Source organism: Mesorhizobium sp. M8A.F.Ca.ET.218.01.1.1, from assembly GCF_004791165.1.
Lineage (GTDB): Bacteria > Pseudomonadota > Alphaproteobacteria > Rhizobiales > Rhizobiaceae > Mesorhizobium.
In genome coordinates this window covers 288,226-344,620 of sequence record NZ_SRUZ01000008.1, presented here as the reverse complement: position 1 = coordinate 344,620, position 56,395 = coordinate 288,226, and the positions used below count along the sequence as shown (strand labels likewise).

The following is a 56,395-nucleotide window of genomic DNA, read 5'->3' as shown; positions in this document are numbered from 1 at the left end:
GCCGAGGCCTGGTCGATCTCGCCGTCTTCCGACTCATCATCCATCTTGAATGGGATAACCGAAGCGTTGGCGCGTTCGCTCATGATGCCACCTCGACTGCCTTGATTGTCTGTGCGCGGTGGTCGCGCAGATAGATCGGTGCGAACACCTCGTCCTGCCGCATATCCATCTTGCGCTCGCGCACCAGTTCCAGTGTGGCCGCGAACGAACTGGCGATCGCGGTGCGCCGCTCTTGCGGGCTGGTCAGATATCGGATGAGGAAGCTGTCGAGCGTCGTCCAGTCGCGCAGCGAGCCGATCAGCCGGGTCAGGATGTCGCGAGCGTCCTTGAGTGACCAGACGCCGCGCCTGGCGATCGTCACGTTGGTGATCGCCTGCTTCTGCCGCTGCTGCGCATACGCGGTCAGGAGATCGTAAAGCGACGCCGAATAGGTGTTGCGCTTCTCGATGATGACCATTTCCGGCATGCCGCGTGCGAACACGTCGCGGCCGAGCCGGTTGCGGTTGACCAGACGCGCCGACGCATCGCGCATGGCTTCGAGCCGCTTCAGCCGGAATTGCAGCACCGCTGCGAGTTCCTCGCCGCTTTCGCCCTCTTCGCCCGGCTGCTTGGGGATCAGGAGCTTCGATTTGAGGAAGGCCAGCCACGCCGCCATCACCAGATAGTCGGCGGCAAGTTCGAGCCGCAGCGCCCGCGCCGTCTCGACAAAGGTCAAATATTGCTCGACCAGCGCCAGGATGGAAATGCGCGCCAGATCGACCTTCTGGGTGCGGGCAAGGTGCAAGAGAAGATCGAGTGGGCCTTCGAAGCCGGCCACGTCGACGACCAGCGACGGGTCGCCCGTCAGCCGTGACTCATCGTTCTCGGCCCACAGGCGGTCCATCGGTGCAGCCTTCGCGGCCTTGCTTTCCAATGCTTCCGCCACTGCCTGTCACTTCCTCTTTGCTAGGCCACCGCGTCGAAATAGGTGGCGAATTCGGCACGGATTTCGGTTTCTTCGGCCGCGTCTCGTTTGCTTATATAGGTCATCGCCCGCTTGGCACGCTCCAGCGACTTGCCTTCAAGCCCCGTGGTGCGCGATGCGATACCCGCCATCTCCTCAAAAACACCGTTGCAGTGAAGGACCAGATCGCAGCCCGCCGCAAGGATCGAGGCCGCCTTTGTCGGGAAATCCCCAGAAAGTGCCTTCATCGAGGTGTCGTCGCTCATCAGCAGTCCATCGAAGCCGATCTCGCGTCGAATGATCTCGTCGATGACCTTGCCGGAAGTCGTCGCCGGGTTCTTGGGATCGATCGCGCTGTAGACGACATGCGCGGTCATCGCCATCGGCAGATGGTTGAGCTCACGGAACGGAGCAAAATCGTGCCGCTGCAGATCGCTGAGCGAGGCGTCGACGACAGGCAGTTCGAAATGCGTATCGGCAAAGGCCCGGCCGTGCCCCGGAATATGCTTCATCACGGGCAGCACACCGCCCGACATCAGGCCCTCGGCCGCGGCGCGGCCAAGTTCGATGACCGGACGCGGATCCTTGCCATAGGCGCGCGCGCCGATGACATCGCTGGCCCCTTCGATCGGCACGTCGAGCACCGGCAGGCAATCCGCTGATATGCCGTAGCGCAGCAGGTCGAAGGCATGCAGCCGCGCCATCAGCCAGGCGGCGCGTGCGCCGGCGTCGTGATCGTCGCGCCACAGCGCCCCAAGCGCGCCGCCGGCCGGATAATTCGGCGCCAGTGGCGGCCGCAGGCGCTGTACCCTGCCACCTTCCTGGTCGATGAACACCAGCGCGTCCGGGCGCCCGATACAGTCACGCATTTCGGCGACCAGGTCGCGGATCTGCTCGGCCTCGCCAATGTTGCGGGCAAACAGGATGAAGGCCCACGGGCATTCATTGCGATAGAAATTGATTTCTTCGCGGGTGAGCGATTTCCCGGCACAGCCGAGGATCATGGATTTTGATTCGGTCATTTCAGGAGTCTAGGGCTTCGCGCTGTCAAAGGGAATCATCCCTGACCGCATGCGGCGGGCTGCAGGACATGTTCCACATGAAAAAGTCAGGCATATGGATATCGCCATATAAAAAGCCGGCGCGGCCCAGGGCCGCGCCGGCTTTGAAGGATTGGATCGACGTCTAGCGCGATACGAAGCAGTTGCCGCCCGCGGCCTTGTAGCTGGTGCACAGATTGATGGCATCGTTGCGCGACTGAGCCGGAACGCGGACGCGGTAAAACGTTCCCTTGCCGGCAATCTCGGCCTTGACGATGTTGGCCGTGCGGCCGGAAAGCACGCTGCCATAACGGCGCTGCAGATCCTGGTAGGTCGACTGGGCGCTGTCCACCGTCGGCTGCGAAGCGATTTGTATCGACCACGCACCGCTGCCAGTCGCGGTCGAGGCCGGATCGATGGAAGCGACCTGATCGGGCTTGACCTCGCCGACCACGTCGACCGGCTGGTCGGACGGACGTTGCGGCGCGATCGCAACCTTGGCTGGCGTGTTGGCCGACTGCGCCTTGGCTTCAGCCTTGGCAGGCTTGGCGGCAGGCTTCAGAGCCGGCTCATCGTCAGCCTGCGCGGCGGCGGGCGCCACGGTGCCAGTCTGGTCGGTGCCAGTCTCGTTGGCGCCAGTCTGGTCGGCGCCAGTCTGGTCGGCGCCAGTCTGGTCGGCTCCGGCAGGCGCCACATGCTGTGGCGCCGGATCCGTCGGCTCGGCCGCGGCCACCTGCGGTGCCGCCGGTGCCGGATCCTCGCGCGCCACCAGTGAGCCGTCGGACTTGACCACCATGGTCCTGACCTTGCGCGGCGCAACGGCAACGACGTCGTTGTTGGTGCCCTTGTCGGCGTCCTGCAGGACCTGCGCGATGCGATCCTCCGACTTCGGCGCGGGCGCCGCATTGTCGGCCGGGGCCGCGCCAGCGGTCGAAACCTCGCCACCGCCATCCGTGCCGGCGGCGGCGTTCTGATCGGGAGAAAGATTGACGGCGCGGGCCGGGTCTTTCGCCTGCACGTCCACTGGTTCCTCAGTGTTGGTGACAAGCTTCTGCTGGACCGGCTCGGCGGGCTTCGCGCCCTTGACCACCGCGTCATAGACCTTGTTGTCCTGGTTCGGCACCACCGTGCCGCCCGGATTTTCCGGCTTGACCTTGATCGGCGAATTGTCCGCCTTGACGATCACCGGAGCTTCGCTGCCGCCCTTGCCGCCCAAAGACAGCGCAAAGGCGCCAAGGCCGCCCGCGACCGCAACGGCACCGACAATCGCGGCAATGAACAGGCCGCGCCGGCCCGACGGCCTGGCGGCTTCCCGCTCGCCGAGGCCCGGAACCGACATCGCTTCGTCCAGCTCGGGATCGTAGTCGAGTTCATCGACGGCAAAATCGTCCGCCTGAGAGACCGGCTGGCTGCCGGGCAGATTGTCGAGATCGAAGCCTTCGGCAGCATCGGCATAGCCCGAGGCCGACGCGCGGGCGGGCATTTCCGCCGGCCGTGCCGCATAGGTCCGCGCTTCCGGCTGATAGGCTTGCCTCGGCTCTTCATATCCCGGATTGACCCCGTCATATCCCGGATTGACCTCGCCATATCCCGGATTGGCAGCGCCATATCCCGGATTGGCCGCGCCATATCCTTTATTGAACCCGGTATTGTAGGATTCGTCGGCATAGGCGGCGTTGCCGGCAGTAGCAGGCGCGACCTCGACCGAATTCATCTCGGTCAGAAGGCTGGCGAATTCGGCGTCGAGATCATCATAAACGGCCGCTGCCGGCTCATCTTCCTCGAAATGCAACTCCGGAATGTCGAGATCGTCAGCCAGCGCGACGACGCGCTCCGGCACATCGACCGTCTCGACATCGGGCATCTCTTCATAGTGCGAGGACTGCCCGGCCTGCGGCGCCGATACCGGAGCCATATAGGGAGCAGCCGCAACCGGCTCGGCCGAACGGTAGGACGGCACGGTGGCCACTTCCGGGGCCGCCATCCTGGCCGCCATGGAGGGAGCAGGCTGCGCGGCAAACGCCGGCTGTTGGGGAACTGGTGTCACGCGGCTCCAGGAACGGGCCGACTCCGACGCTCCGGAACGTTCCGCCAGCCAATCGAGCGAATCGGCCTGATCCGGCCGGGACGCCGTTTCGTCACGCGAACCGATGCTTTTGGCCAGGGCGGCGTCGAAGGCATCATTGTCGAGATCGACATCACCCTGTTCAGCGGCATCCGGGCCGAAATCCTGGTCCTGAAGTTCATCGAGCAACAGGTCGTCGAGGTTGGCGTCGGCGGCCTGGGCGGAGCCGGATTGATGCGCATCCTCGGACGCTGTTTCATCGAGATCCCAGTCGAGGTCACCAACAAGATCGACGGGTTGCTCCGCGATCTTTGTAGTCGCGGCGAGAGGCGGCTGAACGGGCGCTGCGGTTGGCTGGGTCGCGGCTGGCTGGGTCACGGCGGGCTGAACCATGGCCGGTTCCTTGGCCGACGGCAGCGTGCGCGCGGTCATGGCACCGAGAAGCGCGTTCAGCTCGTCTTCGAGGCTTCGTTCGTCCGCGATGGGCGCTTGCACCGGCGGCACAATGGCTGCCGCGGGAGCTGCCGATTGCGGGGAAGCCGCGGCGATTTCGGCGACGGGCTCTTCGGCAGGCTCGGCAAACGCCTCGTCCAGATTCAGGTCGAAGGCGTCATCCGAAACAGCTTCAGCGCCTGGAATTTCATCCTGCGTCTCGACGGCATCGGCGCGCAGTTCGTGCGCCGGCTCGTCATCAAAAGCCTCCGGCTCGTCCGCCTGAACGTCAAAATCCACATCGACATCGGGCATGGCATCGTCGAAGTGACCCGCGAAATCCTCGTCGGAGATCACCTGGGTTTCATCCGCGGCGGCTAGTACAGGTTCTGGATAGTCGACAGCAGCCGCTTGGCGCTGATCCGCCGGATGGTCGTCGAGCATCAGCTCGTCTTCGAGCGAGATCGCGACCGCATCGTCGAATTCATGATTGGAGGCCGGCTCGACGGCCACCGGCACTTCGGCCACCGGCGATTCAACGGCATGCCGGGCCTCGGCAGCCTCGTCCTCGATATGGAAATCCTGGTCGAGGGAGGCGGCAAGCTCATCCTCCATCGGCAGATCATCGTCGAAGGGCGAGATGTCTTCGAGCGAACTGGCGACGGCATTGTCGAAATCGGCGTCGAAGGCAGGTTCAACGGACGGCACGGCTTGCGCGGCGCCAGCGGTCGCATGGCTGGCGGCGACCGCCTGGTCATCGGCATCCGACATGTCCAGGTGGAAATCGTCGTCGAGTGACAATGCGAGATCGTCGTCCGCAACATCGACGGCCACCGGCTCGACTGCCGGCTCATGAGCTGCGACAACTGGAGCGGCAACGCTGTCGGCAGCGTCGAACTCGCCCATCAGCTCCTTTTCGAGGTCGATGTCGAAATCGCCCTCTCCCGCGGACGGATCGGCCACAGCGGCTTTCGGCTCGGCCGGCGCCTGCGGCTTGACCGGCTGGCGCGGGTCGAATCCCATGATCCTGGTCAGTTCCGCGAACGGATCATCGTCGGCGATGTCGTTGTTGTCGGCTGCTCTCAGTTGGGTTCTGTCTGCCATTATCGTTCCCGAACTCGCACTCATTCGGACGCCTTGGACGTCGCGCAGGGTTGGCCCTTACCAGCGCAATGTGGGCAAAAGGTGACAGGTTTTTTAGTCAAACCTAACGCATTTCGGTGGGCGCAGCCGCTCCGATCAACGTCAGGCCGGACGTCAGAACATCCGAAACAGCCTGCACCAGCCCTAGTCTGGCATGCGTCAATTGTCGGTCGTTAACCTTAACAAAACGTAAGTCCGGATTATCCGTGCCCCGGTTCCAGTGTCCGTGGAAGCTGGAAGCCAGATCATAGAGATAAAATGCCAGCCGATGCGGCTCGAGCGCAAGAGCGGCGGACTCGATCAGGCGTGGATATTCGGCAAGCTTCCGGATCAGCCCGATTTCACCTTCGTCGGCCAGCGACGTTGCCGCGGCCGCCAGGTTGTTGCGATCGAAATTCGCCTCCCCCAACTGTTCGCTCGCCTGCCGGAACACCGAATGGCAGCGCGCCGAGGCGTACTGCACGTAGAACACCGGATTGTCCTTCGACTGCTCGGTGACCTTGGCGAAGTCGAAATCGAGCGGCGCATCGTTCTTGCGATAGAGCATCATGAAGCGGATCGGATCGCGTCCGACTTCTTCCACCACCTCGCGCAACGTCACGAAATCGCCGGACCGCTTGGACATGCGCACCGGCTCGCCATCGCGAAACAGCTTGACCAGATTGCACAAGAGGACGGTGAGCTTGACGTCGTCGCCGGCAATCGCCCGCGCCAAGGCTTCCAGGCGCTTGACGTAGCCGCCATGGTCGGCGCCGAGAACATAGATCAGGTCGACGAAGCCGCGATCGACCTTGTCCTTCAGATACGCCACATCGGCGGCGAAATAGGTGAACGAGCCGTCGGACTTGACCAGCGCCCGGTCCATGTCGTCGCCGACGGCGGTCGAGCGGAACAGCGTCTGTTCGCGGTCTTCCCAGTCGTCCGGCTTCTCGCCCTTGGGCGGCGGCAGCTTGCCCTTGTAGATATGGCCCTTCAGCGTCAGGTCGTTGATCGCCGAGCGGATCTTCCTGGCATTGTCGGCATGCAGCGTGCGTTCGGAGAAGAACACGTCGTGGTGCACGTTGAGCAGCGCAAGGTCCTCGCGGATCATCGCCATCATCGCATCGATGGTCCGGTCCTTGACGATGGCCAGCGCCTCGTCGTCCGGCATCTGCAGCAAGGAACGGCCGAACTCCCTGACCAGGGCCTCGCCGACGGAGACAAGATAGTCACCGGGATAAAGCCCCGGCGGAATCTCGCCGATATCTTCTCCAAGCGCCTCGCGGTAGCGCAGCATCGCCGAGCGCCCAAGCACGTCGATCTGGGAGCCGGCGTCGTTGATGACATATTCCTTGGTCACGTCGTAACCGGCGAACGCCATCAGATTGGCGAGTGCGTCACCGACGACGGCACCCCGGCAATGGCCGACATGCATCGGCCCGGTCGGGTTGGCCGAGACATATTCGACGTTGGTTTTGCGTCCGGCGCCGATCGTCGAGCGGCCATAGTTGCGCCCCTCGCCTAGAAGCGCCGACAGATGCGCCTGCCAGAAACCGTCCTTGAGCCGCAGATTGACGAAGCCTGGACCGGCGACCTCGGCAGCGGCGACGTCATTGTCCGCCCGCAGCGCTTCCGCCAGTTTCTCGGCCAGTGCGCGCGGGTTCTGGCCGGTGGGCTTGGCCAGCACCATTGCCGCATTGGTCGCGAGATCGCCATGGCTGGCGTCGCGGGGCGGCTCGACGGCGATGCGCGACAGATCAGGCGAAACGCCATTGCTGTCTTTCAGGTCAAGCGCTTCGACAGCCTTTACGACTCGCGCGGTGAAATCGGCGAAGATGTTCATGGTGTATGCTCTGGCGGCTTTACGACGAATCCGGCCCTTTGGCCGGCAAATCGAGCCCGCCCTAGCTCAAATCCGGGGTGCGGTCAAACAAACGCCTGTGTTCCTTGAGCGCGTAGGTGTCGGTCATGCCGGCCAGGAAATCGGCGACGCTGCGTGCCTTGATGCGATCCTCGGCGCGGTCCAGCCCTTCGCGCCAGCCATCGGGCATGGCGCGCGGGTCGGCGAAATAGACGTCGAACAGGTCCCTGACGATCTGCTCGGCGTCCGCACGCACCCGCATGACCTCTTCGTGCCGATAGAGGTGCTTGTAGAGGAAGGCCTTCAGTTCCTTCTCGGCTTCCGCCATTTCGGCCGAAAATGTCACCATCGTCTCGCCCGCCGCCCTCACCGCCTCGACGCTCAGCGGCCTGATCCGCTCCAGATTGGCGGTCGTTGACTTGATCACATCCTCGACCATGGCCGTGATCTGCCGCCGCATCAATTCGTGGCCGGTGCGCACGTCGTCGAGCCTGGGATAGCGCTCGCGCACGCTCTTCAGGATCGTTCCAGGCAGCGAAACGGCCTTCAGCATGTCCAGCGTCAGCAGCCCTGACCGCAGCCCATCGTCGATATCATGCGTGTTGTAGGCGATATCGTCGGCAATCGCCGCGCACTGCGCTTCGATGCCGGCGAACCGGTCGAGTTCGAGATCCTGCAATTGCGAGTAGTCGCGGATCGCCTGCGGGACCGGCCCTTTCAGGCCCTTGCCGCTGCCGTCGGTGAGCGGACCATTGTGCTTGACCAGGCCTTCAAGCGTCTCCCAACTCAGATTGAGCCCGTCGAACTCGGCGTAGCGCGCCTCCAGCCTCGTCACGATGCGCAGGGATTGTGCGTTGTGGTCGAAGCCGCCCCACGCCGCCATCTTCTCGTTCAGCGCGTCCTCACCTGTGTGGCCAAAGGGCGTGTGGCCGAAATCATGCACCAGTGCCACCGCTTCGGCGAGATCCTCGTCGCCGCGCAACGCCCGCGCCAGCGCACGCGCGATCTGTGCCACTTCGATCGAATGGGTGAGCCTTGTGCGGTAGTGATCGCCTTCATGGGCGATGAAGACCTGCGTCTTGTGCTTCAGCCGCCGAAACGCCGTCGAATGGATGATCCGGTCGCGGTCACGCTGGAAAGGCGTGCGGGTCGGACTTTCCACCTCGTCGAACAGCCGGCCGCGCGAGCTCGCCGGATCCGTGGCATAGGCCGCGCGCGGCCGATAGCCGAATCCGATGTCGCCAAGCTCATTTGTCATGGCTGATGCTGCCGCAGTTGACTTGCCCCGTCGCGCTTCATACCTATCATGTGAAACCGAAAGCAAGGTGACGCCTATGGGCGCGGATGCCAAGACCGCCATGAAAGTCGAGATGACCGAGGCCGCCGCCAAGCGGATCGCCAAAATTGTCTCTGGCGAGGCCGGCAAGACGGCGCTGCGCGTTTCCGTCGAGGGCGGCGGCTGCTCCGGCTTTTCCTACAAGTTCGATCTGGTCGGTGCGCGCAATGACGACGACGTTGCCATCGAGAAGGACGGCGCCACGGTGCTGATCGATGATCTGTCCCTGGTCTATATGGGTGGCTCGGTGATCGACTTCGTCGACGATTTGATGGGGCAGTCGTTCCAGATCCGCAACCCGAATGCGGTCGCCTCCTGCGGCTGCGGCACCAGCTTCTCCATCTAGGACCGAGATGCCCGCAACCGGCGCGGTTCGTCAGGTTGCGCTCTCCGCCGGTCGCGACCTCGACGCGACATTGGCCTTTTGGCGCGATGTCCTCGGCATGAGGGTGCATGCGCGGTTCGATCCGCCCGGCATTGCCTTCATCATGGCCGGCGATGTCAGGCTGTTGTTCACCGACGGCATCCCGGCCGGCACCATCTATCTCGACATATCAGGCCTCGAAGCCTTCCACGCCGAGGCAAAGGCAGCCGGCATCCCCTTCACCGCGCCGCCGACACTGGTCCATCGCGACACCGAAGGGCAGTTTGGTCCGGCGGGGGAAAGCGAATGGATGGCCTTTCTAAAGGATCCGGCAGGCAATACGATCGGTTTAGTCGAACGCCTTCCGCCGCAGGAACAATGAGACCGTCATGAAAATCGTCACCTGGAACATCAACGGCGTGCGCGCCCGCATCGGCAACCTGACCCATTGGCTGACCGAGAGCGCGCCCGACATCGTCTGCCTGCAGGAGATCAAGACGGTCGACGAGCAGTTCCCGCGCGCCGAAATCGAGGCGCTTGGCTACAATGTCGAAACCCATGGCCAGAAGGGCTTCAACGGTGTCGCGCTGTTGTCGAAGTTGCGCTTCGATGAAGTCACCAGAGGCCTGCCGGGTGACGATGCCGACGAACAGGCACGTTTCATCGAAGGCGTGTTCTCGACCGACAAGGGCGCGCTTCGCGTCGCCTCGCTCTATCTGCCGAACGGCAACCCGATCGATGACGAGAAGAAGTTTCCCTATAAGCTCTCCTGGATGGCGCGGCTGGAGCGCTGGGCGCAGGAGCGCCTGAGGCTGGAAGAGGCGCTGGTGCTGGCCGGCGACTACAACGTCATTCCCGAGCCGATCGACGCGCGGTTCCCGGAGAACTGGCTGGGCGACGCGCTGTTCCAGCCACAGACAAGGCAGGCCTTCCGCCGGCTGCTCAACCTCGGTTTCACCGAAGCGGTGCGCGCGGTCACCGATGCCCCGGACACCTACACCTTCTGGGACTATCAGGCCGGCGCCTGGCAGAAGAACAATGGCATCCGCATCGACCATCTGCTGCTGTCGCCTGAAGCCGCGAACCGGTTCTCATCGGCGTCGATCGAAAAACATGTGCGCGCCTGGGAAAAACCATCCGATCACGTCCCGGTGGCGATCGACCTCGCGCTGCAGCCGGCCTGACGCAGACCCTTCTGCCGCCGAGTAGTCCGGACCTCGTGTCGCCACAATCGCGCGCATGATGGGAAATCATCATGGTGGCCGGGTTTCCATGACCGTTCGATTTGCTCATTATCCGATCGGCTTGGCATTCGCCATGACCGCGATCGTGCCGGCCTTCGCCGCCCCGGAATGTCTCGCCAATGGAAAATCCTATCCGGTCGGACAGGTCGCCTGCCTGACGGTTGCCGACCAGAGTCATTTGGCTCGCTGCGACATGGTGCTCAACAACACATCGTGGACCAAGGTTGGCGATGGCTGCCCGGCAAACACCATGGCGCCGCACCTGCACGTCACACCGATCTCGACACCCGCGCCAAGCATGGTCCCGACGGAGCCAACCGAAAACTAATTTTCTCCTGGATTGCCTCGTCCTCGGATCGAGACGAGCCTCGATAGGCCGGCGTTGTCCGTCATTACCATGCCGACGTTCTTCGCTAGAGAAGCCAAGCAGTTGGCTTTTCGTCCGCTACACGGATCGCTCCTCGGCTCGCCGCATGGTGACGGGGAAAGAGCCTACTGATCGGCGTTGCTGCCCTTGGTCAGGATGTCGTCCGCCAGCGAGATCGCGGTGCGGCGGTCGGCTTCGCCGGCCGCGGCGAACGCCTCTTCCTGCATGCCGCGGATCCAGGGCTGATCGGTCGGCGACGCACGCTCCAGGGCCGCGGTCATCATCGCCAGGCCGCGCACGATCTTGCCGCTCTGGAACAACAGGTGGCCAAGCGTCGCTTGCGCACCGGCATGGCCCTTCTCGGCGGCGAGCTGGAACCAGCGCCCGGCCTGCTTGACGCTGGCCTTCACACCGCCCTCGCCCTTCAGGAACATCTGGCCCATCTCGAACTGAGCGTTCGGATTGCGGTAGTTGGCGGCGGCGCGCATGTAATATTCCTGCGCCGCCACCTCGTTCTCGGTGACCGGGCTGCCGGGAATGCCAGTGCGCAGATAGTCGCCGAGCGCCACCAGCGCGTCGGAGACATAGCTTTCTTCCGGCGAGCCGGGCTCGACGTCCTGGTCGACGATCTCCGAGAAGAACTTGAAAGCCTCATAGTCGTCGCGGGCCACGCCGTCGCCCTCGGCATACATGCGGGCAAGCTTCCAGGTGGCGCCGATCTGGCCGTTTTCGGCGGCATATTTGTAGGCCTCGGCGGCCTGCTCCTTGTGGCCGCTCTTGTAGGCGGAGAACCCGAACTGAAACACTGCCCAGGGGCTCGACTGCGGCTTCACGCCGGTCTTGTCGTCGAACACCTTGTCGTCGAAGGCCATGGCCTGGCCCACGGCGCCAAAGATCGCAACCGCGACCAGTGCCGGAAGGACAGATGACCTCAACAACTCTGGTGTTGACTTCAACAACTCAGATATCCGCATAGCAGTGTGTTTCTTTCGCACCGCCCGGATGGGTGACCGCGCCATCCCTGGCGGACCCTACCGTCTGTGCGTATTTCCATATCGCGCCCGACTGATAGTCGGTCGTGCGCGCCTTCCATGTCTTCGCTCGTGCCGCCAGTTCGGCCTCGGACAGCGCTACGTCGATCGTTCCGTTCACCGCGTCGATCGAGATCACGTCGCCATCCCTGACGAGGCCGATCGGGCCGCCAACCGCCGCTTCCGGGCCGACATGGCCGATGCAGAAACCGCGCGTCGCGCCCGAGAAACGGCCGTCGGTGATCAGCGCCACCTTGCCGCCCATGCCCTGGCCGTAGAGTGCCGCCGTCGTCGACAGCATCTCGCGCATGCCAGGACCGCCGCGCGGTCCTTCATAGCGGATGACCAGAACCTCGCCTTCGCGGTAGGCGCGGTTCGTCACCGCCTCAAAACATTCCTCTTCCGAATCGAAACAGCGCGCCGGGCCGGAGAATTTCAACTCCGCCATGCCCGCGACCTTCACGATCGCGCCTTCAGGGGCAAGATTTCCCTTCAAGCCCACGACACCGCCGGTTTGGGTAATTGGTCTGTTGGCCGGGCGGACCACATCCTGATGTTCATTCCAGGCAACGTGCTCCATATTTTCGGCCAAAGTACGGCCAGTGACCGTCAGGCAATCGCCATGCAGATAGCCGTGGTCGAGCAGCGTCTTCATCAGCAGCGGAATGCCGCCGGCCTCGAACATGTCCTTGGCGACATATTTGCCGCCCGGCTTGAGATCGGCGATGTAAGGCGTCTTCTCGAAGATTTTCGCCACGTCGAACAGGTCGAACTTGATCCCCGCCTCATGCGCGATCGCCGGCAGATGCAGCGCGGCATTGGTCGAGCCGCCGGTGGCCGAAACAACGGTCGCCGCGTTTTCCAGTGCCTTAAGGGTGACGATGTCGCGCGGGCGGATGTTTTTGGCAATCAGTTCCATGACCTTTTCGCCCGAGGCGAAATTGAAGCGGTCGCGCATTTCGTAGGGCGCCGGCGCGCCGCAGGAATAGGGCAGCGCAAGACCGATTGCCTCGGCGACGGTGGCCATGGTGTTGGCGGTGAACTGGGCGCCGCAGGAACCGGCTGAAGGACAGGCGGCCTGCTCGATTTCGAGCAGCTCGGCATCATCGATCGTGCCGACCGAGTGCTGGCCGACCGCCTCGAACACATCCTGCACGGTGATCTGGCGGCCGCGATAGCTGCCGGGCAGGATCGAGCCGCCATAAATGAAGATCGACGGCACGTTGAGCCGCACCATGGCCATCATCATGCCGGGCAGCGACTTGTCGCAGCCGGCCAGGCCGACCAGCGCATCGTAGCAATGGCCGCGCATGGTGAGTTCAACCGAATCAGCGATGACTTCGCGCGACACCAGCGACGACTTCATGCCCTGGTGGCCCATGGCGATGCCGTCGGTGACGGTGATGGTGCAGAATTCGCGGGGCGTGCCGTTGGCGGCTGCCACGCCCTTCTTGACCACTTGCGCCTGGCGCATCAGCGAGATGTTACAGGGTGCTGCCTCGTTCCAGCAGGAGGCGACGCCGACCAGCGGCTGCGCGATTTCGGCCGCCGACAGGCCCATGGCATAAAGATAGGACCGGTGCGGCGCACGCGCCGGACCGACAGTCACATGGCGGCTAGGGAGCTTAGCCTTTGAAATGACCTTGGCGTCCATTCTCTTCCTTGCCGCGGGCGGTGCGGCCTGCCCCATCGCCGAGCCTTTTGGCACGTGTCCCGAGACGAGTTCGAGGTGCGCCGGGTTTATGGCGGGAAATGGGCAATTTCCTCGGCCTGACCTTTAGCGCAGGGGTTGTTCAGAAAGTGTTGCCAAAACGTCACAATCGCACGAGGCGGCCCAAGTGCGGCTTATATGCAACGCAGCTTGTATGATGGGGCCAGCGACGACGCCGCACAAACGAAAAGGCCGGGCAATGCCCGGCCTTTCACTAAAACTTTCAAACGCTTAGAACTTGATCTTGACGCCGCCGGATATTGCCGTGACCAGATCATTGCCGAAGTCGTAACTCGCGTCGTCACCTGCAACATAGCCATTGTCCCCGGCCACTATACCTGAGTGACCGCTGGTCAAGACGCCTATTGCGCCAGCTACGCGAAATTCAATGTTGGGCTTAGGCGTGTAGGCAACACCGCCGCCAAGTGTCCACGTATCGGTCTGCGCTCCATAGCCGTGCGAAGTGCCACGATCCCATGAAAGCTGACCAGCAGCGCTCCACTGATCGTTAAACTTGTGGCCAACGCCGCCTGAGATCGTCCAGCCATCACGATACATCAGATCGAGTGAGGTTAACTGTGCAGAGTGCAGTTTGTCGCCCGTGACACAGAGCGCGTCGGGAGTACCCACCGCACAAATTGGAACGCTCTGCAGGACACTCCAATTGACCCACTTGACGGAGCCAAAAGCCAACCACCCAGGAGCGATGCCAGATTGCAATTTGAATTCAACAACATCCGGCATATATTGCGTGGAGCCGTAGATCGGAATTATGCCCTGGCCAACACTGGTCAAATCGAGCGTACCCTCGATGTTATCGAGCTTAACCTTCGAGTTATAGACGAGGCTCGCGCGCAGTGCGATGTCTGGGATTTCATAAGCGAGGCCAGCGCGCCAGCCCCAGCCAGTGGTCGACAGATCGACACGGCCCGTCGGTGACGGCCCAAATGGGTTGAAAGCCACAAGACTTTCCTTAAAGCCGTAGACCTTTTGATAGAACACACCGCCGATAAAGCGAAGCTGACCTTTGCCCGCATCCATCTTGTATGAGCAGGTGCCCGCGTAGTTATCGCTCTTGATGTCGGTCTCTATGTTTGAAACTGCGCCGTTCCACATGCCTGGCGCGGAATGTGCTCCCCAAGGTTGGGAATAGTCGACCATGCAATCGACGCCCGGAACGACCTGCGCCTTAACACCGATGCGCGGCACCCAATAGCCCTCCGCTCCATCAGCCGAGGTGCCCAAGCCGAGATTGAATCCGCCCGGCCCCTTGGCATTCTCGTATTTGCGATCCGGCATCACATAGGTTGCTTCGGCCTCCGTCGCGACCTGGGCCGGATCGAACAGCAGGTCGATATCGTAGCCGCCGCGCTCCAGACCGCCAGCATGCGCCGGGTGGATAAGCGAGCCCATCAAGGCCAACGAAAAGCACCCTGCCCCCAGCAGTGCTTTCAGACGCAAATTGCTCATGGATGTCCTCCCGAATAACTAGTGGATCAAGCTAGAACCAATTCAAGTTAACGGCGCAACAACGAATTCCCGGGCGTACATGTACATGTCCGCCAAACGCTTTTTCGACAAAATGCAAAGGAATGTCACAAGGCCAAAAACGGCCCTGCGCACATCCAAAACGCCGAAAAGATGCACGAAAATGGCCCCAAAAAAGCTCGAAAACAGCTAATTTTGAGGGGATCTGGCCCCATTGTTACATTATGGCAACAATGGGGCTAAAAGTTTCCGTTTACGTCAAGATTTACGCAACGGAATGCCCATTTTTGAGGCCGGTGACGCATGGAATTCGCTCCGGGGTCATGCACGAATCTGCCCTTCAGCCGGCGTCGCGAACCCTGGTCAGCGCTACCGAAAGCTTGTCCTGCGCGGCGCGATATTCGGCCAGCTTTTCCCGCTCGCCTTCCACGATCTCGGCCGGCGCGCTGGCAACGAATTTCTCATTCGACAGCTTCTTGTGCAGGCGCGCGATTTCCTCGGTCACCTTGACCAGTTCCTTCTGCAGCCGCGCGGCCTCCGCGGTGAGGTCGATCAGGCTGCCAAGCGGCAGGCAGATCGTCGCCTCGTTGAGCACGATCTGTGCCGACCCCTTGGGTGCCGCATCGGCGAGCGAGATGTCACCAACACGCGCCAGCCGCTTGATCGCTGAGTCCTCGCGAACCAGCCGTTCGCGCGTCACGTCGTTGGCGCCGACCACCACGAGCGGCGCTATTGCCGCTGGCGGCACGTTCATCTCCGAGCGCACCGAGCGGATACCGGAGACGAGATCGACCAGCCAGTTGATGTCGGCGGCCGCTTCAGCATCCTCGAAATCCGGCGACGGCCATGCGGCATGGCACAGCAGCGAGGCGCGTTCCCTGCCCTCACCCGCCGTCTGCGCCCACAGCTCTTCGGTCATGAACGGCATCATCGGATGCAGGAGCTTGTAGATCTCGTCGAGCACGAAAGCGACGCAGGCGCGGCTCTCGGCCTTGGCGGCCTCGTCCGTGCCCATGAATACCGGCTTCAGCAGTTCCAGATACCAGTCGCAGAACAGGTTCCAGACGAAGCGGTACGCGGCTCCCGCCGCCTCGTTGAAGCGGTATGAGGTGATGCCGTCGGTGACCTCGCGTGCGGCGCGTGTCAGCTCGGTCAGGATCCAGCGGTTGACCGCCAGCTTAGCGTCGTTCAGCCAGAAATCGTCATTGCGCGCGACTTCGTTCATCTCGGCAAAGCGCGTCGCGTTCCACAGCTTGGTGCCGAAATTGCGATAGCCGGCGATGCGCGCCGGGTCGAGTTTCACGTCGCGTCCCTGCGCCGCCATCACCGTCAGGGTGAAGCGCAGCGCGTCGGCGCCATATTCGTCGATCAGATCGAGCGGGTCGATGACGTTGCCCTTCGACTTCGACATCTTGGCGCCGTTCTTGTCGCGCACCAGCGCATGCACATAAACGGTGTGGAACGGCTCCTCGTCCATGAAGTGCAGGCCCATCATCATCATGCGGGCGACCCAGAAGAAGATGATGTCGAAGCCGGTCACCAGCACATCGGTCTGGTAATAGGTCTTCAACTCCGGGGTTTCATCCGGCCAGCCGAGCGTCGAGAACGGCCACAGCGCCGACGAGAACCAGGTGTCGAGCACGTCTTCGTCGCGCGTCAGGATCTCGCCCGGCTTGAAGTTTTCGAGCTTGTCTTCGACCCACGCCTTCCAGGGGCCTTCGAGCGCCAGATAATATTCGATCGCCGCGCCCAGCGCCTCTTCCTCGGACTTCTCGACAAAGACGCGCCCATCCGGCCCGTACCAGGCCGGGATCTGATGCCCCCACCACAGCTGACGCGAAATGCACCAGGGCTGGATGTTCTCCATCCAGTCGAAATAGGTCTTCTCCCAGTTCTTAGGCACGAAATTGGTGCGCCCCTCGCGCACCGAGGCGATCGCCGGCTTGGCCAGTTCCGCCGCGTTGGCGTACCACTGCTCGGTCAGGTACGGCTCGATCGGCACACCGCCGCGGTCGCCATGCGGCACGGCGTGGCGATGCGGCTCGACCTTGTCGAGGAAGCCGCCGGCCTCCATCAGTTCGACGATCTTCTTGCGGGCGACGAAACGGTCGAGACCGTCGAGCTCGTCCCAGACAGCTTGCCGTTCTGGCGTCGCCTCGAGGCCCGCCAGGAAGTCCTCGTTGTCCTTCAACTTGACCGCCGCCTCGACCGTCAGGATGTTGATCGCCGGCAATTGGTGGCGTTTGCCGACCTCGAAGTCGTTGAAGTCATGCGCCGGCGTGATCTTGACCGCGCCCGACCCCTTTTCAGGATCGGAATACTCGTCCGCCACCACAGGTATCTTGCGGCCAACGATCGGCAGGACGACATTCTTGCCGATGAGATGTTGGAACCGCTCGTCGTCGGGATGCACGGCGACAGCCGTGTCGCCCAGCATGGTCTCGGGGCGGGTCGTCGCCACGGTGATGAAGGTCTTTGGGTTTTCCGGATCGAAGGTCGCGCCTTCGATCGGATAACGGAAATGCCAGAGATTGCCGTTGACCTCCTGCTGCTCGACCTCGAGGTCGGAGATGGCAGTCAACAACTTGGGGTCCCAGTTCACAAGGCGCTTGTCCTTGTAGATCAGCCCTTCCTTGTAGAGGCTGACGAAGACTTCGAGCACCGCCTTGGACAGGCCTTCGTCCATGGTGAAGCGTTCGCGCGACCAGTCGGCGGAGGCGCCCAGACGTTTCAGCTGGTTGAAGATCAACCCACCCGATTCGGCCTTCCACTCCCACACTTTCTCGATGAATTCTTCGCGCGTCAGATCGCGGCGATGGATCTGCTTTTCCATCAGCCGCCGCTCGACCACCATCTGCGTGGCGATGCCGGCATGGTCCATGCCGGGCTGCCACAGGACGTTCTTGCCGCGCATGCGCTCGAAACGAACCAGAATGTCCTGCAGCGTGTTGTTGAGCGCATGGCCCATATGCAGCGACCCGGTGACGTTGGGCGGCGGAATGACGATGGTGAAGGCCTCGGCCCCCTCTTCCGCTCCGGCGCCGGCGCGAAACGCGTCGGCTTCCTCCCACATCTTGGCGATCTTCGGCTCGACGGTCTTGGCGTCGTAGGTCTTTTCAAGCATGGGAAAACGGTCCGCGCTGTCGGGAATTTTGCTGGTTCGGTGTAAATCGGAAGGTCTTGGCCAAGTCAACCGCGAGGGCTGCCTGGGGTCATCACAAGCAGATAGGCGCGGACCTATTCATTTCAACAGAAGGCCGCGCGGCGATCGCATCTTCGCCGCGAGGCATCGCTGCGAACGAGCCCGGGGCTCCCGCGCCTTCATTGTCAGCGACCCCGATGGCAGTTTGATCGCCTTCGCCAGTTCGGCAACCAACGGCCGACCTCTTCACAACGAAAAACGCCGCCTCGACGGCGGCGTTTCTTCTGGAATTCAGGCCTGGACGCTATTGCGCCCCGCGTGCCACGCGCTCGATCTCTTCGCGCACCAGCCTTTCGACCAGCGTCGGCAGGTTGTTGTCCAGCCAATCCTGCAGCATCGGCCGCAGCATCTCCTCGGCCATCTCGTCGAATGTCTTCTTGCTGCGGCTTGCAAAGGCGTCGGACAGTTCGCCGAAGGCAGCCGCAACCTGCCGTCCAGTGTGTTCGGAAAGAATTGCGGGACGCACCGCATGCGCTTCGTTCGCCGCCGCGCGCGCCTGAGCCGTGCCCGTTGGAGCATCGTTTGACGAAGACCGCTCGATCGCAGGTTCCGCCGCCGACTCGCTCGCCGACACATCCGGCTGGGGCGATGGGCGGATGCTCCGCTCCGGCATCGCCTTGGCTTGCTCGCCAACCGCCGCGATCTCGCGACGCCAATCGGCGACGATGGCTTCACTTGTCGCAACCTCGACGGGAGCCGCCGGCGCGTCGCGGCTGGCGGCAGGCGCCGGCTCGGCGGCAACCCGGGCGCTGACCTCAGCCAATGTCGTCGGCGTCCTGCCCGCAGCCGGATCGGCACGTGGCGGCGTTTCGGTGCGTGCTGTCGCCGGCAGTATGGCTGGCGTCTGGATTTCCGCCATCGCGACAGGCTTCCTGACCTCTGGGACGGCATGCAGTTCGGCGCGGAACGCATCGATATCCGCAGCTGGAACAGCACTCGGCGCGGGCTCCAGGTCCTGTTGCAACTCATCGGCGTCGCCGGGCTGCTTGCGGCCGTTGTCGCTGTCTTCGATGATCCTCCTGATGGAAGCGAGTATCTCTTCCATGGAGGGTTCGCGCTGTGCGCTGCTTGCCGTTGCCATCGTCACATCCGCCGCCCTTGTGACCCGTTGCAGGTTTCCGCTCCGGCAAAAGCCGGATTCGAATCATGGCGACAGCGTAACCGACGGATCGCCGCACGAGAATCCCCAATCTGGGGACATGTGGGATTTCAACAGATTAGAGCGATTCCGCCAAAGCCGTGTGACGGTTCCCGTTAGCAACCACCAGAAGGACAACGACAATCCTGTGTTCCCGTACGAACCACTCAGCCCGGAAACGCCGTTCGAACGAAGGGCCTAGCGGCCATCCGGCGTGCGCAGGCCGATCCACTTGTCCTTGACGGCGTTGTAGTGTTCCTCCGGCTTGTACTTCGTCACCGCCAAGCCAAGCCGGTCGACCGACAGGCGGCCCATCGCCGACAGGATGGCATAGCTTGCCACCACCACATCGCGTTCGTAACCAGCGTGGTTGATCTTGGCGGTGATGACGGCGGCTTGCGCATTGAGCACGTCGAGCGTCGTGCGCTGGCCGACATTGCGCTCCTCGATGACGCCGTTCAGGGCCAGTTGGGCGGCGTCGATCACCTGCTTGTTGGCGGACGCGCTTTGTTGCGCGGCGGTGTATTGGGACCATGCCGTGGCGACGGCCTGGCGCACCTGGTCGCGGCTGACGTCGACCTGGATACGCGCCTGCCCCAGCGATTCCTTGTTCTGCCGCACGACCGCCGAGGTTCGGCCGCCCGAATAGATCGGAATGGTCAGCGTCGCGCCGATATTGGCCGACGTCGAATTGCCGTTGGAACCTGACAAGTCGGGGATGGCGTTGCGGTAGTTTTCCGAAACGCCAGCCGAAGCCGACAACTGCGGCAACAGCGCGCCCTCGGACGATTTCACCGAAAATGCAGCGGCATCGACCAGATGCTGGGTGGCAAGGATGGCCGGGTGTTCGGCCGATCCGATGGCGATCGCGGCGTCGAGGCTCGACGGCAACAACCTGCCCAATGGCGAAGCGGCCTTGAGCTTGCCGGGCTCGTCACCGACCACCTGGTGATAGGTCGCGGCGCTGGCCAGCGCCTGCGCGCGCGCAGCGCTCAGCGCTGCCACCGCGGAAGCGCGCGAGGCATCGGCCTGCGCAACGTCGGTGCGCGTGCCTTCGCCGACCTCGAAGCGCGAGCGCGCGGCGCGCGCCTGCTCGGTCAGGAACTGCAGGTTCTGTTCGGTCAGCACCGCGATCTGCCTGTCGCGAATCACGTCCATATAGGCCATGGCCGCATTGAACAGCGTGTTCTCCTCGGTATTGCGCAGGCTTTCAACGGACGCCTTGACCTGGGATTCGGCCGCCGCGACATTGTTCCTTGTCTGAAAGCCGTCGAACAGCGACTGGTTGATCTGGATGCCGTAGCTGCCGCTTGTCAGCTTCGAATTGCCGCCGCCATTTGCCTGGCGCGTGTTCGTATAGTCGATGTTGGCCGAGCCGGTGATCGTCGGGCGCCAGCCTGACTTGGCTATGGCCACGCTCTCGTCGGTCACGCGCACGCCGGCACGCGATGAATTTAGTGTGGAATTGTACTGATAGGCTTTTGCAAGGGCACCGGTGATGGTTTCGGCCGATGCAGCCAGTGGGGACAGCGCGGTCGCCGACACAAGGACGGCGGTGAAAAGTGACTTGCGTACTGACGGCACGGTTTAACCCTCATTCGTTTTCCATGGGAACCGCGCCGCACCAGCTTCTCTTCCTGAGCAGCCCGAACGGCGTGTTTCATGTTCCCTGTTGCTCAGCCCAAAGTGCCCCCAGTCTGGGATCAGCAACGATCGTTCAAATGCAAGCGACCATGACAAAGCCTTTGCTGCAAGGCCAAATCATTCAGAATTCGAAAGCATGCTCACGTTCGAATCCGGGTAGTGGCTTAATTGCCGCATTAAATGCCCTTCTCCCGGTTACAACCCCCCCCGCCTTGAAAAAAAGCCGCGCCACGCCCGAATTGCCCTGACCCTCGACCGCAACCAGGCGGCCGCCTTCGGCGAGCTGGTCGAGCAGCGACGCCGGCACTTTGGCGACACTGCCGCCGATGAAGATGACATTGTACGGCGCCTTCGCCGCATGGCCTTGCGCCAGAGCGCCCTGGACCACGGTCACATTGCCGCAGCCCAGGCTGGACAGGGTCGACGCGGCGGTTTGCGCCAATGCCGAATCGCTTTCGAGCGCCACGACGGACCTCGCCAGGCGCGACAGGATCGCCGAAGCGTAGCCGGTGCCGCAGCCGACATCGAGCGCCGAATCGGTCACACTGATCTCGGCCAGTTGCATCAGCTTGGCCAGCGGCGAAGCCTCCATCAGGTAGCGCGAGCCATCGGCGCTGTCTGCGATGCGGATGTCCTCGTCGATATAGGCAAGATCGCGCTGGCGATCGCCGACGAAAACCTCGCGGGGCACGGAAAGCAACGCCTCGAGCAGCGGCGCGCTGGTCACGTCGGTGGTGCGGACCTGACCATCGACCATCTTGACGCGAAGTTCGGAGAAATCAGCGCTCATGTCCCAACCAATCTGCTTGCCGCGTCAGAATCGCGGTTCATGTCGACCGGAACTTCAGGCTCCGGCGCTGACGCGCGGGAGCCCGGGTATTGGAGGCCTCGCCCGGAATCGAACCGGGGTGCAAGGATTTGCAGTCCTCTGCGTAACCACTCCGCCACGAGGCCTCGTTGCTCCCGGCGTTCCACCCGGTTCCAATAGGTTGCGGCGAAAAAGCCGTCAAGCGGCCACGACGTATTCCGAACGGTTTCGTCTGCGCCGGCTGCAGCCCTGTCAGTTCGCCGTCATAGCCACCCGCTCACATTCGCAATCCGTTAAGCATGGCGGATGATCGAGCGAAACTCCGCGCTCCGGCTTGCGTTGTGAAACGGGAGGACTGCGCCATGCCCTGGCCAAACCGAACGACGAAACGAACGGAACGGAAAACGTACCGCTGCTGGGGTCCGAGGACTTAGTGCGCTACGCCATCAACTGCCTGAGAATAGAAGGCACAGGCAGGCTTTCACCGCGTGACCGCGCGCGTCTGGCCTCGGCTTCCGCGGTCCTGAAGCAGATCAGCGAGGATTTGAAGGCAGGCACGCAACCGGATTCGAAGGAATCGGGCACTGGCACCGAGAGACAGGGCCAGAATTGATTCTCTTCGGAGACCACCGCCGTGCGAGATGTATCGGCCGCTCAATCCGGCCGGCGTCGCCGCTCCCACCAGACGACCAAGCGGCGCCGGTGGCGGCGCACCATGGCAAATTCGTAGGAGAGCACCAGCAGTCCGAGCGGCACCATCCAGAACCCAAGGATCGGCAAGAAACCGAGAATGCCGCCAATGGTCAAAAGCACGCCGATCGTGATTCTGAGACCGCGCGACTGCGGCATGGTGAATTCGCGGCCGAAAACCGAGATCTTTCGTGCTGCTATCCGGTTTTCGTCCGCTGCCGTCATCGCGAAGAACTGCCTGTCTGGGGGCTCGATAATGTCATTTTACGAAAGCTGCGACCGCCCTTTCGGTTCCGCGCCGTCACCAAGACGACTAATATGAGGGCGGCCAAGGCCGATTGCGAGAAACCGCTGCGCGAAAAAGTCTCGGAAAAATGCGAAATGCTTCTTTGCAAAGCCGAAACGGGTTTGCTATAGGCTGCGCCACTTGCTCAAAGAGCCTCCGTTCCCCGGTAGCTCAGTGGTAGAGCAACCGGCTGTTAACCGGTTGGTCGCTGGTTCGAATCCGGCCCGGGGAGCCAACATTTCCAAGGTCCGTTCCGGACACATAGGTTACGGTTTATACCGGAGACATGGGTAACACTTTTGGCCCGACGGGGTTTTGGAGTGGTTCGAGCCTGCATGTCTCATCATCGAAGTATCCCAAATCGTAGGCCATGAAGCTCGCCAGCCAGATATGGTCTTCGACCTGTTTGATGCCAACGGTCTGGCCGGCGAAGACGAGGCTGAGATTGATCTTCTTGCAGTCGGAGCCCCGGAAAGGCCGATTGCCTAAGAGGAGCGCCTTGACGGGCTGTGACAGCGACACCTCTGGCCGCTGCCGTTGCCCCAGCTAGGCGGCTACCCCACCGCGGCCTGATTTGGTGCCGCTCATCCAGGGGAGCGGAGCAAGCGGCTCCTGCAGGATCTTGACGGATCTCGCGAACCCAGCGACGGCATCGCGCGCGACCGACAGGGGTATCTGACCGTCGTAAGCACGCTGGCAAGCCCGGAAGGCCGTCTCGAAAATCGGGCCCCGACGTTCCCGCGGCCACTCGTCCAGGAAATCGAATGCGTGATCAAGACTTCGTATTTCTTGAATGAACTGACCATTCCTAACCAACACTGGTCGATCGAACGTCCTGTCGCCCATATGGTCCTCCATTCGGTTGAGCGATTTGGTTTGCTGGTTCAGCTTTTCACGCAACGGCATGCTCAGGCTCCGCGAACATGCCGCCATCTCCACATCTGGGCGGGACACCGGCATAGGCCGGAACCGGCGGCGGATCATCGTCATCGTCATCCCGCCAGGGGTATCGCAGCCAGCTACGCCTCGTTTTGTTTCGACGCCGGCCTGAAGACGGACTGCGGTCAAACGGTGCCCTGGCCGGCGGCTTGCGGCCAATCTCGTCCAGGGTGTGGAGCGCAAGAAGAATCTCGCTGACTTGCGCAATGGCACCGCTGTCCAATTGGCGTAGGGTGGGATTGTCGGGAACCGCATTGGCGTCTGAAGCCCAGAAGGCGAGCAAAGCCCGCTTCTCGCCGACCGTCATGTCCTCGTTCAGGACGTCTTCGGGCGTACGCAAGGCAGCGAATTCCGCTGCGTGATCTGTCAGTCTGGATTCATGAAAACAGTCAGATTCGTATCTCATCTCCATTCTCCGCGATCTGTGCCTCCCGGCCAGGCCGGGAGGCGGACCACAGACTGAGGTTGCCAGTATCAGGCGACCTTGCGTTGCAGCTCTGCATCCATGGACTGCTTGCTGCCGCTCTCCTGAAGCGGAACCGCTCTGGCTTCGGAGCGGATCTCGATGCGCCGAGGCTTGAGTTCCTCGGGCACTTCGCGGACCAAGTCCACCGACAGCAGGCCATTATGGATATTGGCCGCCTTGACCTTGACGTGGTCTGCAAGTTTGAACACCTGCTTGAAGTTGCCTATCGCCAGGCCGCGGTGGAGGATTTCCAGATTTTGCTGATCAGGCTTCCTCTGTCCGATTACGGACAATTCAGGGCCGTTCTGCACAAGGTCCACTTCGTCAGGACCGAAGCCGGCGACGGCCATGGTGATGCGATAGTCGTTGTCGCCATTCTTCTCGATGTTGTAGGGAGGCCAGTCGGAGCGGACGCTGTTTTCGAGCATGTCGAACAGCCGGTCGAAGCCGACGGTGGTGCGGTAAAGAGGGGAATAATCAAAGCTTCTCATAGCCATATCCTCCGTGAAGCAACATGGTTTACGGGTCGCCGCAGCGCTGCTGCGGCGCGGTATGTCGAGCCGAAGCCTCGACGGAAAACGATCTGGGAATCACGGTTTTTTTGTTCAAGAGGTCGCCCAAAAAAATTTTCGGAGCGGCACCACGGCCATTCAAGATCGGGCATGCGCCAGACTTTTGCGGTGAAAGCATTCGGGTTGGAAGCGGGTGAGGAATATGGCTCGGCAAGTGCGCGCCAGGTTCCGCCTCTGGTCACGAGCGGCCTTGCACGCTGCCGCCGCCGCGCGATAGATGCGTCGGTCAAGGGAGGACATCATGCGGAAAATCCTGGCAACAGCATTGCTGCTCACGGCAGCATCGTTCGCGACCGGCGCTCATGCATTGGACAGCGGCGGAACCCCGGTCGTGGTGACGCCGCTCGCATCACGCACCACCACGGCATCCGGCCAGCCGATCACGCTGCCGCAGAAGAACGTGCAGGTGCTGGTCTCGACCTATGACATCGCGCCCGGCGCGACCTTGCCGGTCCATCGCCATCCCTTCCCGCGCTACGCCTATGTCCAGGCTGGAACGCTGAAGGTCACCAATGTCGAGACCGGCAACAGCAACACCTACAAGACCGGCGATTTCATCGTCGAAATGATCGGGCAGTGGCACCAGGCCACCAACATTGGCGATGGGCCGGTCAAGCTCCTGGTGATCGATCAGGTCGAGGAAGGCGCCAAGAATACGGAATTGCGCCAGTAGCCGCCAGGCTGCAGGTGCCCCGAGGGCGGGAAGGCAATGCGCCGCCCGCCCCTCGCCTCGCGGCAGCCCCAGCGCTTAGCCCCAGGCGCCAACCGGCTGCCGGGTCGCTGCGTTCAGCCTGTTGAAGGCGTTGATCAGCGCGATCTGGATGACCAGCGCGGCAAGGGCCTTTTCATCATAATGGCGGGCCGCTTCGTCCCAGACATCGTCCGGCACCGCGTCCGACCGGTCGGCCAGTCTGGTGCCGGCTTCGGCCAGCGCCAATGCCGCGCGTTCGGCGTCAGTGAAATACGGCGTCTCGCGCCATGCCGCCAGCGCAAAGATGCGCTCGTCCTTTTCTCCGGCCTTCTTCAGTTCGCGCGCATGCATGTCGACGCACACGCTGCAGTTGTTGATCTGGCTGGCGCGCAGATGAACGAGCTTGCGCGTCACATAGGGCACGTCGGCCGCCTCGGTCGACTTGTCCAGCGCCAGCAGCGCCTGCACCGAACCGGGGATGAGCATCACCGGGTTCTTGATCCTTGCTTGCATGGTCGTTCTCCTTTTGAATTGTTTCTCTGGGCGTGTTTTCCCGGCCCGGACGACTCGCATCCAGGGTTTCGAACTTGATGAAAACTGTTGGCTGCCCGCCGCGTATCAGGCCTGTTTTGCGGTAACCTGTTCGAGCCGTTCGAGAATGCGCGGCCAGCCACTTCCCATGCCGATATAGCCACGCTCGTCGGCCGGCCGGAATCCCGACTGCTCCATTCGCACCCGGGTCGCCACACCCTCGGGCGTCAGTGACCATGTCACCACGGTTTTCAACCCACTGTCCGATTCCGTCCCATCGCCCCAACTGTAGGCCAGCAGCCGCGGCACCTCGACTTTCAGCACCACGCAGTTCGTCACGCCAGACCATCCGGGAACTGGCGTCGCGCGGAATGTGAAGCGATGCCCTTCTTGCGCCGCGAAGTCATTCTGCATGAGCCATTCGCCGACGAGTGCTGGCACGGTCAGTGCGCGCCATATCTTTTCCGCCGAATATGGGATCAGCCTTTCGACGACGATCGATTTGGTTTCCGTCATGCCTTGCTCCTCTCGTTGTTGTCGTCGCGCCACCACGCGCAATCAATAACCTGCCAGCTATACATTACTCATAACCATGCAGTTATGCAACAGTCAAGAATGGAATCTGCCATCTGGTCCAAATGGCGGCGTAGGTTCACGCTTTCGCGTCTGCCGTCGTGGTGCTAGGGCTCTCCACAACATGATGAACTGGATCGCCCCTTGACCACGCAAACTCGCCCGCCGCTGATCGAAATCTGTGTCGAAGGCATCGATGGCCTGCTCGCCGCGCAGGCCGCCGGCGCCGACCGGGTCGAACTCTGCGCCAGCCTGGTCGAGGGCGGCATTACGCCCAGCCTCGGCACGGTGCGCGCAGCGCTCGACCAGGCGACCGTGCCGTTCCACGTCATGGTGCGGCCGCGCGGCGGCGATTTTCTCTACAGCGAGACCGAATACCGATCGATGCTCGCCGATGTCGCCGCGCTCAGCGAACTCGGCGTGCCCGGCGTGGTGTTCGGCTGCCTGAACGCCGACGGCACCATCGACGAGAAGCGCATGGGCGAATTGACCGAGGCCGCAGGCGCCTTGAACGTCACCTGCCACCGCGCCTTCGACATGACGCGCGATCCGGCCGAGGCGCTGGAAGCGCTGATCCGCTGCAAGGTTGGCCGTGTGCTGACCAGCGGCCAGCGCGACACCGCGATCGAGGGCTTGCCACTGCTGGCGGATCTGGTGCGTCAGGCCGACGGGCGCATCATCATCCTCGGCTGTGGCGGGCTCGATCTCGGCAACATCGCCGAGGTGCGCGCAAGGACCGGCCTGGCCGAAATGCACTTCGCCGCCCTCAAGGACGTGCCGAGCGCCATGCGCTACCGCAATCCCAAGGTCGGCATGGGCGGCTCCGATCTCGACCGCGAGTATCGCAACACACTGACCGATACACCGCTGGTGGCGGCGACGATCACGGCGGCCAAGGCATGACCCCTCCGATAGACTGCATAGCGCAGGACGACGAAGCCGCCATTCTGGCGCTCAACAACGAGCACGCCGCCGAATTGTCGTGGCTCGAAGCCGAACGGCTGTCCTTCCTGCTCGGCGAGGCATTTTATGCGCGCCGCATCGGTGATCTCGAAGCCTTCATCATGACCTTCGACCAGGATGCGAACTACGACAGCCCGAACTTCGTCTGGTTCCGCGAGCGCTACGAACACTTCATCTATGTCGACCGCGTCGTCGTGGCGGCGCATGCAAGAGGCCGCGGCCATGCTCGCCTGCTCTATCGGGACCTGTTCGACCATGCGCAGAGCGCCGGCCACACGCTGGTCACCTGCGAGGTCAACACCGACCCGCCCAACCCCGCCTCGGACGCCTTCCACGCCGCCCTCGGCTTCGCCGAAGTCGGCGACGCGGTGATCCACGGCGGCAAGAAAGCGGTGCGTTATTACGTCAGGCGGATCGCCGCCTGATCCGGTGGCGCTCGCCATCGGCGGCGCTCACTCACCAATTGCGGTTGAGCCATTCACGCGCCGGGCGCTCGATGAGGTAGTAGCTGCAGAGCGCGCAGGCAAAGACGCCGGCCAGCATCGGCCATGGGTTGGTGCCCTGATCGTAGACGAATTTGTAGAAGGGCTGCTGCCACAGATAGAGCGAATACGACCACAGGCCCAGTGTCGTCATCGGCAAGGATGACAGCCATCCCGACAAGAACCTCGTGCTGAAATCCAGCGCGTTGACGGCAATCGCCAGCAACGGCACCGCGACCAGGTAGTGGATCGGTGTCGGCACGGCGTCCATGAACAGGAAGACCGCGCCGGCAGCCGCCGCAACGGCGACATAGGGTCCCTTCAGCAAGGACGGGAGCTTGCCGTCGGCCTTGAGCAGGCAGATCGCGGCCGACAGCAGGATCGAGGCGATGTGCACGTCGGTGCGCCAGTATGTGGTTTCATAGTCCATGTGCAGGAACCAGTAGGAAGCCGCGCCATTAGCCATGGCCAGCGCAGCCAGGACCAGCAGCAGCGGCACGACACGGCTTCGGCTGGCAACGATTGCGCTGATCGCCGCCAGGATAATGTAGGCATGCTCTTCAATGCAGAGCGACCAGATGTGGTCGAGCGCGCCGGCCCGGTTCAGGAGAATTCCGGCATAGTTGTAGGTGAATGTCAGGGCCGTCACGGCCGCCTTCCATTTGAAGCCGATGAACGTGCCGGAGAGCGCGACCATGGCGAGGACGACAAAGACCAGAAGCGCCGGATAGATGCGCGAGAAGCGGCGTTTGAAGAATTTCTTCAGTGGATAGCGTTCGATGAACAGGATTTCGGCCATCAGCCGGCCGCTGAGCACGAAAAAGAATTCGACACCCAGCACGCCCAGATTGATGCCGGGAACGGGGAAAAAATGCCCGATCAGCACCAGGGCGATCGACAGGCCGCGCCAGCCATCGAGATAGGCCAGCCTTGTCCTGGCCGCCGATCGGTCGGCGATCGCTCGGGACGGAACCAAATGGGTCGCGGAAATTTCGGACATGCCGATCCCTTCGCATTGGCATGCGAAAGGGCACGGCGGTAAGGATTCCGAACCCGGCTCGCATTCCCGCCCCAACCCATACTGCAGTGCAATATGAATTTGTGCAAGTGCGAGATTGTCGCCAATGCGATTCCCAAGCAAGCATGGGCCGCAATTGCTTCAAGCAGAGGATGGGACGCGGCGCCGGGGGCTAGGCAGCTACACGCGCCAGGAAAGAAAGAGGGGCCGCTACAGCCCCTTTTTGTCCGCAATCGATCTTGCGTCAGGCGTTGGCTGCCGCCACCGCGCGCTTGGCCATGACCGCGATCAGATTGGCGCGGTAGTCTGATGAAGCGTGGATGTCGCTCATCAAGTTCTTCGCCGGCACTTTCACGCCATTGAGCGAAGCGGCATCGAAGCTCTTGGCGAGTGCCGCCTCGATCTCCTTCGAGCGGAAGACGCCGTCGTCGCCGGCGCCGGTGACGGCAACCCGGACGCCATCCTTGCCCTTGGCCACGAACACGCCGACGATCGCGTAGCGCGAGGCCGGGTTGCGGAATTTTTCGTACGCGGCCTTTGCCGGAGCGGTGAAGGAGACCGCCGTGACGATCTCGCCATCCTTCAAGGCGGTTTCGAACAACCCCTTGAAGAACTTGTCGGCTGATATCTCGCGCTTGTTGGTGATGATGGTGGCGCCCAGCGCCAGCAGCGCCGCCGGATAGTCCGCCGCCGGGTCATTGTTGGCGATCGAGCCGCCGATCGTGCCCTTGTGGCGAACCGCCGGGTCGCCGATCAGCGACGCCAAATGGGCAAGCGCCGGGCAGGCCTTGCGCAGCTTCTCGTCATTGGCGACATCGAAATGCGTGGTGGTAGCGCCGATCGTGACCGTCTTGCCGGACACCTTGACGCCCTGCAACTCCTTGATGCGTGACAGGTCGACCAGATCGGAAGGGGCCGCCAGCCGCGTCTTCATGGCAGGGATCAAGGTCATGCCGCCCGACAGCAGCTTGGCGTCCCCATTCTTCACGAGCTTGGCGGCTTCAGTGACCGAGGTGGCACGGTGATAGTTGACTGCGTACATCTGTCTTTCTCCCCTTCGGGAAGGAGCGAGCAGGGAGTAGCGAGTAGCGAATAGAATCTGTCCATCCGCACCGCTGTTCGTTCCCTATTCGCTACTCCCTATTCGCTATTCGCTACTTCCTATTCGCTCTTCAATGCTTCGCGGCGCGGATCGCGGCCCACACGGTCGACGGCGTGGCCGGCATGGCGATGTCGGCGATGCCGATGGCATCGGTGATGGCATTGATCACCGCCGGCGGCGAGCCAATGGCGCCGGCCTCGCCGCAGCCCTTGATGCCGAGCGGGTTGCTCGGACATGGCGTGTTCGACGTCGAGACCTTGAACGACGGCAGGTCGCCGGCACGCGGCATGGTGTAATCCATGTAGCTTGCCGTCAGCAGCTGGCCGCTGGCGTCGTAGTGAGCGCCCTCCAGCAGCGCCTGCCCCACGCCCTGGGCGATACCGCCATGCACCTGGCCCTCGACGATCATCGGATTGATGATGTTGCCGAAATCGTCCGCCGCCACGAACTGGACGATCTCCGTCGTTCCGGTTTCCGGATCGATCTCGACCTCGCAGATGTAGCAGCCCGCCGGGAAGGTGAAGTTCGCCGGATCGTAGAACGCCGTTTCCTTCAGTCCTGGCTCCATGCCGGCGGGCAGATTATGCGCGGTATAGGCAGCCAAGGCCACCTGGAACCACGGCAGGCTCTTGTCGGTCCCGGCCACCTTGACCTCGCCATTCTCGATGACGATATCGCCCTCGTCGGCTTCGAGCAGATGGGCCGCGATCTTCTTGGCCTTGGCCTCCACCTTGTCGAGCGCCTTGGCAATTGCCGACATGCCGACCGCGCCCGAACGCGAACCGTAGGTGCCCATGCCCATCTGCACCTTGTCGGTGTCGCCATGGACGATCGAAACCGAGTCGATCGGCACCCCAAAGCGCTGATTGACCAGTTGCGCGAATGTCGTCTCATGGCCCTGGCCATGACTGTGCGAGCCCGTCAGCACCTCGATCGTGCCGACGGCGTTCACACGCACTTCAGCCGATTCCCACAGGCCGACACCGGCGCCAAGCGAGCCGACCGCCGCCGACGGCGCGATGCCGCAGGCCTCGATATAGCAGCTCATGCCAATGCCGCGCAGCTTGCCCTTCCCAGCCGCATCCGCCTTGCGCGCGGCAAAGCCGGCATAGTCGGCGGTCTTCATCGCCGCGTCGAGCGAGGTCGCATAGTCGCCGGCGTCGTAGTTCATGATCACCGGTGTCTGGTGCGGAAACGTCGTGATGAAGTTCTTGCGCCTGAGGTCCGCGGGAGACACGCCGAGTTCGCGTGCCGCGGCCTCCATGGTGCGTTCCAGCAGATAGGTGGCTTCCGGCCGCCCTGCCCCGCGATAGGCATCGACGGGTGCCGTGTTGGTGTAGACGGTGCGCACATTGGCGTGGATGGCCGGGATGTCATACTGGCCCGACAAGAGCGTGGCGTAGAGATAGGTCGGCACGCAGGACGAGAACAGCGACATGTAGGCGCCGAGATTGGCGATCGTATCGACCTTCAGCCCGGTGATCCTGTTGTTCTTGTCGAAAGCCATCTCCACCGTCGAGACGTGGTCGCGGCCATGGGCGTCGGTGAGGAAGCTCTCCGTGCGATCGGCGACCCATTTGACTGGCACGCCGGTCTTCTTCGAGGCCCACAGGCAGACGATCTCTTCCGGGTAGATATAGATCTTGGAGCCGAAGCCGCCGCCGACGTCCGGCGCGATCACCCGCAGCTTGTTTTCGGGCGCGACATTGTAGAAAGCACTCATCACCAGTCGCGCGACATGCGGGTTCTGCGATGTCGTCCAGCAGGTGTAATGATCCTCGGCCTTGTCGTAATGGCCAAGTGCGGCGCGTGGCTCCATGGCGTTGGGCACCAGCCGGTTGTTGACGATCTTCATGCGGGTGACGTGCGCTGCCGCCTTGATGGCGGCATCGGTCGCCTTGCCGTCGCCGATCTCCCAGTCGAAGATCAGGTTGTTCTCGGCTTCGGCATGAACCTGGGGCGCGCCCTTTTCGAGTGCCGTTGTGGCATCGACGACCGCCTTAAGTTCCTTGTAGGTGATTTCGACCGCCTCGGCGGCATCGCGTGCCTGGCCCTTGGTCTCGGCCACGACGATGACGACGGCATCGCCGACATAACGGACTTTGTCGACGGCCAGCGGCGACCAAGCGCCCATCTTCATCGGCGAACCGTCCTTGGAATGGATCATCCAGCCGCAGATGAGGTTGCCGATACCGTCGGCCTTGAGTTCCTTGCCGGTCAGGACGCCGATGACGCCCGGCATGCCCTGAGCCGTTCTCACGTCAATCTTCTTGATCTGCGCATGGGCGTGCGGGCTGCGCACGAAGGCCGCATGCTTCATGCCGGGCACCACCATGTCGTCGACATAGCGGCCGGCGCCGGTGATGAACCTTTTGTCTTCCTTGCGCGCGACCCGAGCGCCAACGCCTTCGATGCCCATGGAAATTCCTCCCGAATTTAGGGGATAGGCAGTAGGGGTTAGGCAGTAGTGGAAGGGCTCGTGGTCATATCGATGTTTGCCCTACTCACTATTGCCTATTGCCTATTGCCTAAGCTGCCTGTTTCGCCTTGCCCTTCGCGGCGCTCTTCGACATCGTCTTCGATGCGGCCAGGATCGCCTTCACGATGTTGTGGTAGCCGGTGCAGCGGCAGATGTTGCCTTCGAGTTCCGCCCGCACCGTTGCCTCGTCGAGGCCTTCGGGATGGCGGTTGATCATGTCGGTTGCAGCCATGATCATGCCTGGCGTGCAAAAGCCGCATTGCAGGCCGTGATATTCCTTGAAGGCCGCCTGGACGGGATGCAGGTCGGCGCCGTTGGCGAGACCTTCGATCGTGACCACTGTCGACCCGGACGCCTGGACCGCGAGCATCGTGCAGGACTTGACCGCCTTGCCGTCGACATGGACGACGCAGGATCCGCACTGCGAGGTGTCGCAACCGACATGGGTGCCGGTCAGGCCGAGATTCTCCCGCAGGAAATGGACGAGCAGTGTTCGATCCTCGACGACACCACCAACCCGCTTGCCGTTCACCATCAACGAAACGTCCGACATAGCCCCTCCCTGGGTGTCAACCTTGGTCATCACGCTGCCGACGAGCCGTTGGCACTTCGGCCATGCGTTATTCGTACACCGCACAATGCACAAAAAACAGCACGACGGAAAAGGCGGATCATTGTACTTTCGATCATGGCCAGGGCACCGAAGCGCATTCCTGTGGCCCCATTGCCAAAACGCCTCGTGGCGGCAACAATGCCTTCGACGCCGCGCACAAGAAGCACTCGAAAAGCCGCGCACAAGAAGGCGTCGGAGGAAATGCGGGAGAACGCCGCTGACAGGTTCACGGACGCGCTATGCATGCGGCTTGTCGGCGCTGACCACGGACGAGCCCGACCCGGATGATTTCGCACGCGCGGTAGCCGCCGAGGCCGCCGCCATCGATGCCGGCTTCGCCCTCGTGTTCTTTTCCCAGAGCCTTGTCGAGGCCGGGGCCCTGTCGCGGGCACTCTCGGTCCACGCGCCGGGGCTCCACCACGCCGGTTGTTCGACCGCCGGCGAGATTACGCCGCAGGGGCTCGAGGAAGGCCATATGCTGGCGATGCTGCTGCCCTCGGCATCCTTCACGGCGGTCAGCACCATGGTCGACAATTTGTCGACTTCGGGCATGGACAGGATCACCGAAGAGGTCGAGGCCCTGCGGCGCACGCTGCGCGCCCGGCTCGGCGGCGAGCAGACCAGGAACACCTTCGCGCTCTGCTTCATCGATGGGCTGTCCTATGCCGAGGAAGCGGTGAGTTCGGCCATCCACTGGGGTCTTGACGACATACCGCTGCTCGGCGGCTCGGCCGGCGACGATTTGAAATTCGAGACGACGCGTCTGATCTCGAACGGCAGGGTCGCTTCGGACAGCGCCATCATCGTGCTGGTCGCCACGGAAATTCCGTTCCACGTCTTCAAGACCGACAACTTCGTTCCCACCGACGAAAAGCTGGTGGTGACCGCGTCCGATCCGGATCACCGCATCGTGCGGGAGTTCAACGCCACCAATGCGGCGGAGGAGTATGCCGCTTCGGTCGGCATCCTGCCGCAGACCCTGACACCGCTGAGCTTCGCCTCGCATCCCGTGGTGGTGAAGGTGGGCGGCGAATATTACTGCCGCTCGATCCAGAGGATGCACGCGGATGGCTCGCTGTCGTTCTTCTGCGCCATCGACGACGGTGTGGTGCTGTCGATCGCCCAGCCCAAGGACATGGTCGAATCGACACGAGCGGCATTGCGCGAGGTCGAGCAAAGGCTGGGCGGCATCGATATGATCCTTGGCTTCGACTGCGTGCTGCGCCGGCTGGACGCACGCAACCGGCAGGTCTTTCGCGATATTTCGGAGCTCTACCGGGTCAACAATGTCGTCGGCTTCGGCACCTATGGCGAACAGTACCGGTCGATGCACTTGAACCAGACTTTCACCGGCATCGCTTTCGGTGACCGGCAAGCGGCTGAATAGGGCGGCGCAACAAAATGCCGCTCAGGGACATCAACGATCTCGACAGGCTGAAGAGGATCAACGCCGCCCTGGTCAGCCGCGTCGAGCGCTCGATGGACCAGCAAGGCAACGCCTTTTCGCTGTTCCAGACCGCGATCTCGCTGGAAAACCGGGTGCGTACGCGCACCGAGGAACTGCATTCGACCTTGCGCAGGCTGGAGCAGTCGAACATCGACCTCAGCGCCGCCAAGGAAAACGCCGAACTGGCGAACCTGTCCAAGACGAGATTTCTCGCCGCCGCCAGCCACGACGTGCTGCAGCCGCTGAACGCCGCCCACCTCTCCGTCTCGGCGCTTGCCGAGGTGCAGACCAGCGAGGAGGGAAAAAAGCTGGTGCGGCAGGTCGAGCGCTCGCTGGAAACCATGGAAGACCTGCTGCGCACCTTGCTCGACATTTCCAAGCTCGACGCGGGCGTGGTCCAGCCCGACATTGGCGACGTCAGCCTGGAAGCGTTGTTCTCGTCGCTGCGTTCGGATTTCGAGCCTGTGGCGCAGTTGAAGGGGCTGTCGCTGAAATTCCGACCGGTCAATGCGGTTGCTCGCTCGGACAGGACGCTGCTGCGCCGTATCCTGCAGAACATTCTCTCCAACGCGCTGGGTTATACACGCTCGGGCGGCGTCCTTGTCGGCACACGCCATCGCGGCGACACCATCCGCATCGATGTCGCCGACACCGGCTGCGGCATTCCGGAGGATCAGCGCGAAGCGGTGTTCGAGGAATTTCATCGCGGCACCTCGCCGGCCAGTGCCGAGATCGACGGCGGTGGTCTTGGGCTCGGGCTGGCCATCGTTCGCCGCATGGCCGGCGCGCTCGGCCACCCCGTGACGTTTTCCTCCAGGGTCGGCCGCGGCACCATCTTCCACATCGATGTCCCCGTCGGCATCGGCGCCCCCGCCGACGCCATCGCCAGTGCCGCCAGCCTGGAGCGGCCGCGCGGCTACGGCCTGTTCGGCACCAAGGTGCTGCTGGTCGAAAACGATGCCGAGGTGCTGGAAGCCATGACCTTCCTGCTTGAGCGCTGGCAGTGCCTGGTACGCGCCGCGACCTCGACCGACGATGCGCTTGACCTGCTTGGCGATACCGACTGGGTGCCTGATATCGTCATCGCCGACCAGCATCTCGACGGCGGCGATCTCGGCACCGCGACAATATCGGAGGTCCGCGACTATCTCAGCCGCGCCGTGCCGGCGTTGATCGTCACCGCCGACAGTTCGGAAGCTGTCGCCAAGGCCGCCCGCGCCGGCGGCATCGAGTTGATGCGCAAGCCAGTGAAGCCCGCGCAACTGCGCGCGCTGCTGGCGCATTTGCTGGCTTAGGGGACAGTTAATGGCTCAAAATCCGGCCTGATCCCGAAACAGCTCCGCATTGTCCAGCTTCGACACCTCGATCACCGCTTGCGTGCGGCTATAGACGTTGAGCTTGCGCAATATCTCCGACACATGCGCCTTCACCGTCGTCTCGCCGACCTGCAGCTCGTAGGCGATCTGCTTGTTGAGCAGGCCCTGGCGCAGCATCTGCAGCACGCGCAATTGCTGCGGCGTCAGCTTGGAAAGCCGCTGCACCATGTCGGCGCGGTCGGTGCTGTCGGGATCCGGCGGCTGGCCTTCGTAATTCTCCGGTACATAGACGGCGCCGTCCATCACCGAGCGGATGGCGGCGGCGAGATCGCTCTTGCGCGCCGATTTCGGGATGAAGCCGGCGGCACCATAGGACAAGGCCTCTGAAATGATCCTCGGCTCCTCATGACCCGATACGATCACCACAGGCAGGCGCGGATAGCGGGTCCTGAGCTGCAGGAGCCCCTCGAAGCCGTGCACGTCGGGCATGCTGAGGTCGAGAAGCGCAAGGTCGAAAGGCTTGGCGTCGGCCAACAGATCCAGCGCCTCGGCAATCGACCGTGCCTCGACCGTATCGACCTCGGGATAAGCCATCTGCACGGCACTGTGCAGCGCCTCGCGAAACAGCGGATGGTCGTCGATGATGAGGAACCGGGCACGATCGGTAGGGGCTGTCATAGGGCTCGTTCCGGTTTACCGGGCACACCATAGTCTCCTGACTGTGGCCGGATTATTGGCAAATAGTCTATCGCCTGTTGACGGGATTCATCGCTGCAAAAAATGATGGGAAGCCTGAATTCCTTATCCAGCCGCGGCAAAGCCCGTGCTTTATGAAAAGCGACGCCTTGCCTGACCCCCGAAATCGGCCGAATGTGCCGCCATCAAACGCAGAGATCGCCATGACCGCCTTTGTCCTTCCCGTGCCGCCAACGCCTTCCGTCGCCATTGCCGGTTCCGGCGAACGCTTTGCCGTGCGGCGTATTTTCTGCGTTGGCCGCAATTACGCGGCGCATGCGCGCGAATTCGGCAATGACGAGCGTGATCCGCCCTTCTTCTTCACCAAACCGGCCGACGCGGTGGTCGATTCCGGCACTGAAATCCCCTACCCGCCGCTGACGCAAAACCTCCACTTCGAGATCGAACTGGTGGTGGCGATCGGTACATCAGGCTTTCGCATATCCCGCGACAAGGCACTGTATCATGTCTGGGGTTATGCCGTCGGCATCGACCTCACCCGCCGCGATCTCCAGGACGTCGCCAAGAAGGCTGCGCGGCCCTGGGACTGGTCGAAGGCATTCGACCGTTCCGCGCCTTGCGGCCCGCTGGTCCCGGCACAAAAAGCCGGGCACCCGGCGAAGGGGCGTATCTGGCTCGCCGTCGACGGCGCGGTGAAACAGGATGCCGACCTCGCCGAACTGATCTGGCCTGTGGCGGACATCGTCTCGACCTGCAGCGAGGCTGTCGAATTGCAACCGGGCGACCTGATCTTCACCGGCACGCCCGCCGGGGTCGGCGCGGTCAGGCCGGGCGAGACGATATCAGGCGGGGTCGAGGGCATCGGCACGATCGAAGTGACCATCGGCCAACCGCGGTCATGAGTGAAAAGTCATGAGCAACATGGTCCTGCACAACTACTATCGCTCTTCCACCTCCTATCGGGTGCGGATCGCGCTGGAGATGAAGGGGCTGAGCTATGACTATGTGCCGCATCACCTGCGCCATGGCGAACATCTGGAAGCGGCCTATCTCGCGGTCAACCCTCAAGGGTTGGTCCCCGCGCTGATCTGCAACGACGGCACGCTGCTGACGCAGTCGTTGGCGATCATCGAATTCCTCGACGAGACCACGCCGGAACCAACGCTGCTGCCAAAAGACCCGCTTGGCCGGGCGCGGGTCAGGATGCTGGCGCAGATGATCGCCTGCGACATCCATCCGGTGAACAATCTGCGCGTGCTGACTTCGCTGCGCACCCTGTTCGGCGCCGGCGACCAGGATGTCGCCAACTGGTTCCGGCATTGGGTCAATGAAGGTTTTGGCCCACTCGAGACATTGCTGACGGCTTCGCCCGAAACCGGCACATTCTGTCATGGCGACACGCCGGGGCTGGCAGACATCTGCCTTGTCGCCCAGGTCACCAGCAACGCCCGTTTTGGCGTCGATATGGCGCCCTACCCGACGATTTCGCGCATCAACGCCGCCTGCATGGCGCTACCCGCCTTCCAGAAAGCCGCGCCCCAGAACCAGATCGACGCCGAGTAAATTCACCGGCCGACGCGCAGCGTCAGCGCCCAGAACAGCAGCGCTAGCAAGCCGATGCCAACGCCGAGCAGCGAGACACCGCTCCAGCCGGCCACGCCATAGGCCATGGTCGAGACGATCGAGCCCAGCGCGCTGCCGAGCGAATAGAAGATCATGTAGCCACCGACCAGCCGGCTGCGGGCATCCGGTCGACGCGCGAAGATTAGGCTCTGGTTGGTGACGTGTGTGGCCTGGATCGCCAGATCCAGCATGACGATGCCTGCGACCAGTAGCCACAGCGACATGCCCATGAAGGCGATCGGCAACCAAGCCGCTGTCATCAGCAGCAGGCTGAGCCCGGTGACCAGTTGCCCGCGTCCCCGATCCACCAGGCCACCGGTCCATCGCGCCCCCAGCGCGCCGGCGACGCCGGCGAGCCCGAAAAGTCCGATTGCGGTGTGCGACAGCGAGAACGGTGGCGCGCTGAGTGGCAGCACCAGCGGCGCCCACAGCACGTTGAAGCTGGCGAAGATCAGCAGGGCGAGAACCGCGCGCACACGCAGCAGTGGCTCCTTCACGAACAAGAGCACCACCGAGGCCAGCAGGCGCGGATAGGATGTGCTTGGCCTCTCCGCCTCATGGCGCGGCAGGATGAGGTAGAGAAGCACCGCCATGAATAGGGTGAGCGCGGCCGAGACGACATAGACCCAGCGCCAGCCGGCGAAATCGGCGACGACGCCGGCGACGAAGCCGGCAAGCAGGATCCCTGTTATGACGCCGCTGGTGACGGTGCCGACCGCCCGCCCCCGTTGCGATGGCGCGGCGAGATCGGCCGCGTAGGCCACCAGCACCTGCACCACCACGGCAAGCAGTCCGACAACGGCGAGACTCGCCAGCAGCATTGCCGCGTTCGGCGCGACCCCGACGGCTATCAGCGCCACCGCCGAAAGCACCGCCTGCCCCGCAATCAGCTTGCGGCGATCGAACAGGTCGCCAAGCGGCACGATGAACAACAGGCCGAGCGCATAGCCGATCTGGGTGACCATCACCACGATGCCGATCGAGGCCGGCGCAATGGCGAAATCATGGGCCATGGCGTCGAGCAGCGGATGGGCGAAATAGACATTAGCGACGCTCAGGCCGCAGGCAACGGCGAAAATCAGCGTGGTCATCCCGGACAATCCCGGCGATGACGCCGGCGTCACCTGCTCGCGCTCCTCGGTTCGCTCCGCCTTCGTCGCGGCGCCGTTCATCACCTCTATATTCATGTCGCTCTCCGCAAACGGTTTCAAATTGAAACCGCTTGCTGGATAGACAGAACAGTTTTATGTTGCAACCAAAATGACCGATCTGGACCAACCATTGCCATGGTGAAACGAACGAGCCACCAGAGTGCGGACTGCCTGATCGCACGACCGCTCGACGCGATTGGCGACTGGTGGTCACTGCTCATCGTGCGCGACGCGTTCGACGGATTGCGGCGCTTCGGCGAGTTTCAGAAGAGCCTCGGCGTCGCCAAGAACATCCTGTCGGCGCGGCTGCGCAATCTGGTTACGCACGGCATCCTCGAAACCGTCCCAGCGCCCAACGGCGGCGCGCATCATGAATATGTGCTGACGCAAAAAGGACGCGGCCTGTTCTACGTGCTGGTCGCGTTGCGCCAATGGGGCGAGACCTATTTCTCCGGCCCCGGCGAGCCCTACACATTCATGGTGGATACCGAGAGCGGCAGGCCGATAAAGCGCCTTGAAGTGCATGCCGAGGACGGTCGTCTGCTAGCCCCCGGCGACACCAGGCTTGCCGATTTCCGCAACCAGGAAAACAGGTAAACGTCGTTCCTTGGTTCGGCGGAGCGGCCATCCTGGTGGAATCGATTTCCGCTTGACCGGACAAGGAATCGGCTATCTTTCCGGTGACAAATGCCGTCTCAAGGGTGGAGTGACCGATGAAAGCCGTCGTCTTCGAAAAATTCGGCGAAGCGCCGACGATCCAGACTGTTCCCGATCCCAAGCCGGCTGCCGATGGCGTCGTCATCAAGGTCGAGGCGACCGGGCTGTGCCGCAGCGACTGGCATGGCTGGATGGGCCATGATGACGGCATCACCCTACCGCACGTGCCGGGACATGAACTGGCCGGCGTGGTTGTGGCGGCCGGCAAACAGGTCACCCGCTGGAAGGCGGGCGAGCGCGTCACCGTGCCGTTCGCCGTCGGCTGCGGCCGCTGCTTCGAATGCAACTCCGGCAATCACCAGGTCTGCGAGCATCAGACACAGCCTGGCTTCACCGGCTGGGGCTCGTTCGCCGAATATGTCGCTATCGAGCACGCCGACACCAATCTGGTGCGCCTTCCCGACGAAATGGAATTCGCCACCGCCGCCAGCCTCGGCTGCCGCTTCGTCACCTCTTTTCGCGCCATCGTCGACCAGGGCCGGGTGACGCCGGGCGAGTGGGTGGCGGTGCATGGCTGCGGCGGCGTCGGCCTGTCGGCGATCATGATTGCCAGCTCGATGGGCGCCAATGTCATCGCCATCGACCTCACCGACGAGAAACTGGACTTCGCCAAAAAGATCGGCGCCGTGGCGACCATCAACGCGTCCACGACGCCGAACGTCGTCAAGGCCGTCAAGCAGATCACCAATGGCGGCGCCCACATGTCGATGGACGCGCTCGGTCACCCCACGACGTCCTTCAACTCGATAGCCAACCTGCGCCGGCGTGGACGTCACGTGCAGGTCGGCCTGATGCTGGGCGAGCACGCCCGCCCCCAGGTGCCGATGGACAAGGTGATCGCCTTCGAGCTCGAAATCCTCGGCAGCCACGGCATGCAGGCCTATCGCTACCCCGCGATGATGGAGATGATCCGCCACGGCAAGCTGAAGCCCGAACTGCTGGTCGGCAAGAAGATCAGCCTCGACGAGGCGCCCGCGGCCTTGATGGCGATGGGCGGTTTCGAGGGCATCGGCATTGGCGTGGTGACGAAGTTCTAGCGAGGGTCGGCATCATCACTATGCAGCCGCACGCCGCGGCAAATCCTGCTTGGCGAATTTCTTCGCGCCGAACACACATGTCACCACGCCGAGCGTGACGACGATCATCATCGGACTGACCTGTTCACGCAGCAGTGTCGCCGCTAATGCGAGCCCGAAAAACGGCTGCAGCAGCTGCAACTGCCCCACTGCTGCAATGCCGCCTTGCGCCAGGCCGCGATACCAGAAGACGAAGCCGATCAGCATGCTGAACAGCGAGACATAGCCAAGACCGATCCAGGCATTGGAGCCAACGCTGGCGAAGGACGACGGCAGGGTAGCAACCGTCAGCACCAGCATGACCGGCAGGGACAGCACCAGCGCCCAGCAGATCACTTGCCAGCCGCCCAACCTGCGCGACAGCGCGGCGCCTTCCGCGTAGCCAAGGCCGCAGACGATGATGGCCGCAAGCATCAGCCCATCGCCGACCGGCGAAGCCGTCACGCCTTGCGCAAGCGCGAAGCCCGCCACCAGCGCACTGCCGAGGCATGAGAACAGCCAGAAGGCCGGCCTTGGCCGTTCGCCGCCACGCAACACGCCGAAGATCGCGGTCGCCAGCGGCAGCAAGCCGACGAAGATGATGGAATGGGCCGACGTGACATGCTTCAGCGCGAGCGCCGTCAGCAAGGGGAAGCCGACGACCACGCCAAGCGCAACGATGATGAGCGACAGCAAGTCATGACGCCCGGGGCGCTTCTCGCGGAACACAAGCAGAAGGGCGAGACCAAGCAGGCCGGCTATGACCGCGCGGGCCGATGTCAGGAATATCGGATCGAGATCCATCACCGCCACGCGCGTCGCAGGCAACGAGCCGCTGAAGATCAGCACGCCGATAAATCCGTTCACCCAGCCGCTCGCCGTCTTGTCCATTGCAGGCTCCATTGCTTTCGCCCTCTATGGTGCGAACAACCGTGGCGCGGCCAGAGACAATGGGGTACAATTCGACGAAACTGTAGTGACGAATTGAGCAGTACGGATGACAGACCTTGCTTTGGAACCCGACGGCGCACGCACCCTTGTGGAGAGTGTGATGGCGACCATCCGTCAGCGGATCGCCGCGCGCAGCCTGACACCGGGAACCCGGTTACCGTCTATCCGTGCCTTCGCGAAGTCCATGCAGGTATCCAAATCCACCGTCGTCGAAGCCTATGAGCGGCTCGCCGCCGAAGGCGCGATCCGCTCCCGGCCGGGTTCCGGTTTTTATGCCGCCGGCTCGCTGGCGCCGCTGTCTTTGGCCGAGATCGGCCCCCGGCTCGATCGTGCCGTCGATCCGCTCTGGGTTTCGCGCCAGTCGCTGGAGGCTGGCGAGGAAGTCCTGAAACCCGGCTGCGGCTGGCTACCGGCTTCATGGATGCCACAGGCCGGGCTCCGCAGGGCATTGCGCACGGTCGCGCGTGCCGACGATGTCGCGCTTGCCGACTACGGCACGCCGCTCGGGCTGCCGCCGCTGCGGCAATTGCTGGCGCGGCGCCTGGCCGGGCATGGCATCGAAGCTTCGCCCGAACAGATCATGCTGACGGAATCGGGCACCCAGGCCATCGACCTGCTGTGCCGGTTCCTGATCGAGCCCGGCGACACCGTGCTGGTCGACGATCCCTGCTATTTCAATTTCCACGCTTTGCTGCGTGCCCATCGCGCCAAGGTCGTCAGCGTCCCCTACACGCAATCGGGGCCTGATATCGAGCTGTTCGCCCAGGCGCTCGCCGAACACCGGCCGCGCCTCTACATCACCAACTCCGCCATTCACAATCCGACGGGGGCGATCCTGTCTCCGGTGACGGCCCATCGTCTGCTCAAACTGGCCGACCAGTCGGGCCTGACCATCGTCGAGGACGACATCTTCGCCGATTTCGAACATGCCCCTGCCCCCAGGCTGGCGGCGTTCGACGGCCTTAGCCGCGTTGTCCAGATCGGCAGTTTCTCCAAGACGCTGTCGGCGTCGGTCCGCTGCGGCTTCATCGCCGCCCCCCGCGACTGGATCGAGGGCCTGGCCGACCTCAAGATCGCCACGACTTTCGGCGGCGGACGGCTGGCGGCCGAACTTGTGCTGACGTTGCTGAAGGACGGCAGCTACCGCAAGCACATGGATTTGCTGCGCGCGCGCCTCTCGCGTGCCATGGGCGAGACCAGCGCCCGGCTGAAGGCGATCGGCATCACGCCCTGGATCGACCAACCGGCCGGGCTGTTCCTGTGGTGCGGCCTGCCGGACCGGGTAGACGCGGCCGACGTCGCCCGCCGCGCGCTCGCCGACAACATCGTTCTGGCACCCGGCAATGCGTTCAGCCTGTCGCAGTCAGCCAGCCGCTTCCTGCGCTTCAACGTTGCCCAATGCGCGGACGAGCGGATTTTCAAGACGCTCGAAACGGCAATGTCTCGCTGATCGGTCAGCGACCCGCACAGACTTCCCGCACGCAGTCCCGCAGCCAGCGTTGCGCCGGATCCGCCTCGAGGCGCGGATGCCAGAGCATCGAGATGGTGACGTCCACGGTAGCGACCGGCGGCGCAAAACTGTGCATGCCGGCACGCGCTCCTGCCGTATGCCGCTCGGGCACGCTGGCGATCAGATCCGAGGCCCGGGCCATGGCAAGTGCCGCCGAAAAACCTGAGACCATGCACACGACCCTCCGCTGCAAGCCAATCATGCCCAGGGCCTCGTCGATCGGTCCCTTCTCGCGGCCGCGTCGCGAGACGCTGATGTGCCGGCCAGCCGCATAGCGCTCGGGCGTCACCTTGCCCTCGGCCAGGGGATGGCCGGCTCGCACGGCACCGATAAAGCGGTCGCGAAACAGGGCCTGGATGCGAACCTCGGGTCCGGTCTCGCCGGCAACGCCGATTTCCAGGTCGATCGCCGCTTCGCGCAGCGACATCGCATCCTTGTCGGACTTCGGTGCGAAACGCAGCCGCACCCCTGGCGCATCGGCCTCGGTGCGGGCGACGAGGCGAGGCCCGAACTCCTCGACGAAGCTTTCGTTGGTGCGCAATGTGAAGATCCGGTCCAGGCTCCGGGGATCAAGCAACTCGGTCGGGCGCAGGAGCACCTCCGCGTCCTGGACGACACGGCCGACCTGTCGCCGCAATTCCTCCGCACGCGGCGTCGCCACCAGGCCGCGCCCGGCGCGCACCAGCAGAGGATCGCCCGTTGCCTCGCGGAGCCGCGCCAGCGTCCGGCTCATCGCCGAGGGGCTGAGCCGCAGCCGGCGCGCCGCGCGCGCCACGCTGCCTTCGGCCAGCAGGACGTCGAGGGCAAAGAGGAGATTGAGATCGGGCGATGTCATGGATCGATCATAGCATATGATATGGCGTCCGATGCACGAATAAGATGCAAATGCTGCGCCTTCCGCCGCATCGGACACAAGACTAGATCTCCGACAGCTCCGGTTCCGGAGCAGACAGAAAGGAGATCGCCTTGGCAGTCGTTGAGCAAAATCGGGAACTGATATCGGCGCCGCGACAGGCCCAGTCCGCTGGCCTGGCGCTGGTGAGCCTGTCGCTCGCCACGCTGCTATCGTCACTGGGAACCAGCATTGCCAGCGTCGGCCTGCCTTCGCTGATGCAAGCCTTCGATGCATCGTTCCAGGCCGTGCAATGGGTGGTTCTCGCCTATCTGCTCGCCATCACCACGCTGATCGTCGGCGCCGGACGGCTGGCCGACATGTTCGGGCGTCGGCCTTTGCTGCTTTGTGGCATCGCGCTGTTCACGCTGGCATCGGTGGTCTGCGGACTGGCACCGACACTCTGGCTGCTGATCGCGGCGCGCGCCGTGCAGGGACTTGGCGCCGCGCTGATGATGGCGCTGACACTGGCCTTCGTCACGGAAACCGTAAGCAAGGAGCGAACCGGCAGCGCCATGGGCCTGCTCGGCGCCATGTCCGCGATCGGCACGACGCTCGGGCCTTCGCTTGGCGGCTTGTTGATCGCCGGCCTCGGCTGGCGAGCAATCTTTCTTGTCAATGTGCCGCTGGGTCTTCTGACCTTCGCTCTCGCCTGGCGTGCCTTGCCGGCGCGAGGCGGAACAATGGCGGCCGGTCGAGGCACGTTTGACGTCCCGGGCACCGCCCTGCTGGCCCTTACCTTGGGCGCCTATGCCCTGGCATTGACTCTTGGCCGAGGCAATCTCGGTGTGCTCAATCTGGGCCTGCTGGTCGCGGCCGGTATCGGCGTCATCGTGTTCGCCATCGCTCAGGCGAAAGCGAAGGCGCCCCTCGTCCAACTCGACCGCTTCCGCGACCCGCGGCTGAGCGCCGGCCTCGCCATGAGCCTGATCGTCGCCACGGTGATGATGGCAACCCTAGTGGTTGCTCCGTTCTACCTGTCGCGCGGGCTGGGATTGGATGCCGCGATGGTTGGAATGGCGCTTTCGACCGGGCCGCTTGTCTCGACCCTGTCGGCGCTGCTGGCCGGCCGGCTGACCGATCGCTTCGGTGCCCATCGGATGATGGTCGCCGGCCTGCTCTGCCTCGCCACGGGAACGTTCCTCCTGTCGCTCGCCCTGACCAAGCTCGGCATCGCCAGCTACGTCGCTCCAATCACCGTCACCTGCTTCGGCTATGCCCTGTTCCAGACCGCCAACAATGCAGCCGTCATGGGCGGTGTAAGCGCAAACGAACGTGGCGTCGTTTCCGGTCTGCTCAACCTGTCGCGCAATCTTGGTCTCATCACTGGCGCATCGCTAATGGGTGCCATATTCGCGATCGCATCGAGTAATGCACAGCAAGGGATCGGGCAGCAGCTCTTGAGTTCCGCGGCGGCGACCCAAGGCATGCAGATCACCTTCCGGGTGGCCACGGCCCTGGCCCTGGCCGCGCTGGTCCTTGCGGTGCTCTCCGCCCGCGCCGACCGCCGAGCGGAACCCAACCGGCGTTGAACCGCAATCGTTTGACTGCTCGCCTTCGCCGCCCCTCCTTCACGACCTTCATCCTGCCCATGTGGGTGATGGCCATAGGCATCGTCTTTGCCGGAACTGTTACGGCCAATGAAATGACGCGAGGGGCCTGGCGGACCGCCGTTCAGGCCCCTGCCCGTTTGCGGCGTTCGTAAAGCATGACGAGCGTTTCAGCCATCAGCGCCGGCTTTTCCTCGCCTTCGATCTCGACCGTGTTGGCTGCCTTCATAAGATACTGGCCTGGGCCACGGTCTTCCATGGAAAGCAGCGTCGTGCGCAGGCGGATGCGCGCGCCGACCCTGACCGGCGCCAGGAAACGCACCTTGTCGAAACCATAGTTGAAGGCGGCCTGCGTATTCTCGGGCACGATCCCCATTTCGAGGGCCAGCGCGCCGATGATCGACAACGTCAGATAGCCATGCGCGATCGTGGTGCGGAACGGGCTTTGCCGCCGCGCCCGTTCAGGATCGACGTGGATCCATTGATGGTCGCCGGTGCATTCGGCGAACTGGTTGATGCGGTTCTGGTCGACCGTGGTCCATTCCGAGACGCCGAGTTCCTGTCCGGACATCGTTCTCAGCTGTTCGTAGGTTGGCGGCGTTTTAGGCCGTACTTCCGTCATTCCTGCTTTCCCGATCGCTTCCAGAGCTTCCGGACCACGAACCGGCGGCCTCTGTCAATTCGTTCCGCGCAAAACCGTTCCGCCGGATTCGAACACACTCGTGCCATGGCTTGCCACGCAATGGCAGGCCCGAATCTGACTTTTTGACCTTCCAGCTTGCCGGGAGCTTATGCCGTGGCGCTAATGCAACTATGTGCAAGGTTGCGGAATCGCGAACCGGCGTGCCGGATAGAGGGCGAAACGACAGCCGATGGGATTCACTTCTGCCCGTAGCCGGCGCGGACCTCCTCCATCGCCTCCTTGATGCGCGCGCGCAGTATGTCGATCGATTCGGTGCCTGATTTCCTGGCCAGTTCAGCCACTTCACCAGCGTTCTTGAGCGCGGCCTCGAAGGATTTTCTGGCAAACTCCGTCTGCTTGGCCATCAGTTCCTGCGGATTGCCCGGTGCGCGGTAGCTCTGCGCCATGTCGGCGACCTCCCGCAACGTGTCCTGCAGCATTTCGCGCTGCCTCGACAACAGCGAGGTCGCTCCCGCCGCACTGGTCCGCGCCGCCTTCTCCAGCGCTTCGAGGTTCTTGCGATGATGGGCAAGGATCGCCTCGACATCGACGTTGGGCACCTTCAGGTCACGGCCGAATCTGCCGAACATCTCCATGAAGGAATCGGATTCTGCTTGTCTGGCCATGACTGTCTTCTCCCCTTTGCCGCGGTTGCGGACGCCCTCGACGGGAGAATAGCACTCGAACGCCGTGTGTCCATTTCGAACGCACGCCTGGCGATCGATACGGATTAATTGACCGGGAGCAGCAACTCGATCGTATAGAGCACGATGCCAGCCAGCCCGCCGATGATCATGCCGTTGAAGCGGATATATTGCAGGTCCCTGCCGATGTTCATCTCGATCAGGCGTGTCAGCTGCGCCAGGTCCCAGCGCTTGACCTGGTCGGCGATGAATTTCGACACGCCGCTCTTCTGGCTTTCCACGAAGGAGGCCAACGCCACCACGAATCCTTGGTTCATGTCGGCCCGGATCTGGGCATCGCCGGCGAGATGGCGGCCGACTTCGACGAACATGTTGGCGAGATGCTCCCGGACCAGCGAATTCGGCGCCTTGGCATCCTGCTCGATGAACAGGCTGAGGCTCTCCCACATGTCGCCGGCCAGCGCCCTGACTTCGGGTCTGGCGAGAAAATCGCGCTTCATTTTCTCCGCTCGCTTGGCATATTGCTTGGACGTGCGCAGCCGGTCGACGAAACTTTGCGCGAAACGGTCGAATTCGGCGCGCATCGGGTGGTCGGGATCGGCACGCACTTCGTCCAGCAGGGAGCCCGCCGAGGCGACGATCTTCTTCAGGAGGTAGGCATCGGCGCGAAACAGGTTGAACAGCGACGGCAGTTCCTCGCGGATCTTGTCGCGCATCGTCGCCAGCGCCTGTTCGTCGTTGAGGAACCGGCCGATGACCTTGATGAACTCGTCGAACAATTTCTGGTGGCGGCGATCGTCGGTGAGCGCCGACAAGAGTTCGGCGGCCAGCGGCGCCAGCGGCACCTTTTCGATCTGCTCCAGCATACGGCTGGTGACGAAACCGCGCAGGCCCGATTGTTCGACGGCCGCAAGCGTACGCGGCACCAGCCGCACGACGAAGCGCGACAGGCCGGCGGCGCGTTCGGCATCGGCGAGCCAATCGGCGACGAGCGCCGAAAAATCGACCTCGGCGAGTTTTTCACGCACAGGTTCCGGCGCCAGGAAATTAACCTCGATGAAACGGCCGAGATTGTCGGCTATCCGATCCTTGTTTTCCGGGATGATGGCGGTGTGCGGGATGGGTAGCCCGAGCGGCCGTTTGAACAGCGCCACCACCGCGTACCAGTCGGCAAGGCCGCCGATGGTGGCCGCCTCGGCGAAGGCGGCGACGAAGCCGAGCCACGGGTAGCTGGCCTGGAAGGACTTGGCCAAGACAAAGACCAGCACGCAGAGTGCCAGCGCCGCCGTGGCGACGAACTTTGTCCGCCGCAGCGCCGAAAGCTTGGCGCCCGCGTCGGTGTCGAAACGGACAGGCGCCAGCGACTGGGCCGATTGAGACATATGAGCCGCTCCTCGTCGATCCCAGGCTATTTAGTGCTTCGGCCGTCAAAATGCCCGCGACAGCCGATTTTCTCAGCGTTTCGCCTGGCCACGCACATAAAGTTGACGCGAATATTCAGCTATAATCCCAAGCCAGTCTGGAATTATTCCAAGGTATAGGCCATATTCGACCGAGGCCAGCGCGGCGACTCCGAAAATCCTGGTGAAGCCGCGCCGGCAAAGTTCCAGACTCTGGCATGGTTGCACCGCGCCAGCGCTTTGTGAGGATGAAATGCGGCTTACCCGCCAAACCAACTATGCCATGCGCATCCTGATGTATTGTGCCGCCAACAATGAACGGTTGAGCCGCATCCCGGAGATCGCGACCGCCTATTCGGTGTCGGAACTGTTCCTGTTCAAGATCCTGCAGCCTTTGGTCGAGAACGGCCTGGTCGAGACCGTCCGCGGCCGGAACGGAGGGGTACGGCTCGGCCGCGCCGCCGAATCGATAAGCCTGTTCGATGTTGTGCGCGTGACCGAGGAAAGCTTTGCCATGGCGGAGTGCTTCGAGAATGACGCGGCCGAATGCCCGCTGGTCGACAGCTGCGCATTGAACTCGGCGCTGCGCGAAGCGCTCAACGCCTTCTTCGCCGTGCTTGCCCGCTACACGATCGCCGATCTGGTGGCGGCGCGGCCGAATGTGCGCAACCTGCTCGGTATCGACATGCTGATGGAGCGCCGCGCCCCGGCAGCTTGATCCTGCGCAGGCCGGGCCGAAGACCGCAGATCTAGGCTGCCGATTGCGGCAGCACGAATGGCATGTTGCCGGCCGGCAGCACGCCGACCTTGAGCCGGCAGTCGAACACATTCTCGATCAGATCGTCACTCAGCACGTCGCGCGGCGATCCGGTCGCGGCCAGCCGGCCGCGATGCATCACGAAGATGCGGTCGGCGAACATCGCCGTCAGATTGAGGTCGTGCAGGATCGCGACCACGCCGCCGCCTCTTCTGGCGAAGTCGCGGGCGATGTTCATGATGATCAGCTGATGCTTGATGTCGAGGCTGGAAACCGGTTCGTCGAGGAAGAGATAGCGCGGGCCGCCGTCAAGCACCGGCGCCCAGACCTGGCACAGCACGCGGGCAAGCTGGACACGCTGCTGCTCACCACCGGAAAGCTCCTGGTAGAAACGACCGGCAAAACCGTCGAGATCGACCCGCGCCAGCGCCCGCTCCGGCAGGCGTTCGTCCTCGCCGGGCAGCACGCCCGAGCGTCCACCGACGAGGCCAAGCCTGACGATCTCGCGCACGGTGAAGGGAAAGGACAGGGTCGTTGCCTGAGGCAGCACCGCTCGCACTGTCGCCGCCTCGACCGGCTTCATCTTCGACAGCTCGCGACCGTTGATAAGGATCCGTCCGGTATGGACGAGATCCCCCGACATCGCCTTGAGAAAGGTCGTCTTGCCCGATCCGTTGGGGCCGACGATGGCCGAGATTTCACCTGGCCTGACTTCGAAATCGACGTTGGCGACAATGCGCTTCTTGCCGATCGCCACAGAAACGTCGCGGGCTTCGATCATGAAACACTCCTACAGGGTCTCAAATCTCACAAATCGATCACGCCACGCTTGCGCAGCAGGATCCACAGGAAGAACGGTGCGCCAGCGACGGCGGTGACGATGCCGATCGGCAACTCTGCCGGCGCCACGATGGTGCGGGCCACGGCATCGGCGAGCAGCAACAGCGAGGCGCCGAGCAGCGCCGAGGCCGGCAGCAGGTAACGATTGTCCGGGCCAATCAGCAGGCGCAGCAGGTGCGGCACGACGATGCCGACGAAACCGATGCCGCCGCTGACGGCGACGGACGCCCCGACCGCCGCCGAGACACCAATGATGGCTGTGTATTTCAGCCGCTGCACCGGAATGCCGAGATGGCCGGCGGCGGCCTCGCCGAGCGCCAGCGCGTTGAGACCCCGGGCAAGGAACGGCATCGCCGCGAGTGCCAAGACGATGATGGGCCCGACGGAAGCGATCTTGGCCCATGTCGCACCACCGAGCGATCCCAGTGACCAGAAGGTCAGATCGCGCAACTGGCGATCGTCGGCCATGAAGATGAGGATTCCGGTCAGCGCCATGGCAAGTGCAGCCAGGGCGATACCCGCGAGCAGCATGGTGGCAACAGAGGTTTGCCCGCGTCGCGTGGCGACCTGATAAAGCACCAATGTGGTGGCGAGGGCGCCGAAGAATGCCGCAAGCGGCAGCGCGAGCGTTCCGAGCAATGCGGTCACCGGTGCCAGCATGGTCCCGCCCAGCACGATGATGGCCACCGCGCCGAGGCTGGAGCCGGCTGAAACGCCGATCAGTCCGGGATCGGCGAGCGGATTGCGGAACAGTCCCTGCATGACGGCGCCACAGACAGCGAGAGCCGCACCCACCAGCATGCCGAGGATAACGCGCGGCAGGCGGATGTCATGGACGATCAGGCTGTCACGGGCGTTGAGTGCCGCATCGCCGGGGATGGTGCCAAAGAGCCAATCCCTGATGACGTTCACGGCGGATGCATCCGACGCCCCGGATGTGAGCGAAAGCAAGACGGCGCCCGCCAGGCCCAGGCACAGCATAAGAATGACGGCACGGGCGCGGCCGGAACGATCCCCTTCGGATGCACCCATCGCCTTCACCGGACCGGCGATCGACTGGTCGGCCATGATGCTCAGTCCGTGACCTGTGCGCCATAGAGCGACACGGCGAGATCGTGGATCGCGTCGGCCGTGCGCGGTCCGAAGCCCAGTAGATAGGCGCCGTCGATGCGGAGCAGCTTGCGCGCCGTTCCGGCCGGCGTCGAGGCGATGGATGGATTGCCGAACAATTCGTCGTCCGAGACCGGCGGCCCGGCATTGGTCATCATCAAGATCACGTCCGGCCTGGCGGTGATGATCGCTTCGTCGGACATTTGCTTGTAGCCGGAAAAGCCTTCCACCGCATTGACCCCGCCCGCCAGCTTGACCATGCCATCGGCCGCGGTTTCGCTGCCGGCCGCCAGGATCTTGCCACTCTGTATCGAGAGAACGAACAGGACGCGCTTGCGCTCCTTGATCGAGGCTGTCTGCTTTTCGGCGGCCGTGAGTTTGGCATCGAGCGCCTTGGCCAGCACCTCGGCCTTGGCCTCGACCCCGAGCGCCTTGCCGACAATGCGGACCTTCTGGAGGATGCCTTCGCGGCTGTACAGTTCGGGCACTTCGATGAATGGAATGCTCGTCTTCTTTAGCACGTCGACGGCTTCCTTGGGGCCGCTGCCGTACAATGCCAGTATGCCTGTCGGATTGACCGACAAGACGCCTTCCGGCGACAGCTGGCGCATGTAACCGACATCAGGCAGGTCGAGCGCGGCTTTTGGAAAATTGCTGGTGGAATCGCGAGCCACCAGATGCTTTTCCTCTCCAAGCGCATAGACGATCTCGGTGATGGACCCGCCGATGGCGGCGATCTTCGAAGGATCGGCGAAGACCGAAACGCCTTCGTTGGCGCCGGCCGGCTGCATTGCGGCGAAAGCCAGGGCAAGGCCGATCGCGGAACCGATCATCGATCCGCGCAGGGCGGACAGTCTCGACACAAAACTCATTACACTGTCCTCAGGCTGCCGTCGGGCTTGGAATGCGCGGCAGGTGCTCGGCCAGGAAGCGCCAGTCGTCGCGCTCGCTTTCGCCTTCGTGGCGCTTGCCGAAGAACTGGATGATCATGTCGCCATTGGCGGCATAGACCTCGAGCGAGGTGACGTGGCCGTCCCTGGTCGGCTTGCGCACCGCCCATACCTCATGGATGTGGTCGGTTCGCAGATGCAGATGAAAGGTCTCGTCCAGCACGTTGATCCACGGTCCCATCGGCTTGATCGACTTGACCGGGCCGGAATGGATCTGGATGCAGCCGCGGTTGCCCACAAAGCACATGATCGGCATCTCGCTTTCGGCGGCGTGATGGAACATGGCGCGCACCGCGTCATTGTCGAGCAGCCAGGCGTAATCCTGGCCGACCATGCGCACCGCCTGGCGGCGGCTGAGCTTCAACGTCTTCAGCATGCCGAAGAACTGGTGCACGTCCGTCAGCCGGCTCCAGCGGTCACGCAGATCGTCCAGGCTCGCAGTCGATGTCCCGGCCTCGCTTTCCTCGTCGAGAACGGGTCCTGAAATCTCGATCGTCGGCCCCTGGTTCGGTGATTCCAGCGAGGCGACCAGCTTCTGGTAGGCATAGAGGCTGGAGGCGGGGCGCAGGTGCACCTTGTGCACCGCCTCGCCGGAAGCATCGAAGAATTGCAGGCTGCGGCGGATGTCGTCGCCGTCCCGCTTTTCCAGGGCGAAGCCATGCGCCCAGATTTTCGGGAAGATGCGCAGGTCGATGTTCTCGCCAAGCACCATCGCATTGTGATTGCCGGTGACGACCTTGTCGTAAACGCCGATCTTTTCGTGCACGGCGCTTTCGTTGCGGGTCAGCGCCATCACCTCGCCAACGGCCTCTAGACCGGTCAGAAGGTCATTGACGCGCGGCTCGATGCGAATGACGCCATCACCGCAATGCGCGGCCACCAGCTCGGCCTCCGAAATGCCGAGCTGGCCGGCCAGATCACGCTCGCGCGCTTTCGGATTCTCGGTCCGTGCCCGCCGGATTTCATGCGGAGCGGGTTTTACGCGCTGGTCCATGTCTTTACCCCTGATGCCTTGCCTTACTTGTTGAGAATGAGCTTGCCCTGGCGGGTGATCTTCAGCCGGTAGAGCGCCCCATGATGTTCGATGCCGATCTCGTGCTCGCCCTGGAATAGGGTGTTGCTGGACAGCGTTCGCACCGCCAGCGGAATCCGATCGAAACGGGCGGAGGCATCGTCGGAACGGCGGACGCGATAGCGAAAATCGTTGGGATTATGCGTGTTCATCTGGGTCGATCCCTTTCCTGTGCCGGGCATCTGGCTAGGCGCTGCGAAATTGCCGATTCATTTCTTGACTCGAATAATCATGTTTACTAGTCAGTGCAATACCGGACTAAATGAGTCAACATTTAAGATGCCGGATACGATCAAAAATGCCAGCAAGCCCCAGGCCAGCCAGCATGGAACCTGGGATTTGGAGTTGGGGCATGGGGTCAATGAATTGGGAACGGCGCGGCCGGGCGACGGCGAACGGCGCGGCGGCTTTACTCGCGGGCGTGGCGGCGATCGCCTTGTCCGCGCTATCGGCGCACGCCCAGCAGGCAACGCAGCCGGCGGGCAAGCAACCGGATCAATCGAAGAAGACTGACCAGGAAAAAGCAACTCCCGCGGGCGCGACGCTGCTCGACAAGATCCTGGTGCTCAGCCGCACCGGCGAAACGGCGATCGAATCGCTGGCCTCGGCCAGCCATGTCGACCAGGAACAGCTCGACCGCCGCATGGCGACGACGCCAAACGAGATGCTTTTCGGTGTGCCCGGCGTCGCCGCACAGGCGGACGCCAGGCGCGTCAGCACCAGCATCAACATCCGAGGCCTGCAGGATTTCGGCCGCGTCGCTGTCATCGTCGATGGCGCGCGCCAGAATTTCCAGCGTTCCGACCACGGCACGCAGTCGACCTTCTACATCGATCCCGAGCTCGTCAAATCCGTCGACGTGATCCGTGGCCCGGTCGCCAACACCTATGGCTCGGGCGCCATTGGCGGTGTCGTCTTCTTCGACACCAAGGATGCCCAGGATTTCCTCAAGCCTGACGAGAGCTGGGCCGGTTCCGTCACCGGACGCTACGAGAGCAACGGCAAGGGCTGGACATCAAGCGCATCCGGCGCTTATCGCGTCAGTGAGAACTGGGAGGTGCTGGGCAACATCGTCTACCGCGACTACGACAACTACAAGGACGGCGACGGCGACACCGTCAACGGCACTGGTTTCGACGTGCTGAGCGGCCTGCTCAAGACCACCATCCGGCCGACCGAGAACAGTGAGCTGAAGCTTGGCTGGGTCGGATCGAGCGACGGCTGGGACGAGACCAGCGGCGGCGTGCCTGTGAATGATATCGACCTGAAGTCGAACACCTTCACGGCCCGCTACAACATCACGGACGAAGACAAGAGCTGGCTCGATCTCCACATCAACACCTCCTACAACAAGACCAATCTCGGCCTGACCAGTCTTGTCCCGCAGAACCGCTTCGATCCGGTCTCCGGTCTTCCCGTGGTGCTGCCGGCAGGATCACAATCGACATTCGATGTCGGCACGGCCGGTATCGATATCTGGAACACGTCACGGTTCGAAACGGGCGGCATCGCGCATGAACTGAGCTATGGCGGCGACTGGGTCGGCGACAATGTCAAGACGGGCGGCGCGGCCGGCGGCGACAGTTTCTACACCCCTTCGGGCAAGCGGAACGTGTCGGGCGCCTACGTCCAGGACAAGCTCACCTGGGACTGGCTCGAAGTCATCGCCGGCCTGCGCTACGACAGCTACATCCTGAAGAACGACACGCACGATATTTCCGGCGACAGGCTATCGCCGCGCGTCACGGTCGGTGTCTCGCCTTTCGAGAGCGCCGGCCTTGCCGGCCTGCAATTCTACGGCACCTATGCGGAAGGCTATCGCTCGCCCTCGATCACGGAGACTCTGATCAGCGGCAACCATCCGGCAGGCGTCAGCTTCCCGTTCCTGCCCAATCCAAATCTGCGGCCTGAAACCGGCAAGACGACCGAATTCGGCGTCAACTACAAGCAGAACGACATCTTCGAGGCTGGCGACGCCTTGCGCCTGAAGGCAGCCTATTTCAACAACGATGTCGACGACTATATCGACGGCGTGACGCTGTCCCCGTTCGCCCCAGGCAGCGGCTGCCCCTTCGGCCCCGGCATCCCGATCTGCTTCCAGTATCAGAATTTCGCCAAGGCCAGGATCAACGGTTTCGAGCTGGAAGGTGTCTACGACGCGGCGTGGGGCTATGCCGGCCTCTCGGCTTCGATCACAAATGGCCACACAGTTTCCTACAAGGGCGTGGAGGCCGACCTCGCCACCATTCCCTCCTCTCAGGTCACCGCTCAGCTCGGTTTGCGTTTCCTCGAGGACAAGCTGACCGTCGGGGGCGAAGTGCAGTACAACGGCAAGCCCAAGGGCAATGCGGTGGCCACCGACTATACGCTGGTCAACGCCTTTGCCAGCTATCAGGCGACCGACGATCTAAAGGTCGATTTCCGTGCCGACAACCTGTTCGACGTCAAATACGCCAACCCGCTGAATGGCGGCACGACGGTCGCCGTCTATGAACCCGGCATCACGCTGAAACTGGCGGCAACCATGCGATTTGGAGGCTGATCCATCATGACGAGCTTGACGACATCGCTTCGTCTGCTGACCTCGGCGCTGGCGATGTCGCTTGCGATGGTTCCGGCGTGGGCTGAGCAGTCCGCGCCGGTCCTGACCCTCGAACTCAATGCAGCGCAGCCTTCCGACAAGGGCTGCCGCCTGACCTTCCTGGTCAGCAACAATCTCGGCGCCGACCTCATCAAGGCGGCGTTCGAGATCGCCCTGTTCAACGAGGCCGGTATCGTCGACCGGCTGACCGTGCTCGACTTCAAGGACCTGCCGGCCGGCAAGACCAAGG

At 63.0% G+C, this 56,395-nt stretch carries 54 protein-coding genes and 2 tRNA genes (2 of these 56 running past the window's edge); 20 read left to right on the top strand and 36 right to left on the bottom strand.

The window, feature by feature from the left end:
- From scpB to EN861_RS27735, 6 genes are all read right to left on the bottom strand, one after another.
- Positions 1–83, bottom strand: the 5' end (the start) of a protein-coding gene (gene scpB / locus EN861_RS27760; protein WP_127280243.1) for an SMC-Scp complex subunit ScpB. Its footprint begins 685 nt before the window's first position; only the first 83 of its 768 coding nucleotides appear in the window; its start codon is at positions 81–83; the stop codon falls past the left edge of the window.
- The gene (locus tag EN861_RS27755; RefSeq protein ID WP_127280245.1) at positions 80–883 is read right to left on the bottom strand and encodes a ScpA family protein; all 804 of its coding nucleotides are present in this window, start codon (positions 881–883) and stop codon (positions 80–82) included. Before EN861_RS27755 ends, scpB begins: the two co-directional genes overlap by 4 nt.
- 62 nt (positions 884–945) lie before the next feature.
- Positions 946–1,965 carry a beta-N-acetylhexosaminidase gene (nagZ, locus tag EN861_RS27750; RefSeq protein WP_027146796.1) on the bottom strand — a complete coding sequence of 340 codons (1,020 nt, stop codon included), beginning with the start codon at positions 1,963–1,965 and terminating at the stop codon, positions 946–948.
- Positions 1,966–2,128: 163 nt separating this feature from the next.
- A complete protein-coding gene (locus tag EN861_RS27745) occupies positions 2,129–5,584 on the bottom strand; it encodes an SPOR domain-containing protein (RefSeq protein WP_135866830.1) in 3,456 nt (1,151 codons plus the stop codon).
- A 103-nt stretch (positions 5,585–5,687) separates the two neighbouring features.
- Positions 5,688–7,445 carry an arginine--tRNA ligase gene (argS, locus tag EN861_RS27740; RefSeq protein WP_135866828.1) on the bottom strand — a complete coding sequence of 586 codons (1,758 nt, stop codon included), beginning with the start codon at positions 7,443–7,445 and terminating at the stop codon, positions 5,688–5,690.
- Between the two features lie 61 nt (positions 7,446–7,506).
- On the bottom strand, positions 7,507–8,721 hold the full coding sequence (locus EN861_RS27735) for a deoxyguanosinetriphosphate triphosphohydrolase (RefSeq protein WP_135866826.1): 1,215 nt from the start codon (positions 8,719–8,721) through the stop codon (positions 7,507–7,509).
- 76 nt (positions 8,722–8,797) lie between these two features.
- Here EN861_RS27735 and erpA point away from each other — a divergent pair, with 76 nt between their 5' ends.
- From erpA to EN861_RS27715, 4 genes are all read left to right on the top strand, one after another.
- Positions 8,798–9,145, top strand: coding sequence for an iron-sulfur cluster insertion protein ErpA (gene erpA / locus EN861_RS27730; RefSeq protein WP_127279920.1), 348 nt, complete (start codon positions 8,798–8,800; stop codon positions 9,143–9,145).
- A 7-nt stretch (positions 9,146–9,152) separates the two neighbouring features.
- Complete coding sequence (locus EN861_RS27725) at positions 9,153–9,545, top strand: VOC family protein (RefSeq protein ID WP_127872664.1); 393 nt, start codon at positions 9,153–9,155, stop codon at positions 9,543–9,545.
- Positions 9,546–9,552: 7 nt separating this feature from the next.
- The gene (gene xth, locus EN861_RS27720; protein ID WP_127872665.1) at positions 9,553–10,347 is read left to right on the top strand and encodes an exodeoxyribonuclease III; all 795 of its coding nucleotides are present in this window, start codon (positions 9,553–9,555) and stop codon (positions 10,345–10,347) included.
- Positions 10,348–10,435: 88 nt separating this feature from the next.
- Positions 10,436–10,735 (top strand): hypothetical protein, encoded by a 300-nt coding sequence (locus EN861_RS27715; protein ID WP_127279923.1) that lies wholly within the window; start codon positions 10,436–10,438, stop codon positions 10,733–10,735.
- Between the two features lie 164 nt (positions 10,736–10,899).
- Here EN861_RS27715 and EN861_RS27710 read toward each other — a convergent pair whose 3' ends face one another.
- The 9 genes from EN861_RS27710 to EN861_RS27670 all read right to left on the bottom strand — a co-directional run bounded on the left by EN861_RS27710 (position 10,900) and on the right by EN861_RS27670 (position 22,711).
- Positions 10,900–11,748, bottom strand: coding sequence for a tetratricopeptide repeat protein (locus EN861_RS27710; RefSeq protein ID WP_127279924.1), 849 nt, complete (start codon positions 11,746–11,748; stop codon positions 10,900–10,902).
- Entirely contained in the window at positions 11,735–13,459 is a 1,725-nt protein-coding gene (gene ilvD / locus EN861_RS27705; protein WP_135866824.1) for a dihydroxy-acid dehydratase, read from the bottom strand. Before ilvD ends, EN861_RS27710 begins: the two co-directional genes overlap by 14 nt.
- A 288-nt stretch (positions 13,460–13,747) precedes the next feature.
- The gene (locus EN861_RS27700) at positions 13,748–14,986 is read right to left on the bottom strand and encodes an OmpP1/FadL family transporter (RefSeq protein WP_127278526.1); all 1,239 of its coding nucleotides are present in this window, start codon (positions 14,984–14,986) and stop codon (positions 13,748–13,750) included.
- A gap of 358 nt (positions 14,987–15,344) precedes the next feature.
- Positions 15,345–18,128, bottom strand: coding sequence for a valine--tRNA ligase (locus EN861_RS27695; protein WP_127278527.1), 2,784 nt, complete (start codon positions 18,126–18,128; stop codon positions 15,345–15,347).
- A 322-nt stretch (positions 18,129–18,450) separates the two neighbouring features.
- Complete coding sequence (locus EN861_RS27690; protein ID WP_127278528.1) at positions 18,451–19,287, bottom strand: PopZ family protein; 837 nt, start codon at positions 19,285–19,287, stop codon at positions 18,451–18,453.
- A gap of 255 nt (positions 19,288–19,542) precedes the next feature.
- A complete protein-coding gene (locus EN861_RS27685) occupies positions 19,543–20,928 on the bottom strand; it encodes a TolC family outer membrane protein (protein ID WP_127278529.1) in 1,386 nt (461 codons plus the stop codon).
- Between the two features lie 181 nt (positions 20,929–21,109).
- Positions 21,110–21,778, bottom strand: coding sequence for a protein-L-isoaspartate O-methyltransferase (locus EN861_RS27680; RefSeq protein ID WP_135866821.1), 669 nt, complete (start codon positions 21,776–21,778; stop codon positions 21,110–21,112).
- A 90-nt stretch (positions 21,779–21,868) separates the two neighbouring features.
- Positions 21,869–21,942: transfer RNA gene (locus tag EN861_RS27675), tRNA-Cys, on the bottom strand.
- Positions 21,943–22,450: 508 nt separating this feature from the next.
- Positions 22,451–22,711, bottom strand: a complete 261-nt coding sequence (locus tag EN861_RS27670; protein ID WP_127872671.1) for a hypothetical protein — start codon at positions 22,709–22,711, stop codon at positions 22,451–22,453.
- Between the two features lie 221 nt (positions 22,712–22,932).
- On the opposite strand from EN861_RS27670, the gene EN861_RS27665 reads away from it, so the two are divergent.
- Positions 22,933–23,007 (top strand) — tRNA-Asn (locus tag EN861_RS27665).
- 311 nt (positions 23,008–23,318) lie between these two features.
- Here the strand turns inward: EN861_RS27665 and EN861_RS27655 are convergent.
- The 3 genes from EN861_RS27655 to EN861_RS27645 all read right to left on the bottom strand — a co-directional run bounded on the left by EN861_RS27655 (position 23,319) and on the right by EN861_RS27645 (position 24,668).
- A complete protein-coding gene (locus EN861_RS27655; RefSeq protein ID WP_135866900.1) occupies positions 23,319–23,618 on the bottom strand; it encodes a DUF982 domain-containing protein in 300 nt (99 codons plus the stop codon).
- A 46-nt stretch (positions 23,619–23,664) separates the two neighbouring features.
- Positions 23,665–24,117 (bottom strand): hypothetical protein, encoded by a 453-nt coding sequence (locus EN861_RS27650; RefSeq protein WP_135866819.1) that lies wholly within the window; start codon positions 24,115–24,117, stop codon positions 23,665–23,667.
- Positions 24,118–24,185: 68 nt separating this feature from the next.
- Positions 24,186–24,668 carry an Hsp20 family protein gene (locus EN861_RS27645; RefSeq protein WP_127277412.1) on the bottom strand — a complete coding sequence of 161 codons (483 nt, stop codon included), beginning with the start codon at positions 24,666–24,668 and terminating at the stop codon, positions 24,186–24,188.
- Between the two features lie 322 nt (positions 24,669–24,990).
- Here EN861_RS27645 and EN861_RS27640 point away from each other — a divergent pair, with 322 nt between their 5' ends.
- Positions 24,991–25,422, top strand: coding sequence for a cupin domain-containing protein (locus tag EN861_RS27640; RefSeq protein ID WP_135866816.1), 432 nt, complete (start codon positions 24,991–24,993; stop codon positions 25,420–25,422).
- Between the two features lie 75 nt (positions 25,423–25,497).
- Here the strand turns inward: EN861_RS27640 and EN861_RS27635 are convergent, their stop codons facing one another.
- Positions 25,498–25,953 (bottom strand): carboxymuconolactone decarboxylase family protein, encoded by a 456-nt coding sequence (locus tag EN861_RS27635; RefSeq protein ID WP_135866814.1) that lies wholly within the window; start codon positions 25,951–25,953, stop codon positions 25,498–25,500.
- 105 nt (positions 25,954–26,058) lie between these two features.
- Positions 26,059–26,487 (bottom strand): SRPBCC domain-containing protein, encoded by a 429-nt coding sequence (locus EN861_RS27630; RefSeq protein ID WP_127279182.1) that lies wholly within the window; start codon positions 26,485–26,487, stop codon positions 26,059–26,061.
- 201 nt (positions 26,488–26,688) lie between these two features.
- Here EN861_RS27630 and EN861_RS27625 point away from each other — a divergent pair, with 201 nt between their 5' ends.
- Together EN861_RS27625 and EN861_RS27620 are read left to right on the top strand one after the other, a co-directional pair.
- Positions 26,689–27,447, top strand: a complete 759-nt coding sequence (locus tag EN861_RS27625) for a copper homeostasis protein CutC (protein WP_189521750.1) — start codon at positions 26,689–26,691, stop codon at positions 27,445–27,447.
- Positions 27,444–27,932, top strand: coding sequence for a GNAT family N-acetyltransferase (locus EN861_RS27620; RefSeq protein WP_135866812.1), 489 nt, complete (start codon positions 27,444–27,446; stop codon positions 27,930–27,932). The genes EN861_RS27625 and EN861_RS27620 overlap by 4 nt, the downstream gene beginning before the upstream one ends.
- A 31-nt stretch (positions 27,933–27,963) precedes the next feature.
- On the opposite strand, the gene EN861_RS27615 is transcribed toward EN861_RS27620, so the two are convergent.
- From EN861_RS27615 to EN861_RS27600, 4 genes are all read right to left on the bottom strand, one after another.
- Positions 27,964–28,989 (bottom strand): acyltransferase, encoded by a 1,026-nt coding sequence (locus tag EN861_RS27615; RefSeq protein ID WP_135866810.1) that lies wholly within the window; start codon positions 28,987–28,989, stop codon positions 27,964–27,966.
- Positions 28,990–29,251: 262 nt separating this feature from the next.
- The gene (locus EN861_RS27610; RefSeq protein WP_135866808.1) at positions 29,252–30,049 is read right to left on the bottom strand and encodes a xanthine dehydrogenase family protein subunit M; all 798 of its coding nucleotides are present in this window, start codon (positions 30,047–30,049) and stop codon (positions 29,252–29,254) included.
- Positions 30,050–30,179: 130 nt separating this feature from the next.
- Positions 30,180–32,528, bottom strand: coding sequence for a xanthine dehydrogenase family protein molybdopterin-binding subunit (locus tag EN861_RS27605; protein ID WP_135866806.1), 2,349 nt, complete (start codon positions 32,526–32,528; stop codon positions 30,180–30,182).
- A 109-nt stretch (positions 32,529–32,637) separates the two neighbouring features.
- A complete protein-coding gene (locus tag EN861_RS27600) occupies positions 32,638–33,141 on the bottom strand; it encodes a (2Fe-2S)-binding protein (protein ID WP_135866804.1) in 504 nt (167 codons plus the stop codon).
- A 62-nt stretch (positions 33,142–33,203) separates the two neighbouring features.
- On the opposite strand from EN861_RS27600, the gene EN861_RS27595 reads away from it, so the two are divergent.
- The 3 genes from EN861_RS27595 to EN861_RS27585 are packed head-to-tail and all read left to right on the top strand — an operon-like array spanning position 33,204 to position 35,943.
- On the top strand, positions 33,204–33,422 hold the full coding sequence (locus tag EN861_RS27595) for a hypothetical protein (protein WP_135866801.1): 219 nt from the start codon (positions 33,204–33,206) through the stop codon (positions 33,420–33,422).
- A 29-nt stretch (positions 33,423–33,451) separates the two neighbouring features.
- The gene (locus tag EN861_RS27590) at positions 33,452–34,588 is read left to right on the top strand and encodes an FIST signal transduction protein (RefSeq protein ID WP_135866799.1); all 1,137 of its coding nucleotides are present in this window, start codon (positions 33,452–33,454) and stop codon (positions 34,586–34,588) included.
- A 14-nt stretch (positions 34,589–34,602) separates the two neighbouring features.
- Positions 34,603–35,943, top strand: a complete 1,341-nt coding sequence (locus EN861_RS27585; protein ID WP_135866797.1) for a hybrid sensor histidine kinase/response regulator — start codon at positions 34,603–34,605, stop codon at positions 35,941–35,943.
- A gap of 15 nt (positions 35,944–35,958) precedes the next feature.
- Here the strand turns inward: EN861_RS27585 and EN861_RS27580 are convergent, their stop codons facing one another.
- Complete coding sequence (locus EN861_RS27580) at positions 35,959–36,642, bottom strand: response regulator transcription factor (RefSeq protein ID WP_127872682.1); 684 nt, start codon at positions 36,640–36,642, stop codon at positions 35,959–35,961.
- Positions 36,643–36,863: 221 nt separating this feature from the next.
- Between EN861_RS27580 and EN861_RS27575 the strand changes: the two genes are divergently transcribed.
- Positions 36,864–37,562 carry a fumarylacetoacetate hydrolase family protein gene (locus EN861_RS27575; protein ID WP_135866795.1) on the top strand — a complete coding sequence of 233 codons (699 nt, stop codon included), beginning with the start codon at positions 36,864–36,866 and terminating at the stop codon, positions 37,560–37,562.
- A 10-nt stretch (positions 37,563–37,572) separates the two neighbouring features.
- Positions 37,573–38,223: a maleylacetoacetate isomerase gene (gene maiA / locus EN861_RS27570; protein WP_135866793.1), complete on the top strand. Its 651-nt coding sequence runs from the start codon at positions 37,573–37,575 to the stop codon at positions 38,221–38,223.
- Between the two features lie 2 nt (positions 38,224–38,225).
- Here the strand turns inward: maiA and EN861_RS27565 are convergent, their stop codons facing one another.
- Positions 38,226–39,470 carry an MFS transporter gene (locus EN861_RS27565; RefSeq protein WP_135866791.1) on the bottom strand — a complete coding sequence of 415 codons (1,245 nt, stop codon included), beginning with the start codon at positions 39,468–39,470 and terminating at the stop codon, positions 38,226–38,228.
- Between the two features lie 99 nt (positions 39,471–39,569).
- On the opposite strand from EN861_RS27565, the gene EN861_RS27560 reads away from it, so the two are divergent.
- Both EN861_RS27560 and EN861_RS27555 read left to right on the top strand, forming a co-directional pair.
- Positions 39,570–40,031 carry a helix-turn-helix domain-containing protein gene (locus EN861_RS27560; protein ID WP_135866789.1) on the top strand — a complete coding sequence of 154 codons (462 nt, stop codon included), beginning with the start codon at positions 39,570–39,572 and terminating at the stop codon, positions 40,029–40,031.
- Between the two features lie 116 nt (positions 40,032–40,147).
- Positions 40,148–41,188, top strand: coding sequence for a zinc-dependent alcohol dehydrogenase family protein (locus EN861_RS27555; protein WP_135866787.1), 1,041 nt, complete (start codon positions 40,148–40,150; stop codon positions 41,186–41,188).
- A gap of 18 nt (positions 41,189–41,206) precedes the next feature.
- On the opposite strand, the gene EN861_RS27550 is transcribed toward EN861_RS27555, so the two are convergent.
- A complete protein-coding gene (locus EN861_RS27550; RefSeq protein WP_127280262.1) occupies positions 41,207–42,097 on the bottom strand; it encodes a DMT family transporter in 891 nt (296 codons plus the stop codon).
- 106 nt (positions 42,098–42,203) lie between these two features.
- Between EN861_RS27550 and EN861_RS27545 the strand changes: the two genes are divergently transcribed.
- Positions 42,204–43,607: a PLP-dependent aminotransferase family protein gene (locus tag EN861_RS27545; RefSeq protein ID WP_127872688.1), complete on the top strand. Its 1,404-nt coding sequence runs from the start codon at positions 42,204–42,206 to the stop codon at positions 43,605–43,607.
- A gap of 4 nt (positions 43,608–43,611) precedes the next feature.
- On the opposite strand, the gene EN861_RS27540 is transcribed toward EN861_RS27545, so the two are convergent.
- Positions 43,612–44,502 carry a LysR family transcriptional regulator gene (locus EN861_RS27540; protein ID WP_127280150.1) on the bottom strand — a complete coding sequence of 297 codons (891 nt, stop codon included), beginning with the start codon at positions 44,500–44,502 and terminating at the stop codon, positions 43,612–43,614.
- A 131-nt stretch (positions 44,503–44,633) separates the two neighbouring features.
- Between EN861_RS27540 and EN861_RS27535 the strand changes: the two genes are divergently transcribed.
- Positions 44,634–46,091, top strand: a complete 1,458-nt coding sequence (locus EN861_RS27535; RefSeq protein ID WP_135866785.1) for an MFS transporter — start codon at positions 44,634–44,636, stop codon at positions 46,089–46,091.
- Between the two features lie 142 nt (positions 46,092–46,233).
- On the opposite strand, the gene EN861_RS27530 is transcribed toward EN861_RS27535, so the two are convergent.
- The 3 genes from EN861_RS27530 to EN861_RS27520 form a co-directional block, all read right to left on the bottom strand.
- Entirely contained in the window at positions 46,234–46,731 is a 498-nt protein-coding gene (locus EN861_RS27530; RefSeq protein ID WP_127280148.1) for a MaoC family dehydratase, read from the bottom strand.
- Positions 46,732–46,988: 257 nt separating this feature from the next.
- The gene (locus tag EN861_RS27525; protein WP_135866783.1) at positions 46,989–47,417 is read right to left on the bottom strand and encodes a phasin family protein; all 429 of its coding nucleotides are present in this window, start codon (positions 47,415–47,417) and stop codon (positions 46,989–46,991) included.
- A 104-nt stretch (positions 47,418–47,521) separates the two neighbouring features.
- Positions 47,522–48,817, bottom strand: coding sequence for a DUF445 domain-containing protein (locus EN861_RS27520; protein ID WP_135866781.1), 1,296 nt, complete (start codon positions 48,815–48,817; stop codon positions 47,522–47,524).
- Between the two features lie 271 nt (positions 48,818–49,088).
- On the opposite strand from EN861_RS27520, the gene rirA reads away from it, so the two are divergent.
- Positions 49,089–49,553, top strand: a complete 465-nt coding sequence (gene rirA / locus EN861_RS27515; protein ID WP_135866779.1) for an iron-responsive transcriptional regulator RirA — start codon at positions 49,089–49,091, stop codon at positions 49,551–49,553.
- A 31-nt stretch (positions 49,554–49,584) separates the two neighbouring features.
- On the opposite strand, the gene EN861_RS27510 is transcribed toward rirA, so the two are convergent.
- The 5 genes from EN861_RS27510 to hemP are packed head-to-tail and all read right to left on the bottom strand — an operon-like array spanning position 49,585 to position 53,716.
- Complete coding sequence (locus EN861_RS27510) at positions 49,585–50,373, bottom strand: heme ABC transporter ATP-binding protein (protein ID WP_135866777.1); 789 nt, start codon at positions 50,371–50,373, stop codon at positions 49,585–49,587.
- A 26-nt stretch (positions 50,374–50,399) separates the two neighbouring features.
- Entirely contained in the window at positions 50,400–51,500 is a 1,101-nt protein-coding gene (locus tag EN861_RS27505; protein WP_135866775.1) for an iron ABC transporter permease, read from the bottom strand.
- A gap of 5 nt (positions 51,501–51,505) precedes the next feature.
- On the bottom strand, positions 51,506–52,414 hold the full coding sequence (locus EN861_RS27500; protein WP_135866773.1) for a hemin ABC transporter substrate-binding protein: 909 nt from the start codon (positions 52,412–52,414) through the stop codon (positions 51,506–51,508).
- Between the two features lie 10 nt (positions 52,415–52,424).
- A complete protein-coding gene (locus EN861_RS27495) occupies positions 52,425–53,486 on the bottom strand; it encodes a hemin-degrading factor (protein ID WP_135866771.1) in 1,062 nt (353 codons plus the stop codon).
- A gap of 23 nt (positions 53,487–53,509) precedes the next feature.
- Positions 53,510–53,716 (bottom strand): hemin uptake protein HemP, encoded by a 207-nt coding sequence (gene hemP, locus EN861_RS27490; RefSeq protein WP_027051401.1) that lies wholly within the window; start codon positions 53,714–53,716, stop codon positions 53,510–53,512.
- A gap of 200 nt (positions 53,717–53,916) precedes the next feature.
- On the opposite strand from hemP, the gene EN861_RS27485 reads away from it, so the two are divergent.
- Together EN861_RS27485 and EN861_RS27480 are read left to right on the top strand one after the other, a co-directional pair.
- Positions 53,917–56,106, top strand: a complete 2,190-nt coding sequence (locus EN861_RS27485; protein WP_135866769.1) for a TonB-dependent hemoglobin/transferrin/lactoferrin family receptor — start codon at positions 53,917–53,919, stop codon at positions 56,104–56,106.
- Positions 56,107–56,112: 6 nt separating this feature from the next.
- On the top strand, positions 56,113–56,395 hold the 5' portion of the coding sequence (locus tag EN861_RS27480) for a hypothetical protein (RefSeq protein WP_135866767.1). 155 nt of this gene lie beyond the right edge of the window; the window shows 283 of its 438 coding nt (coding positions 1–283); its start codon is at positions 56,113–56,115; its stop codon lies off the right edge, out of view.

Bases quoted from the DNA above. Each gene is read 5' to 3' on its own strand.
- EN861_RS27755 (WP_127280245.1), bottom strand. From the start codon at position 883: ATGGACCGCCTGTGGGCCGAGAACGATGAGTCACGGCTGACGGGCGAC.
- nagZ (WP_027146796.1), bottom strand. From the start codon at position 1,965: ATGACCGAATCAAAATCCATGATCCTCGGCTGTGCCGGGAAATCGCTC.
- EN861_RS27745 (WP_135866830.1), bottom strand. From the start codon at position 5,584: ATGGCAGACAGAACCCAACTGAGAGCAGCCGACAACAACGACATCGCC.
- argS (WP_135866828.1), bottom strand. From the start codon at position 7,445: ATGAACATCTTCGCCGATTTCACCGCGCGAGTCGTAAAGGCTGTCGAA.
- EN861_RS27735 (WP_135866826.1), bottom strand. From the start codon at position 8,721: ATGACAAATGAGCTTGGCGACATCGGATTCGGCTATCGGCCGCGCGCG.
- erpA (WP_127279920.1), top strand. From the start codon at position 8,798: ATGGGCGCGGATGCCAAGACCGCCATGAAAGTCGAGATGACCGAGGCC.
- EN861_RS27725 (WP_127872664.1), top strand. From the start codon at position 9,153: ATGCCCGCAACCGGCGCGGTTCGTCAGGTTGCGCTCTCCGCCGGTCGC.
- xth (WP_127872665.1), top strand. From the start codon at position 9,553: ATGAAAATCGTCACCTGGAACATCAACGGCGTGCGCGCCCGCATCGGC.
- EN861_RS27715 (WP_127279923.1), top strand. From the start codon at position 10,436: ATGACCGTTCGATTTGCTCATTATCCGATCGGCTTGGCATTCGCCATG.
- EN861_RS27710 (WP_127279924.1), bottom strand. From the start codon at position 11,748: ATGCGGATATCTGAGTTGTTGAAGTCAACACCAGAGTTGTTGAGGTCA.
- ilvD (WP_135866824.1), bottom strand. From the start codon at position 13,459: ATGGACGCCAAGGTCATTTCAAAGGCTAAGCTCCCTAGCCGCCATGTG.
- EN861_RS27700 (WP_127278526.1), bottom strand. From the start codon at position 14,986: ATGAGCAATTTGCGTCTGAAAGCACTGCTGGGGGCAGGGTGCTTTTCG.
- EN861_RS27695 (WP_127278527.1), bottom strand. From the start codon at position 18,128: ATGCTTGAAAAGACCTACGACGCCAAGACCGTCGAGCCGAAGATCGCC.
- EN861_RS27690 (WP_127278528.1), bottom strand. From the start codon at position 19,287: ATGGCAACGGCAAGCAGCGCACAGCGCGAACCCTCCATGGAAGAGATA.
- EN861_RS27680 (WP_135866821.1), bottom strand. From the start codon at position 21,778: ATGAGCGCTGATTTCTCCGAACTTCGCGTCAAGATGGTCGATGGTCAG.
- EN861_RS27670 (WP_127872671.1), bottom strand. From the start codon at position 22,711: ATGACGGCAGCGGACGAAAACCGGATAGCAGCACGAAAGATCTCGGTT.
- EN861_RS27655 (WP_135866900.1), bottom strand. From the start codon at position 23,618: ATGGGCGACAGGACGTTCGATCGACCAGTGTTGGTTAGGAATGGTCAG.
- EN861_RS27650 (WP_135866819.1), bottom strand. From the start codon at position 24,117: ATGAGATACGAATCTGACTGTTTTCATGAATCCAGACTGACAGATCAC.
- EN861_RS27645 (WP_127277412.1), bottom strand. From the start codon at position 24,668: ATGAGAAGCTTTGATTATTCCCCTCTTTACCGCACCACCGTCGGCTTC.
- EN861_RS27640 (WP_135866816.1), top strand. From the start codon at position 24,991: ATGCGGAAAATCCTGGCAACAGCATTGCTGCTCACGGCAGCATCGTTC.
- EN861_RS27635 (WP_135866814.1), bottom strand. From the start codon at position 25,953: ATGCAAGCAAGGATCAAGAACCCGGTGATGCTCATCCCCGGTTCGGTG.
- EN861_RS27630 (WP_127279182.1), bottom strand. From the start codon at position 26,487: ATGACGGAAACCAAATCGATCGTCGTCGAAAGGCTGATCCCATATTCG.
- EN861_RS27620 (WP_135866812.1), top strand. From the start codon at position 27,444: ATGACCCCTCCGATAGACTGCATAGCGCAGGACGACGAAGCCGCCATT.
- EN861_RS27615 (WP_135866810.1), bottom strand. From the start codon at position 28,989: ATGTCCGAAATTTCCGCGACCCATTTGGTTCCGTCCCGAGCGATCGCC.
- EN861_RS27610 (WP_135866808.1), bottom strand. From the start codon at position 30,049: ATGTACGCAGTCAACTATCACCGTGCCACCTCGGTCACTGAAGCCGCC.
- EN861_RS27605 (WP_135866806.1), bottom strand. From the start codon at position 32,528: ATGGGCATCGAAGGCGTTGGCGCTCGGGTCGCGCGCAAGGAAGACAAA.
- EN861_RS27600 (WP_135866804.1), bottom strand. From the start codon at position 33,141: ATGTCGGACGTTTCGTTGATGGTGAACGGCAAGCGGGTTGGTGGTGTC.
- EN861_RS27595 (WP_135866801.1), top strand. From the start codon at position 33,204: ATGCGTTATTCGTACACCGCACAATGCACAAAAAACAGCACGACGGAA.
- EN861_RS27585 (WP_135866797.1), top strand. From the start codon at position 34,603: ATGCCGCTCAGGGACATCAACGATCTCGACAGGCTGAAGAGGATCAAC.
- EN861_RS27580 (WP_127872682.1), bottom strand. From the start codon at position 36,642: ATGACAGCCCCTACCGATCGTGCCCGGTTCCTCATCATCGACGACCAT.
- EN861_RS27575 (WP_135866795.1), top strand. From the start codon at position 36,864: ATGACCGCCTTTGTCCTTCCCGTGCCGCCAACGCCTTCCGTCGCCATT.
- maiA (WP_135866793.1), top strand. From the start codon at position 37,573: ATGAGCAACATGGTCCTGCACAACTACTATCGCTCTTCCACCTCCTAT.
- EN861_RS27565 (WP_135866791.1), bottom strand. From the start codon at position 39,470: ATGAATATAGAGGTGATGAACGGCGCCGCGACGAAGGCGGAGCGAACC.
- EN861_RS27560 (WP_135866789.1), top strand. From the start codon at position 39,570: ATGGTGAAACGAACGAGCCACCAGAGTGCGGACTGCCTGATCGCACGA.
- EN861_RS27555 (WP_135866787.1), top strand. From the start codon at position 40,148: ATGAAAGCCGTCGTCTTCGAAAAATTCGGCGAAGCGCCGACGATCCAG.
- EN861_RS27550 (WP_127280262.1), bottom strand. From the start codon at position 42,097: ATGGACAAGACGGCGAGCGGCTGGGTGAACGGATTTATCGGCGTGCTG.
- EN861_RS27545 (WP_127872688.1), top strand. From the start codon at position 42,204: ATGACAGACCTTGCTTTGGAACCCGACGGCGCACGCACCCTTGTGGAG.
- EN861_RS27540 (WP_127280150.1), bottom strand. From the start codon at position 44,502: ATGACATCGCCCGATCTCAATCTCCTCTTTGCCCTCGACGTCCTGCTG.
- EN861_RS27530 (WP_127280148.1), bottom strand. From the start codon at position 46,731: ATGACGGAAGTACGGCCTAAAACGCCGCCAACCTACGAACAGCTGAGA.
- EN861_RS27525 (WP_135866783.1), bottom strand. From the start codon at position 47,417: ATGGCCAGACAAGCAGAATCCGATTCCTTCATGGAGATGTTCGGCAGA.
- EN861_RS27520 (WP_135866781.1), bottom strand. From the start codon at position 48,817: ATGTCTCAATCGGCCCAGTCGCTGGCGCCTGTCCGTTTCGACACCGAC.
- rirA (WP_135866779.1), top strand. From the start codon at position 49,089: ATGCGGCTTACCCGCCAAACCAACTATGCCATGCGCATCCTGATGTAT.
- EN861_RS27510 (WP_135866777.1), bottom strand. From the start codon at position 50,373: ATGATCGAAGCCCGCGACGTTTCTGTGGCGATCGGCAAGAAGCGCATT.
- EN861_RS27505 (WP_135866775.1), bottom strand. From the start codon at position 51,500: ATGGCCGACCAGTCGATCGCCGGTCCGGTGAAGGCGATGGGTGCATCC.
- EN861_RS27500 (WP_135866773.1), bottom strand. From the start codon at position 52,414: ATGAGTTTTGTGTCGAGACTGTCCGCCCTGCGCGGATCGATGATCGGT.
- EN861_RS27495 (WP_135866771.1), bottom strand. From the start codon at position 53,486: ATGGACCAGCGCGTAAAACCCGCTCCGCATGAAATCCGGCGGGCACGG.
- hemP (WP_027051401.1), bottom strand. From the start codon at position 53,716: ATGAACACGCATAATCCCAACGATTTTCGCTATCGCGTCCGCCGTTCC.
- EN861_RS27485 (WP_135866769.1), top strand. From the start codon at position 53,917: ATGGGGTCAATGAATTGGGAACGGCGCGGCCGGGCGACGGCGAACGGC.